This window comes from Pantoea sp. Ep11b (assembly GCF_040783975.1).
GTDB lineage: Bacteria > Pseudomonadota > Gammaproteobacteria > Enterobacterales > Enterobacteriaceae > Pantoea.
On the sequence record NZ_CP160631.1, the window covers coordinates 1714939 to 1771975 of the forward strand.

General features: G+C 57.1%; 54 protein-coding genes and 2 tRNA genes (2 of these 56 running past the window's edge). 24 read left to right on the forward strand and 32 right to left on the reverse strand.

Going from position 1 to position 57037, the window contains the following annotated elements; genetic code table 11:
• The 4 genes from AB1748_RS08015 to pncB all read right to left on the reverse strand — a co-directional run.
• On the reverse strand, positions 1–696 hold the 5' portion of the coding sequence (locus tag AB1748_RS08015; RefSeq protein WP_111138796.1) for an amino acid aminotransferase. It extends 495 nt beyond the left edge of the window; the window shows 696 of its 1191 coding nt (coding positions 1–696); its start codon is at positions 694–696; the stop codon falls past the left edge of the window.
• Between the two features lie 232 nt (positions 697–928).
• A complete protein-coding gene (gene ompF, locus AB1748_RS08020) occupies positions 929–2050 on the reverse strand; it encodes a porin OmpF (RefSeq protein WP_293773910.1) in 1122 nt (373 codons plus the stop codon).
• Between the two features lie 300 nt (positions 2051–2350).
• The gene (gene asnS, locus AB1748_RS08025; RefSeq protein ID WP_293773912.1) at positions 2351–3751 is read right to left on the reverse strand and encodes an asparagine--tRNA ligase; all 1401 of its coding nucleotides are present in this window, start codon (positions 3749–3751) and stop codon (positions 2351–2353) included.
• 156 nt (positions 3752–3907) lie between these two features.
• A complete protein-coding gene (gene pncB / locus AB1748_RS08030) occupies positions 3908–5113 on the reverse strand; it encodes a nicotinate phosphoribosyltransferase (protein WP_111138793.1) in 1206 nt (401 codons plus the stop codon).
• Positions 5114–5356: 243 nt separating this feature from the next.
• Here pncB and pepN point away from each other — a divergent pair, with 243 nt between their 5' ends.
• Positions 5357–7972 carry an aminopeptidase N gene (gene pepN / locus AB1748_RS08035; RefSeq protein ID WP_367396219.1) on the forward strand — a complete coding sequence of 872 codons (2616 nt, stop codon included), beginning with the start codon at positions 5357–5359 and terminating at the stop codon, positions 7970–7972.
• Positions 7973–8013: 41 nt separating this feature from the next.
• Here the strand turns inward: pepN and ssuB are convergent, their stop codons facing one another.
• Genes ssuB through ssuE form a run of 5 tightly spaced genes read right to left on the reverse strand, consistent with a single transcriptional unit; the run spans position 8014 to position 12275 of the window.
• Positions 8014–8802: an aliphatic sulfonates ABC transporter ATP-binding protein gene (gene ssuB / locus AB1748_RS08040; protein WP_111138791.1), complete on the reverse strand. Its 789-nt coding sequence runs from the start codon at positions 8800–8802 to the stop codon at positions 8014–8016.
• Positions 8799–9590: an aliphatic sulfonate ABC transporter permease SsuC gene (ssuC, locus tag AB1748_RS08045; RefSeq protein WP_111138790.1), complete on the reverse strand. Its 792-nt coding sequence runs from the start codon at positions 9588–9590 to the stop codon at positions 8799–8801. Before ssuC ends, ssuB begins: the two co-directional genes overlap by 4 nt.
• A gap of 10 nt (positions 9591–9600) precedes the next feature.
• Positions 9601–10749, reverse strand: coding sequence for an FMNH2-dependent alkanesulfonate monooxygenase (gene ssuD, locus AB1748_RS08050; protein WP_293773918.1), 1149 nt, complete (start codon positions 10747–10749; stop codon positions 9601–9603).
• A 9-nt stretch (positions 10750–10758) separates the two neighbouring features.
• A complete protein-coding gene (locus tag AB1748_RS08055; protein ID WP_111138788.1) occupies positions 10759–11712 on the reverse strand; it encodes a sulfonate ABC transporter substrate-binding protein in 954 nt (317 codons plus the stop codon).
• Between the two features lie 11 nt (positions 11713–11723).
• A complete protein-coding gene (gene ssuE, locus AB1748_RS08060) occupies positions 11724–12275 on the reverse strand; it encodes an NADPH-dependent FMN reductase (protein ID WP_111138787.1) in 552 nt (183 codons plus the stop codon).
• A gap of 748 nt (positions 12276–13023) precedes the next feature.
• On the opposite strand from ssuE, the gene AB1748_RS08065 reads away from it, so the two are divergent.
• The 4 genes from AB1748_RS08065 (at position 13024) to AB1748_RS08080 (ending at position 17248) form a co-directional block, all read left to right on the forward strand.
• The gene (locus AB1748_RS08065; protein ID WP_111138786.1) at positions 13024–14004 is read left to right on the forward strand and encodes a glycosyltransferase family 2 protein; all 981 of its coding nucleotides are present in this window, start codon (positions 13024–13026) and stop codon (positions 14002–14004) included.
• Between the two features lie 101 nt (positions 14005–14105).
• Positions 14106–15407: a flippase gene (locus AB1748_RS08070; protein ID WP_111138785.1), complete on the forward strand. Its 1302-nt coding sequence runs from the start codon at positions 14106–14108 to the stop codon at positions 15405–15407.
• Positions 15408–15541: 134 nt separating this feature from the next.
• Positions 15542–16552 (forward strand): quinone-dependent dihydroorotate dehydrogenase, encoded by a 1011-nt coding sequence (gene pyrD / locus AB1748_RS08075; RefSeq protein WP_367396220.1) that lies wholly within the window; start codon positions 15542–15544, stop codon positions 16550–16552.
• A gap of 153 nt (positions 16553–16705) precedes the next feature.
• Positions 16706–17248, forward strand: a complete 543-nt coding sequence (locus tag AB1748_RS08080; RefSeq protein ID WP_111138783.1) for a cell division protein ZapC — start codon at positions 16706–16708, stop codon at positions 17246–17248.
• A gap of 15 nt (positions 17249–17263) precedes the next feature.
• Here the strand turns inward: AB1748_RS08080 and AB1748_RS08085 are convergent, their stop codons facing one another.
• Positions 17264–18373, reverse strand: coding sequence for a YcbX family protein (locus AB1748_RS08085; protein ID WP_367396221.1), 1110 nt, complete (start codon positions 18371–18373; stop codon positions 17264–17266).
• Positions 18374–18484: 111 nt separating this feature from the next.
• Here AB1748_RS08085 and rlmKL point away from each other — a divergent pair, with 111 nt between their 5' ends.
• The 6 genes from rlmKL (at position 18485) to rmf (ending at position 26449) form a co-directional block, all read left to right on the forward strand.
• On the forward strand, positions 18485–20599 hold the full coding sequence (rlmKL, locus tag AB1748_RS08090) for a bifunctional 23S rRNA (guanine(2069)-N(7))-methyltransferase RlmK/23S rRNA (guanine(2445)-N(2))-methyltransferase RlmL (RefSeq protein WP_367396222.1): 2115 nt from the start codon (positions 18485–18487) through the stop codon (positions 20597–20599).
• A 6-nt stretch (positions 20600–20605) separates the two neighbouring features.
• Positions 20606–22522, forward strand: coding sequence for an ABC transporter ATP-binding protein (locus tag AB1748_RS08095; protein ID WP_111142042.1), 1917 nt, complete (start codon positions 20606–20608; stop codon positions 22520–22522).
• Between the two features lie 14 nt (positions 22523–22536).
• On the forward strand, positions 22537–23805 hold the full coding sequence (pqiA, locus tag AB1748_RS08100; protein ID WP_111142043.1) for a membrane integrity-associated transporter subunit PqiA: 1269 nt from the start codon (positions 22537–22539) through the stop codon (positions 23803–23805).
• The gene (pqiB, locus tag AB1748_RS08105; RefSeq protein ID WP_111142044.1) at positions 23792–25435 is read left to right on the forward strand and encodes an intermembrane transport protein PqiB; all 1644 of its coding nucleotides are present in this window, start codon (positions 23792–23794) and stop codon (positions 25433–25435) included. The genes pqiA and pqiB overlap by 14 nt, the downstream gene beginning before the upstream one ends.
• Positions 25432–26001: a membrane integrity-associated transporter subunit PqiC gene (pqiC, locus tag AB1748_RS08110; protein WP_111142045.1), complete on the forward strand. Its 570-nt coding sequence runs from the start codon at positions 25432–25434 to the stop codon at positions 25999–26001. The genes pqiB and pqiC overlap by 4 nt, the downstream gene beginning before the upstream one ends.
• Before the next feature lie 280 nt (positions 26002–26281).
• Complete coding sequence (gene rmf / locus AB1748_RS08115) at positions 26282–26449, forward strand: ribosome modulation factor (protein WP_008925875.1); 168 nt, start codon at positions 26282–26284, stop codon at positions 26447–26449.
• 66 nt (positions 26450–26515) lie between these two features.
• On the opposite strand, the gene fabA is transcribed toward rmf, so the two are convergent.
• Together fabA and AB1748_RS08125 are read right to left on the reverse strand one after the other, a co-directional pair.
• Positions 26516–27034: a bifunctional 3-hydroxydecanoyl-ACP dehydratase/trans-2-decenoyl-ACP isomerase gene (gene fabA, locus AB1748_RS08120; protein ID WP_009091047.1), complete on the reverse strand. Its 519-nt coding sequence runs from the start codon at positions 27032–27034 to the stop codon at positions 26516–26518.
• A 68-nt stretch (positions 27035–27102) separates the two neighbouring features.
• Positions 27103–28971: an AAA family ATPase gene (locus AB1748_RS08125; protein WP_367396223.1), complete on the reverse strand. Its 1869-nt coding sequence runs from the start codon at positions 28969–28971 to the stop codon at positions 27103–27105.
• A 53-nt stretch (positions 28972–29024) separates the two neighbouring features.
• Here AB1748_RS08125 and matP point away from each other — a divergent pair, with 53 nt between their 5' ends.
• Complete coding sequence (matP, locus tag AB1748_RS08130) at positions 29025–29492, forward strand: macrodomain Ter protein MatP (protein ID WP_146240878.1); 468 nt, start codon at positions 29025–29027, stop codon at positions 29490–29492.
• A gap of 91 nt (positions 29493–29583) precedes the next feature.
• On the opposite strand, the gene ompA is transcribed toward matP, so the two are convergent.
• Together ompA and sulA are read right to left on the reverse strand one after the other, a co-directional pair.
• Positions 29584–30654, reverse strand: a complete 1071-nt coding sequence (gene ompA, locus AB1748_RS08135) for a porin OmpA (RefSeq protein WP_111141680.1) — start codon at positions 30652–30654, stop codon at positions 29584–29586.
• Positions 30655–31004: 350 nt separating this feature from the next.
• Entirely contained in the window at positions 31005–31496 is a 492-nt protein-coding gene (sulA, locus tag AB1748_RS08140; protein ID WP_111141678.1) for an SOS-induced cell division inhibitor SulA, read from the reverse strand.
• Between the two features lie 210 nt (positions 31497–31706).
• Between sulA and AB1748_RS08145 the strand changes: the two genes are divergently transcribed.
• Positions 31707–32336, forward strand: coding sequence for a TfoX/Sxy family DNA transformation protein (locus AB1748_RS08145; protein ID WP_367396224.1), 630 nt, complete (start codon positions 31707–31709; stop codon positions 32334–32336).
• On the opposite strand, the gene yccS is transcribed toward AB1748_RS08145, so the two are convergent.
• Positions 32288–34492: a YccS family putative transporter gene (gene yccS, locus AB1748_RS08150; RefSeq protein WP_111141674.1), complete on the reverse strand. Its 2205-nt coding sequence runs from the start codon at positions 34490–34492 to the stop codon at positions 32288–32290. The two genes, AB1748_RS08145 and yccS, sit on opposite strands and share 49 nt — an antisense overlap.
• On the reverse strand, positions 34476–34916 hold the full coding sequence (locus tag AB1748_RS08155) for a YccF domain-containing protein (RefSeq protein WP_111141672.1): 441 nt from the start codon (positions 34914–34916) through the stop codon (positions 34476–34478). Before AB1748_RS08155 ends, yccS begins: the two co-directional genes overlap by 17 nt.
• Positions 34917–35039: 123 nt before the next feature.
• Between AB1748_RS08155 and helD the strand changes: the two genes are divergently transcribed.
• Positions 35040–37094: a DNA helicase IV gene (gene helD, locus AB1748_RS08160; RefSeq protein WP_367396225.1), complete on the forward strand. Its 2055-nt coding sequence runs from the start codon at positions 35040–35042 to the stop codon at positions 37092–37094.
• A gap of 1 nt (position 37095) precedes the next feature.
• On the opposite strand, the gene mgsA is transcribed toward helD, so the two are convergent.
• Together mgsA and AB1748_RS08170 are read right to left on the reverse strand one after the other, a co-directional pair.
• Entirely contained in the window at positions 37096–37554 is a 459-nt protein-coding gene (gene mgsA / locus AB1748_RS08165) for a methylglyoxal synthase (protein WP_111141669.1), read from the reverse strand.
• A 68-nt stretch (positions 37555–37622) separates the two neighbouring features.
• Positions 37623–38264 carry a DUF2057 family protein gene (locus tag AB1748_RS08170; RefSeq protein ID WP_367396226.1) on the reverse strand — a complete coding sequence of 214 codons (642 nt, stop codon included), beginning with the start codon at positions 38262–38264 and terminating at the stop codon, positions 37623–37625.
• A 175-nt stretch (positions 38265–38439) separates the two neighbouring features.
• Here AB1748_RS08170 and AB1748_RS08175 point away from each other — a divergent pair, with 175 nt between their 5' ends.
• Entirely contained in the window at positions 38440–38853 is a 414-nt protein-coding gene (locus tag AB1748_RS08175) for a CoA-binding protein (RefSeq protein ID WP_111141665.1), read from the forward strand.
• Positions 38854–38889: 36 nt separating this feature from the next.
• Here AB1748_RS08175 and hspQ read toward each other — a convergent pair whose 3' ends face one another.
• Both hspQ and rlmI read right to left on the reverse strand, forming a co-directional pair.
• The gene (gene hspQ / locus AB1748_RS08180; protein WP_111141663.1) at positions 38890–39207 is read right to left on the reverse strand and encodes a heat shock protein HspQ; all 318 of its coding nucleotides are present in this window, start codon (positions 39205–39207) and stop codon (positions 38890–38892) included.
• Positions 39208–39266: 59 nt separating this feature from the next.
• Positions 39267–40457, reverse strand: coding sequence for a 23S rRNA (cytosine(1962)-C(5))-methyltransferase RlmI (gene rlmI / locus AB1748_RS08185; RefSeq protein ID WP_111141661.1), 1191 nt, complete (start codon positions 40455–40457; stop codon positions 39267–39269).
• An 85-nt stretch (positions 40458–40542) separates the two neighbouring features.
• Here rlmI and yccX point away from each other — a divergent pair, with 85 nt between their 5' ends.
• Positions 40543–40821 (forward strand): acylphosphatase, encoded by a 279-nt coding sequence (yccX, locus tag AB1748_RS08190; protein ID WP_367396227.1) that lies wholly within the window; start codon positions 40543–40545, stop codon positions 40819–40821.
• Here the strand turns inward: yccX and AB1748_RS08195 are convergent, their stop codons facing one another.
• Together AB1748_RS08195 and yccA are read right to left on the reverse strand one after the other, a co-directional pair.
• Positions 40822–41148 carry a TusE/DsrC/DsvC family sulfur relay protein gene (locus tag AB1748_RS08195; protein WP_111141657.1) on the reverse strand — a complete coding sequence of 109 codons (327 nt, stop codon included), beginning with the start codon at positions 41146–41148 and terminating at the stop codon, positions 40822–40824.
• A gap of 104 nt (positions 41149–41252) precedes the next feature.
• On the reverse strand, positions 41253–41906 hold the full coding sequence (yccA, locus tag AB1748_RS08200) for an FtsH protease modulator YccA (protein ID WP_111141655.1): 654 nt from the start codon (positions 41904–41906) through the stop codon (positions 41253–41255).
• A gap of 220 nt (positions 41907–42126) precedes the next feature.
• On the opposite strand from yccA, the gene AB1748_RS08205 reads away from it, so the two are divergent.
• The 3 genes from AB1748_RS08205 to agp all read left to right on the forward strand — a co-directional run bounded on the left by AB1748_RS08205 (position 42127) and on the right by agp (position 44332).
• Positions 42127–42214 (forward strand) — tRNA-Ser (locus AB1748_RS08205).
• Between the two features lie 79 nt (positions 42215–42293).
• Positions 42294–42381, forward strand: a tRNA-Ser gene (locus tag AB1748_RS08210).
• 268 nt (positions 42382–42649) lie between these two features.
• The gene (agp, locus tag AB1748_RS08215; RefSeq protein WP_367396228.1) at positions 42650–44332 is read left to right on the forward strand and encodes a bifunctional glucose-1-phosphatase/inositol phosphatase; all 1683 of its coding nucleotides are present in this window, start codon (positions 42650–42652) and stop codon (positions 44330–44332) included.
• 65 nt (positions 44333–44397) lie between these two features.
• Here agp and AB1748_RS08220 read toward each other — a convergent pair whose 3' ends face one another.
• The 3 genes from AB1748_RS08220 to wrbA are packed head-to-tail and all read right to left on the reverse strand — an operon-like array spanning position 44398 to position 46676.
• Positions 44398–45771, reverse strand: coding sequence for an NAD-dependent succinate-semialdehyde dehydrogenase (locus AB1748_RS08220; RefSeq protein WP_367396229.1), 1374 nt, complete (start codon positions 45769–45771; stop codon positions 44398–44400).
• A 54-nt stretch (positions 45772–45825) separates the two neighbouring features.
• Positions 45826–46056 (reverse strand): YccJ family protein, encoded by a 231-nt coding sequence (locus tag AB1748_RS08225; protein WP_009091011.1) that lies wholly within the window; start codon positions 46054–46056, stop codon positions 45826–45828.
• A 20-nt stretch (positions 46057–46076) separates the two neighbouring features.
• Positions 46077–46676, reverse strand: coding sequence for an NAD(P)H:quinone oxidoreductase (gene wrbA / locus AB1748_RS08230; RefSeq protein ID WP_293773933.1), 600 nt, complete (start codon positions 46674–46676; stop codon positions 46077–46079).
• A 298-nt stretch (positions 46677–46974) separates the two neighbouring features.
• Between wrbA and AB1748_RS08235 the strand changes: the two genes are divergently transcribed.
• Positions 46975–47148: a general stress protein gene (locus tag AB1748_RS08235; protein WP_111138563.1), complete on the forward strand. Its 174-nt coding sequence runs from the start codon at positions 46975–46977 to the stop codon at positions 47146–47148.
• A gap of 96 nt (positions 47149–47244) precedes the next feature.
• On the forward strand, positions 47245–48159 hold the full coding sequence (locus tag AB1748_RS08240; protein WP_111138564.1) for a DMT family transporter: 915 nt from the start codon (positions 47245–47247) through the stop codon (positions 48157–48159).
• Here the strand turns inward: AB1748_RS08240 and rutG are convergent, their stop codons facing one another.
• The 6 genes from rutG to rutA are packed head-to-tail and all read right to left on the reverse strand — an operon-like array spanning position 48160 to position 53098.
• Complete coding sequence (rutG, locus tag AB1748_RS08245; protein WP_367396230.1) at positions 48160–49488, reverse strand: pyrimidine utilization transport protein G; 1329 nt, start codon at positions 49486–49488, stop codon at positions 48160–48162.
• A 48-nt stretch (positions 49489–49536) separates the two neighbouring features.
• Complete coding sequence (rutF, locus tag AB1748_RS08250; RefSeq protein WP_367396231.1) at positions 49537–50052, reverse strand: NADH-dependent FMN reductase RutF; 516 nt, start codon at positions 50050–50052, stop codon at positions 49537–49539.
• Positions 50021–50878 (reverse strand): pyrimidine utilization protein D, encoded by an 858-nt coding sequence (rutD, locus tag AB1748_RS08255; RefSeq protein WP_111138567.1) that lies wholly within the window; start codon positions 50876–50878, stop codon positions 50021–50023. The genes rutF and rutD overlap by 32 nt, the downstream gene beginning before the upstream one ends.
• Positions 50878–51273, reverse strand: coding sequence for a pyrimidine utilization protein C (rutC, locus tag AB1748_RS08260; protein ID WP_367396232.1), 396 nt, complete (start codon positions 51271–51273; stop codon positions 50878–50880). The genes rutD and rutC overlap by 1 nt, the downstream gene beginning before the upstream one ends.
• A 20-nt stretch (positions 51274–51293) precedes the next feature.
• A complete protein-coding gene (gene rutB / locus AB1748_RS08265; RefSeq protein WP_111138569.1) occupies positions 51294–52007 on the reverse strand; it encodes a pyrimidine utilization protein B in 714 nt (237 codons plus the stop codon).
• Positions 52007–53098, reverse strand: a complete 1092-nt coding sequence (rutA, locus tag AB1748_RS08270; RefSeq protein WP_111138570.1) for a pyrimidine utilization protein A — start codon at positions 53096–53098, stop codon at positions 52007–52009. Before rutA ends, rutB begins: the two co-directional genes overlap by 1 nt.
• Positions 53099–53404: 306 nt before the next feature.
• Here rutA and rutR point away from each other — a divergent pair, with 306 nt between their 5' ends.
• Entirely contained in the window at positions 53405–54040 is a 636-nt protein-coding gene (rutR, locus tag AB1748_RS08275; protein WP_293773939.1) for an HTH-type transcriptional regulator RutR, read from the forward strand.
• Between the two features lie 38 nt (positions 54041–54078).
• The gene (locus AB1748_RS08280; protein ID WP_367396233.1) at positions 54079–55053 is read left to right on the forward strand and encodes a metal-dependent hydrolase; all 975 of its coding nucleotides are present in this window, start codon (positions 54079–54081) and stop codon (positions 55051–55053) included.
• Positions 55054–55098: 45 nt separating this feature from the next.
• Here AB1748_RS08280 and cycA read toward each other — a convergent pair whose 3' ends face one another.
• Positions 55099–56493: a D-serine/D-alanine/glycine transporter gene (gene cycA / locus AB1748_RS08285; RefSeq protein ID WP_111138573.1), complete on the reverse strand. Its 1395-nt coding sequence runs from the start codon at positions 56491–56493 to the stop codon at positions 55099–55101.
• Positions 56494–56778: 285 nt separating this feature from the next.
• Here cycA and AB1748_RS08290 point away from each other — a divergent pair, with 285 nt between their 5' ends.
• Positions 56779–57037 carry the start of an extensin family protein gene (locus AB1748_RS08290; RefSeq protein ID WP_111138574.1) on the forward strand. The gene runs 437 nt beyond the window's last position, so only the first 259 of its 696 coding nucleotides appear in the window; its start codon is at positions 56779–56781; the stop codon falls past the right edge of the window.

A 57037-nucleotide genomic window follows, 5' to 3' on the forward strand; every position in this document is an offset into this window, starting at 1 on the left:
GGCAAAGATGCGCAGGCCTTCAGCATCTTCCTCCAGACCACGGGCAAAGCCCTGGTAGGCGAAGTCGAATAACGGCAGCCAGCCCCTGGCCTGTGAAAGCTGCGCCAGCTGTTGCCACTGCTCCGCCGTCGGGTCAATCCCGGTCGGGTTATGGCAGCAGCCGTGGAACAGCACCACATCACCCGGCTGAACCTGCTGCAGCGACGCGATCATCCCTTCAAAGTCCAGCGAATGGGTCTCTGCGTCGTAATAGTGATAGTCGCAGACTTCAAGACCGGCAGCGTGAAACACGTTGTGATGATTCGGCCAGGTCGGATTGCTGATCCAGACCCGCTTCACCGTGGTCTGCGTAGCAAGAAAATCGGCTGCAACACGCAGTGCGCCTGTACCGCCCGGCGTCTGCGCGGTGCGCGCGCGGCTGGCGGTAATCAGGGGGCTCTGGTTGCCGAACAGCAGGGCCTGCGTGCAGCGGGCGAAATCCGCCAGACCATCAATGCTGAGATAGTTTTTTGTGGTTTCGTTTTCCAGCAGGTATTGCTCAGCCTTTTTAACACTGGTCAGCACCGGGGTCTTGCCGGTTTCGTCTTTATAAACGCCGATACCCAGATTGATTTTTTCAGGGCGGTCGTCGGCACGAAACAGATCGGCCAGCCCAAGAATAGGATCGGCGGGTGCAGCAGAGATCGATTCAAACATGTGTCAGGTCCATTAGCGTGAACTTAAGCAAGAGGACTCTCAGGTTAGCGCCCGGCCGGGCAAATGCCAACCGTTTGCGAGACAAATTCCTGCATTTTGCGCTGCAGATGACGAGAGGGTCAAACCAGCGTGAAGAAGCACGGGGGGAAGGTGGTGTAAAACGCGGATATTTCCAATCGCAGCCATAAAAAAACGGGGCCAGAGCCCCGTTTTTCAACATGCTGAAGCAGGATTAGAACTGGTAAACCAGGCCCACACCCACCACGTCGTCTGTGTTCAGATTCAGGCGGTTGTTATCATCCAGCTGGTTGATTTTGTAATCAACGTAGGTAGACATGTTTTTATTGAAGTAGTAAGTCGCGCCAACGTCGAAGTATTTGTACAGGTCAGCATCGCCGATACCTTCGATATCTTTGCCTTTCTGCTGTACGTAAGCCAGGGATGGACGCAGACCGAAGTCGAACTGGTACTGAGCAACTAACTCAATAGTCTGAGTTTTGTTAATGGTGGCATTCGCTGAAGCAGTAGTGTTAGGTGTGGTACCAGGAATGGTAGCGGTAAAGTATGAAGAGTTACGGCCTTCACCATACATTGCTGCCAGGTAAACGTTGTTCGCATCATATTTCAGCGCGGTTGCCCAGTTCTCAGCACGTTTGCCCTGTCCGATTACGTTACCATTGACATCAGTAACACCTGCTGCCTGTGAATCAGTACGGTCGCTGCTGCTGTAAGCACCTACGATACCAACACCGATTGGTGAGGTGTAGCTGGTTGATACGCCCCAGCCGTCGCCGTTAGCACGAGTAGTATCAGTACGGTCATTTTTACCCTGATACTGAACTGCGAAGTCCCAGCCATCAACCAGGCCGAAGAAGTTGGTGTTGCGGTAGGTCAGCAGACCGGTGCTGCGGCCGTTCATGAAGTTGTCTGAGCTGCCCCAGTCACCACCGAACACTGGCAGCATATCGGTCCAGCCGATTGCATCGTAAACCAGACCGTAGTTACGGCCGTAGTCGATTGAGCCGGCATCGCCGAATTTCAGACCGGCAAAGCCCAGACGGGTTTTGTTGCCGTCCTGTGCGTCAGAACCTTCAGAGTTGTTCGCCTGAAGGTTGTATTCCCACTGGCCGTAACCGGTCAGCTGGTCGTTGATCTGGGTTTCGCCTTTGAAGCCAAAGCGAACATAAGAGTTATCGCCGTCATCGCCCGCGTTGTCCGAGAATGTGTGACGTGCGTCGACTTTACCGTACAGGTCCAGTTTGTTGCCGTCTTTGTTATAGATTTCGGCAGCATTGGCGGCGCCGGCGGCTAACAGAGCAGGGATAACCACTGCAAGAATATTGCGCTTCATCATTATTCATTACCCTCATTGGAGTTATTTGTACACCTGCCACTGCCGTCAGGAAATCTTTACGGAACCCTGAGCGAAGTTTGGTGTCTTCCTGTGTCTGCACGCATCTTTCCATCCCCCCCGCCGTAATTCTAGCGCGAAAATGCTACTAAACTCGTAATCTGGTTTCTAAAGGAAAATATGTATTACAAAATGTAAAAAACACGGAACTTTGTGAGACATCTCAAAATTTACAAAAATAAAAAAAGGCCGGCAGTGCCGACCTCTTTATATATATGAATTTCTTATATTTAATGCCGAATCTTAGAAGCTCGCGTTGCGTGGCGTACGTGGGAAGGGGATAACGTCCCTGACATTTTGTACGCCGGTAACATAGGCGATTAAACGTTCAAAGCCCAGGCCGAAACCAGAATGTGGCACGGTACCGTAGCGACGCAGGTCACGATACCACCAGTAATCTTCTTTATTCAGGCCCATCTCTTCCAGACGCGCATCCAGCACATCCAGACGCTCTTCACGCTGTGAACCGCCGATGATCTCACCGATGCCTGGCGCCAGAACATCCATCGCTGCCACGGTTTTGCCATCGTCGTTCAAACGCATATAGAACGCCTTAATGTCTTTCGGATAGTTTTTCACCACCACCGGCGCTTTGAAGTGTTTCTCTGCCAGATAGCGTTCATGTTCAGACGAGAGGTCGATGCCCCAGGAAACCGGGTTTTCGAAGCTCTGACCGCAGTTCATCAGGATGTCGACCGCGTCGGTGTAGTCGACCTGCGCGAAATCGGTGGTGATGAAGCGCTGCAGGCGTTCTACCGCTTCTTTGTCTACGCGCTCGGCGAAGAAGGCCATATCATCGGCGCGCTCTTCCAGAACCGCATTAAAGACATACTTCAGCATGGCTTCCGCCAGGTCAGCCGCATCATCCAGTGAGGCAAACGCAATTTCCGGCTCCAGCATCCAGAATTCCGCCAGGTGACGGCTGGTGTTGGAGTTCTCTGCACGGAACGTCGGGCCGAAAGTGTAGATTTTCGACAGGGCGCTGGCGTAGGTTTCGCCATTGAGCTGACCCGACACGGTCAGGAACGCCTCTTTACCAAAGAAATCTTCGCTGAAGTCAACATGGCCCTGATCGTTACGCGGCAGGTTTTCCAGATCCAGCGTGGAAACACGGAACATTTCGCCAGCGCCTTCGGTATCGGAGGCAGTAATCAGCGGGGTAGAGACCCAGAAATAGCCGTTCTCATGGAAGAAGCGATGCAGCGCCTGCGCCAGCGTATGACGAACGCGGGCGACCGCACCGATCAGGTTGGTGCGCGGACGCAGGTGCGCCACTTCGCGCAGGTATTCGATGCTGTGGCGTTTCGCCGCCATCGGATAGCTGTCGGGATCTTCGACCCAGCCCACCACCTCCAGGCTGGTCGCCTGAATCTCAAAAGCCTGGCCCTGACCCGGCGAGGCCACCACTTTACCGGTGACGATAACGGAACAGCCCGTGGTCAGACGCAGCACTTCATCCTGATAATTATTCAGAGAATTATTGACGACAGCCTGAACGGGATTAAAGCAGGAGCCATCATAGACGGCGATGAAGGAAAGACCGGCTTTTGAATCTCTTCGGGTACGCACCCAACCACGTACGGTGACTTCACTGTCAACCGCGACGCGACCGTGCAGTACATCCGCTACAGGCACTACGCTCATAAATATCTCTCTATATAGAAGAAGTGAGTAAAAAGTTGCCCCATCCGGGGTTTTGCTATGTTACTTGCGAGTCTTCAGGAAACAAGCAAAATTCAGGGGGAAAGCGGATTTATTACAGCAGAGGCGGGGCGCATCAACGCCCCGATTAAGAGGGATTCAGCTCGCTTTTTTCACCAGTGGCAGATCAAAGGCTTTGCGCAGGGCGCGGACAAAGGCTTTATCCTGGCAGATCGTTTTACCCGGACTGTCTGAGAGTTTCGCGACCGGCTTGCCGTTGCACTGCACCAGTTTGATCACGATATTCAGCGGCGTCACGCCCGGAATGTCGCAGGTCAGGCGGGTGCCGATGCCGAACACCACGTTGGTTCGCTGACCAAAATGACGATAGAGCGCCAGCGCTTTGTCGAGGTTCAGGTTGTCTGAAAAAACCAGGTTTTTGCTGAGGGGATCGATACCGAGTTTCCGGTAGTGGGCGAGCGCTTTCTCTCCCCATTCGACCGGATCGCCGGAGTCGTGGCGCAGGCCCTGATAGCGACGGGCGAAGTGCGGCCCGAAATCACGCAGGAAGGCATCCATCGCAATACAGTCCGTCAGGGCGATACCCAGCTGGTCATCATACTCATCGAGCCAGGCCTGCAGCGCCGCACGCTGGCTGTTGGCCAGCACCGGGCTGATCTGCTGAAACGCCTGAAACCACTCATGCGCCTGGGTGCCCACCGGCGTCAGCGACAGACGACGGGCCAGATCATAGTTACTGGTGCCAATCAGCCACGGAAAATCCTGTTTCAGCGTGGAGACGATCGCCTCCTGCACATCCTGCGAATAGCGGCGACGGGTGCCGAAATCCATCAGGCGGAAGCGTGACATATCGAGATCAGCGACCTCGGTTTTAAAGGCGCTGAGTTTCTGGTGCAGATGGTCGACAGCCTGCTGAGTAGTGACCTGCGGCGTGCGATGACGATGCACAATCTCGCTGATCAGCGCCAGTAACGGCACCTCCCACATAATCACTTCACGCCACGGCCCCTGGATGCGGATATCCAGCATGCCGTGGTGATTGCGTACTTCAACCTGCTCCGGGTTATAACGAAACTGGCGCAGCCAGTGAAGATAATCCTGACGGAAAAAGGGAAGATGAGACAGCCAGGTCGCTTCTTCGTCAGTCAGCGCCAGGTCCTGCATTGTGGTGATCGCGTCACGAATGTCGTCAGCGTAGAGACCCAGCTGTTCGTCGCCGCGGCAGCGAAACTCCGCCTTCACCGTGACGTCATGATAACGGTGAAAAACGGCCTGCTGCATATGGAGCTTGTAGGCATCCGTATCCAGCAGCGAGGTCAGTATCGGGGAAGCATGTCCTGTCATGGCGCGTTTCAGCATCCTGTTCGGTGGCGCAGAGCCCGGTGTTGTACACAGTCATAAAGACGCGGAAGTATAATTCACTATCTGAAGCCGATCACAGCATATTTCAGTCGGAGAGGTCGAGGCCAATCTGTGCCTTTGTTAACAAACTGTAGCCATTTAGTCATTCCGGTGCTTTGTGCGTGGCAAGCTTGTAGTAACAAGCTTAGACTTTGCCGGTAAACTTATAACAACGCGAGACGCAATATGACGCAACAGCCCCAAATTAAGTATCGCCACGACTATCGTGCGCCCGATTACACCATTACTGACATCGATTTAACCTTTGAGCTGGATGCGTCGACCACGCTGGTCACGGCCATCAGCCAGGTTAAACGACTGGGCGACAGCCAGGCTGAGCTGCGTCTGGACGGCGAAGATTTAACGCTGATTGCGCTGGAGATCGACGGGCAGCCCTGGACCGCCTTCCGGGAAGAAGAGGGCGCGCTGATCATCAGCCAGCTGCCGGACAGCTTCACCCTGAAAATCGTCAACGAAATTCACCCGGACCAGAACACCGCGCTGGAAGGGCTCTATAAATCGGGCGAGGCGCTCTGCACCCAGTGCGAGGCGGAGGGCTTCCGTCATATTACCTGGTATCTCGATCGGCCGGACGTCCTGGCCCGCTTCACCACCACGATTTATGCCGACGGTAAGCGCTATCCGTTCCTGCTCTCCAACGGCAACCGGATCGACAGCGGCCGCGATGAGCAGGGCCGCAGCTGGGTGAAGTGGGAAGATCCGTTCCCGAAACCCTGCTACCTGTTTGCGCTGGTGGCCGGCGATTTCGACGTACTGCGCGACAGCTTCACCACCCGTTCAGGCCGTGATGTGGCCCTGGAGATCTTCGTCGATCGCGGCAACCTGGATCGTGCGGACTGGGCGATGACCTCACTGAAAAACAGCATGAAGTGGGATGAAGAGCGTTTCGGCCTGGAGTATGACCTCGACATCTTTATGATTGTGGCGGTCGACTTCTTCAATATGGGCGCAATGGAGAACAAAGGGCTGAACGTCTTCAATGCCAAATATGTGCTGGCGAAAGCGGAGACGGCGACGGATAAAGATTATCTGGGGATCGAAGCGGTCATCGGCCACGAATATTTCCACAACTGGACCGGCAACCGCGTGACCTGCCGTGACTGGTTCCAGCTCAGCCTGAAAGAGGGGCTGACGGTGTTCCGCGATCAGGAATTCAGTTCCGACCTGGGTTCACGCGCGGTCAACCGCATCGACAACGTGCGTATCGTGCGCGGTGCGCAGTTCGCCGAAGATGCCAGCCCGATGGCGCACCCGATCCGTCCGGATCAGGTTATGGAGATGAACAACTTCTACACCCTGACGGTGTATGAGAAAGGATCGGAAGTGATCCGCATGATGCATACCCTGCTGGGCGAAGCGAACTTCCAGAAGGGCATGAAGCTCTACTTTGATCGTCATGACGGCAGTGCCGCCACCTGTGATGATTTTGTGCAGGCGATGGAAGATGCCTCTAACGTTGACCTGTCACAGTTCCGCCGCTGGTACAGCCAGTCCGGGACGCCTGTGCTGACGGTGCGCGACGACTATAACCCGGAGCTGGAGCAGTATACGCTGCACGTCACGCAGCACACCCCGGCGACCGCCGATCAGAAAGAGAAGCTGCCGCTGCATATTCCACTGGATATCGAACTCTATGACGGCGAAGGCAAGGTGATCCCGCTGCAGAATAACGGGCATCCAGTCTCTTCGGTGCTGAATGTCACCGAGGAGTTCCAGACCTTTATCTTCGACAACGTCTACTTCCAGCCGGTGCCGTCGCTGCTGCGCGAATTTTCTGCACCGGTGAAGCTCGACTATAAATGGAGCGATGCCCAGCTGACCTTCCTGATGCGCCACGCCCGCAATGATTTCTCCCGCTGGGATGCGGCGCAGAGCCTGCTGGCAACCTATATCCGTCTCAACGTCGCCCGCTATCAGCAGGGCCAGCATCTGTCGCTGCCGCTGCATGTGGCCGACGCCTTCCGGGCGGTGCTGCTCGATGCCGACAGCGATCCGGCGCTGACCGCGCTGATCCTGACGCTGCCGTCAGAGAACGAAATTGCCGAACTGTTCGATACTATCGATCCGCAGGCAATTGCGCTGGTGCGTGATGCGCTGCAGCGTACGCTGGCCCGCGAACTGGCCGATGAGTTCTATGCTATCTACAACGCCTGTCAGCAGCCTGAATACCGTGTGGAACATCAGGCGATCGGCCAGCGCAGCCTGAAAAATGTCTGCCTGACCTATCTGGCTTTCAGCGATGCGCAGCTGGCGGATAAGCTGGTGCAGACGCAGTATGAGCAGGCAACTAACATGACTGATGCGCTGGCGGCGCTTTCGGCGGCTGTGGCGGCACAGCTGCCGTGTCGTGACGCGCTGCTGGCGGCGTATGATGAGCGCTGGCATCAGGATGGTCTGGTGATGGATAAGTGGTTTGTGCTGCAGGCGACCAGCCCGGCCGCGAACGTGATGCGTAACGTGCGTAATCTGCTGAACCATCGCTCCTTTACCATGAGCAATCCAAACCGCGTTCGCTCGCTGATTGGTGCGTTTGCCTCCGCTAACCCGGCCGCGTTCCATGCCCGGGATGGCAGCGGCTATAAGTTCCTGGTCGAGATGCTCACCGATCTCAACAGCCGCAACCCGCAGGTCGCGGCGCGGATGGTGGAGCCGCTGATCCGTCTGAAACGTTACGATGAAGAGCGTCAGGCGCTGATGCGTCAGGCGCTGGAGCAGCTGCTGGCGCTGGATAAGCTCTCCGGTGACCTCTACGAGAAAATCAGCCGGGCTCTGAACGCCTGATAGCAGAAAGGCGGAGCGTCTGAGACGGCCTCCGCCTTTTTTTAGCGCTGCTGCGCGTAACGTACCGGCGATACCGGCGCCGTACGCTGCATCACCCGTTCCAGCACCTCCGCCTCCAGCTCGGCCAGCCGCGCCGACCCACGTCGCCGTGGGCGTGGCAGATCCACCTGCAGATCCAGCCCGATCTCACCCTCTTCGATCAACAGGACACGATCCGCCATCATGACGGCTTCGCTGACATCGTGCGTGACCAGCAGCACGGTGAAGTGGTGCTGCTGCCACAGTGACTCGATCAGCCCCTGCATTTCAATGCGCGTCAGGGCATCCAGTGCCCCCAGCGGTTCATCCAGCAGCAAGAGACCCGGCCGATGGATCAGGGCTCTGGCCAGGGCCACGCGCTGTTTCTGGCCGCCGGAGAGCGCGGCGGGCCACTCGTCGGCCCGATCCGCCAGTCCTACCGCCGACAGCGCCGCCATCGCCGCGCTGCGCCATTCGCGTCCGCGCAGGCCAAGCCCGACATTGTCGATCACCTTTTTCCACGGCAGCAGTCGCGCATCCTGAAACATCAGACGGGTATCGTCACGCGCCGACGCCAGCGGCGCATTGCCCGCCAGCAGTTCACCGCCCGTACTCTGCTCCAGCCCGGCCAGCAGGCGCAGCAGGGTACTTTTGCCGCAGCCACTGCGACCCACCACCGCCACAAACTGACCGGAAGGAATATGCAGGTCGATGCTGTTGAGAATGGTGCGATTGCCGTAGCGTTTACTGACGCCGTTCACGCCAACCGGCGTGCCGCTGTTCAGGCGGGCCGGTGAGAAAGTCTGGCTCATGCGTTCTCCTCCTTCAGTTGATAAGCGGGATGCCAGCGCAGCCAGACACGTTCCAGCAGCAGTGCGGCGACATCTGCCAGTTTGCCGAGCAGGGCATAGAGAATAATGGCGACGACGACCACGTCGGTCTGCAGAAACTCACGGGCGTTCATGGCCAGATAGCCGATCCCCGCATTCGCCGAGATCGTCTCGGCGACAATCAGCGTCAGCCACATCAGCCCCAGCGCAAAACGCACCCCCACCATGATGTTGGGCAGCGCACCGGGCAGGATCACCTGAATAAACAGGCTCCAGCCGGAAAGCCCGTAGCTGCGCGCCATCTCGACCAGCCCGCGATCGATATTACGGATGCCGTGATAGGTGTTGAGATAGATGGGGAACAGGGTACCCAGCGCCACCAGAAAAATTTTGGCCGACTCATCAATGCCGAACCAGAGGATCACCAGCGGGATCAGGGCCAGGTGCGGCACATTGCGCAGCATCTGTACCGAGGTGTCCAGCAGGCGCTCACCGGTTCTGGAGGTGCCGGTAATCAGGCCGAGCACCAGACCAATCGAACCGCCGATGCTGAAGCCAATCAGCGCCCGCCAGCTGCTGATGGCCAGATGCTGCCAGAGCTCACCGCTGGCAGTCAGTTGCCAGAAGGTGGTCACGATTTTCTCCGGCGCGGGCAGAATACGGTTCGATAACCAGCCGGTCTGCGAAGCGATTTGCCACACCACGACCAGCACTATCGGCAGCAGCCACGGCACCAGCGTATCGGCAAGGCGTTTTCGGGTTCTGGCCATTCTCCTCTCCTTAGCCGCGGGCGACTTTTTTCTCAGGGGTGAAATCGTTGGCGACCGCTTCACCGTGCGCCTGAACCACGCGCGGCTGTGGCACCAGCGGAACCTGCAGATCAAGATGCGGGAACAGCAGTTCGCCGACGCGGTAAGCCTCTTCCAGATGCGGATAGCCGGAGAGGATAAAGGTTTCGATGCCCAGTGCTTCATACTCCTTAATGCGGGCGGCGACGGTCGGGCCATCGCCAACCAGTGCCGTGCCGGCGCCGCTGCGCACCAGTCCCACGCCTGCCCAGAGGTTCGGGCTGATCTCCAGTTTGTCGCGGCGGCCGCCATGCAGCGCGGCCATCCGGCGCTGACCCACAGAGTCTGCCCGCTGGAACGCCGCCTGCGCCTTCGCGATAGTGGCGTCATCGACATTGGCAATCAGCCGGTCGGCGGCCTGCCAGGCCTCTTCATTGGTTTCCCGCACAATCACATGCAGCCGGATACCGAAGCGTACCGTCCGGCCCTGCGCCGCCGCTTTAGCACGCACCTGATCAATCTTCTCTTTGACCTGGGCAGGGGGTTCGCCCCAGGTGAGGTAGACATCCACCTGTTCCGCTGCCAGCTCCTGCGCCGGTTCAGACGATCCGCCGAACCAGAGCGGCGGCCGAGGCTGCTGAACAGGCCTGAACATCAGGCGCGCGCCGCGAACCTTCACATGTTTGCCTTCGTAATCGACGGTTTCGCCTTCCAGCACCCGGCGCCAGACGCGGGTAAATTCTGCCGACTCCGCATAACGCTCGCGGTGATCGAGGAACACCCCGTCACCGGCCAGCTCTTCCGGATCGCCGCCGGTGACCAGATTGAACAACGCCCGGCCGTTCGAGAGGCGATCCAGGGTCGCGGCCTGGCGCGCCGCCTGGGTCGGTGAAATTACGCCAGGGCGCAGCGCCACCAGGAAGCGCAGACGCTGCGTCACCGGGATCAGCGAGGCGGCAACCAGCCACGCATCTTCGCAGGAGCGGCCGGTGGGGATCAGGACGCCACCAAAGCCAAGACGGTCAGCGGCCTGGGCCACCTGTTGCAGATAGGCGTGGTCAACCGGACGTGCGCCTTCGGCGGTGCCAAGATAGTGGCCGTCGCCATGCGTCGGCAGAAACCAGAAAATGGAAACGCTCATTGTTGCTCCTTATTTCGTCAGGGTATGCGGTTGCCAGAGTCGATCCTGGATCGTCACTTTTACGGGCAACAGATGATTGGCATAGAAAAGGTCAGCGGTGCGCTGCTGCGCCGCGGCGGTTTCGGCACTGACCGGTGAAATCCGGGTCGGCGGCCGGTGGCTGAGATAGCTGGCGATGACCGGTTCAGGCAGGCCCATCGCCTGCGCCAGCAGCGTGATGCTCTGCTGCGGCTGGCTGATTGTCAGCGCGTCGGCCTCGCTGAAGGTGTTGAGCACCTTCTGGATAAATGCACCGTGCGCCTCGGCATAGCTGCGGGTCGCCAGATAGAAGGAGCCGGTCAGGTTGAGTGAGCTGCCATCCGTCAGCAGGCGCGAATTGCCCTGCAGCAGGACTGAAGAGTAGTAGGGGTCCCAGATCGCCCAGGCATCCACGTTACCCTGCTGGAAGGCGGCGCGGGCATCGGCTGGCGTCAGATAGACCGGCGTGATGTCTTTAAAGCTCAGACCCGCCTGCTGCAGGGCGCGCAGCAGTAAGTTGTGAGAGCTGGAGCCCTTCTGGAATGCCACTTTCTTCCCTTTCAGGTCGGCGACCTGTTTCAGGGGGCTGCTTTTCGGCACCAGAATCACTTCAGCTTTGGGTTTGGGCGGCTCCGAGCCGACATAGAGCAGATCCGCGCCTGCGGCCTGCGCAAACAGCGGCGGCAGATCGCCGGTACTGCCGAGATCGATGCTGTTAACGTTCAGCGCTTCCAGCATCTGCGGCCCCGCAGGGAACTCAATCCACTTAATCTGCGTATGGGGGAAACGTGTCTCCAGCAGATGGTGCGACTTTGCCAGCACCATGCTGACAGACCCCTTCTGATAACCGATGCGAATCTCTGCCGGATCGGATTCGGCGGCCTGAACCTGAAGGCCAGCCAGTAACAGCCCCGCGACCAGCCACTTTCCTAATCTCTGCTTCATGACGCTCTTCCTTATACCGCCTGCGCGACGGGGTAGTGGTGACGGGTCAGTGCCTGCCAGAAATCGGCGACGGCTTCATCCAGCCGCTGGGACAGCGCTTCCTGCAGCTCGGGCTGACGGTCGTAGTGATGAATCTGGTGATCCCCGGCGTAGACGCCATGCAGGATCTCCTGTGCCTTTAATGCGTTAAGTACCGGCTTCAGGGCATAGTCCATCGCCAGCATATGGCCGGCACTGCCGCCGCTGGCCAGCGGTAACACCACTTTATGTTCCAGGGCGCGCTCAGGCAGCAGGTCGAGCAGCGTCTTCAGCGCACCTGAAAATGAGGCTTTGTAGATTGGGGTTGCCACGATCAGACCCTCGGCCGACGCCAGGTCTTCACGCAGCGCCAGCAGCGCAGGGGCATCGAAGCGCGCATTGATCAGATCGTCCGGCTGGAAGTTATGAATATTCCAGGGAATGACCTCAACGCCCAGGGCCTCAAGCCTGTGCTGACAGATTGTCAGTAGCGAGGTTGAGCGGGAAGGGAATCGTGGGCTGCCTGCCAGCGTAATAACTCGCATCATTACTCCTTATAACTAAAAGTTATTGATTATCAAATGTTGAGAACTAATGTCCTCATACTGTCAGAGCTGTGGAGTGGGCTTAAATGATTTATCCGGCAAAGCAAGGGTGAAATGTGGAAATAGAGGCGGCAGGGTCTGAAAGGCAATTTTTCGCTTCCGATTATTCTTAAATCAGGCACAGGCAGGCGGGGGATTCATTAAAAGCATTGATATGAGATGCTTTTAATCAGCCCCGGGTGAAAAAAACGCGTTTTTGTCTGATTGCTTAATGCTTTATTTCGGATGCAGAAAGCGAATAAAACGAAGCGGCTGAAAAAAAGAGGCCAGTCAGGCAGCCGGAAATCAGCAACGGTGTGAAGATAACGAGAGAATATTGAGATAAATCGCAGAACGCATACTGTAATAAAAATGAAGGAATAGTGAATTTTTTCACCTTTTCAGATGTTCGCTTACGCTTTTCGCCATCTGGTTACAACTGCCTTGTCAGGCTATTTTAAATCGAACCTCAACGCTTTTAACATTATTTTGAGTTATAGATGCACTTTGGTTAACAGTGATCCGCCTGTGACGGGTTAAAAGATTTTTTACGGCTGGTCTTTTTTTGGATAACCGGTTTAAGATAATCAGGCTCAATTCAGTCAGTCATAATAACAGAGCCGTACTCTTTTCGACGTTTCGCCTCGGGTCAGGTCCTGCATCTGGCAGGTGAATCGTATTGTCATTTTCTAACAGCAGAGAATTGCACATGTCTGACATCCTGTTATCCGTTATTATTCCCACTTACAACGTTGAGAAATATATTGTTGAGTGTGTCGATTCATTATTACGCCAGGTTAAAGCGCCCAATGAAATCCTCATTGTGAATGACGGTTCCACCGACAGCACGCTGGCTCTGCTTGAACAGAATTATGCACATCTGCCTCAGGTGAAAATAATTACAACGGAAAACGCCGGTGCCGGTCATGCCCGTGATGTGGGGATTGAGGCGGCCAGCGGTCAGTTCCTGTTCTTCTGCGACCCGGATGATGTGGTAACGGACGGCCTGGTCACTGAACTGGCGATTGTTGCGGAAAAGCACCCTGAAACGGACCTGTTCTGCTTCAACTCCTCTGTCTATCGTGACGGTCAGATCGATGTCACTTCGCCAAAAGTGCGGCACGATATCTTTGGTCAGCAAAAGCCGCAGGAGGTCCTGTTACACCTGCTGCGAAACGGCAGATACACGTCGGCGGCCTGGAGTTATATCGTCAGTAAGCGGGTTGTTGAACAGCACAAATTACGCTTTGTGAAACGCGTGCATGAAGATCATAATTTTACCCTGTCCGCGTTTATCAAAAGTCAGCAGGCCTGGGTCAGTCGCCATGTCTATTATAAGCAGCGCATTCGTCACGGCTCACTCACCAACAGTACCAAAAGTAATGAGTTTTTTTACCAGCGTTATGATGCTTTTATGCACGCCTGGAATACCTTAACCGGTTCGCAGGTGAAATCTGCGTGGCGCAGTCAGCTGGAAAAAGCCTATTTAGTGCACTCATTTCGCCTGATGATCTATTTATCGCTCTATAACGGCACGCCGGTACCGGAATATGTGATTAACGCCATCCGCTTTATGGGGCAGAATGTGAAAACAGAGAACTTCAAAGAGTGGCTACTGTTCAACCGCCCTGAACTGTTTATTACACTGCAGCACTATAAAGTCAAAAAAGAGCTGAAACGCGCCGCCTGATTCTGAAAATCAGCCTGATTCTGAAAAGTGTGAAGCAATATTGTTTATGCCTTTGCGAAATGAGAAGGTGAGACATGCAATGTGTATAAGGTTGTTGCGTCATGGCAAAAGTTCTTGATAAAAGTCTGGTAATTAATATTTTCTCGCTGCTGGCTTATCGCGGCGCGTCGTTCCTGTTTCCGCTGGCCACGCTGCCTTATCTTGCCCGCGTTCTGGGGGTTGAGCAGATGGGTACGCTGGCGCTGGCCATCGCCTGTGTGCTCTATTGCAGTACCATCTCAGACTGGGGATTCAATGTCTTTACAACCAAAGATATTGCTCACCATCGTGATGATAAAGAGCGGGTCAGTCAGCTCTTCTGGTCAACGTTCAACGCCAAGCTGATGCTGCTGGTGCTCACCAGCGGCACGCTGCTGACCGCGACCTGGTTCAATCCTGCCTGGCATCCGCTGTTCTTTATTATCCTGGCGAACTGCACCACGCTGATTGGTTCACTCTTCTCCTTCGGCTGGCTGATGCAGGGTTTTGAGAAGCTGGGCAAGACGGCAATGATCGCCACCTTCGGCAACTTCTGCGCCATTCCTCTGACCTTTCTGCTGGTTAAATCGCCGCAGGATACGTGGCTGGCCGCGCTGATCCCGGGCACGGTTTCGATCATCAGCGCCGCAATTACCCTGAAATTCGTGCTGGAGATGAAGGTCATTGGCCGCTATCGCTTCGAACCGCGCGAAATTAAGCAGCGTATCACCGACAGCCTGGATGTCTTTATCGCCATTGCCGGTGCAAACCTGTTCAACAGCGTCAACGTGGTGATCCTCGCTTCCTTTACATCGACCTATATGGTCGGGATCTACAACGGTGCAGACCGTCTGCGTAAAGCAGCGAACTCGGTACCCGAGCAGATCGGCAGCGCCTTCTTCCCGCGCGTCAGCCACCTCTTCGGCCGGGATAAACGTGCTGCGATAGCGGCGACCCGAAAAAGCCTGATGCTCTCGTTCGGGCTGAGTCTGTCGATCGTGATCTTCACCTGGGTCTTTGCCGACCTTGTGGTCTCTATCCTGCTGGGTAAAGACTTTATTCCGTCGGCAGATGTGCTGCGCGTCTTTGTGCTCTGCTTCCTGTTCGGCAACGTCGCTTATCCGGCTGGCTTACAGATCCTGATCCCTCATGGCCTGGCTCGCCAGCGTATGTGGGTCATGATGGCCGCAGGCGTGATTAACGTGCCGCTATGCTGTTTCCTGGCGTGGAAGTTCGGGGCGATCGGTGCGGCATGGTCGATGGTCGGCGCGGAAGCCTTTGTCTGCTTCGGTATCTTTGCCATCATGCATCGTCACGGCATCCTGCGGGAATACCTGTTTCCCTCTGAGGTGAAAAGCCAGCCGGTAAACGATTCCGCCGCGTAAGATCAAAGCAATTTACGTTAAGTTTCACTATCCCCGCAGTTCGATTTACTTTTGCGCCAGAGCACTTTACCATTCTGGCGCACAATTTCCCGTGCACCGACTTTAACGATTGCTTCCGTCTTTCAGGAGAGTGCATGTTTTATCCTATCGTCCGACCGGCGCTGTTTAAACTCGACCCTGAGCGCGCGCACGAACTCACCTTTCAGCAGCTGCGTTTCATGAACGGCACGCCGCTGGAACTGTTCTATCGCCAGAATCTTCCGTCACGTCCCGTCACCTGCATGGGGCTGACCTTTAAAAATGCGCTTGGCCTGGCCGCGGGTCTGGATAAGAACGCCGAATGCATTGATGCCTTTGCGGCGATGGGCTTTGGTTTCATCGAAGTCGGCACCGTGACACCCCGTGCGCAGGCGGGGAATGATAAGCCGCGAATGTTCCGGCTGGTTGAAGCTGGCGGCATTATTAACCGGATGGGATTCAATAATCTGGGCGTTGATCATCTGGTTGAGAATGTGAAGAAAGCGCGTTTTAACGGTGTGCTGGGAATCAATATCGGCAAAAATAAAGATACGCCGGTCGAGCAGGGAAAAGAGGATTATCTGATCTGCATGGAAAAGGTCTATGCCCATGCTGGTTATATCGCCATCAATATCTCCTCACCCAACACCCCGGGCCTGCGTTCACTGCAATATGGTGAGGCGCTCGACGATCTGCTCGCGTCCATTAAGCAGAAACAAAAAGAGCTGGAGCAGCGTCATCTTAAATATGTTCCGGTGGCCGTAAAAATCGCGCCCGATCTCTCGGAAGAGGAGTTAATTCAGGTCGCGGACAGTTTAGCTCGCCATCAGATTGACGGCGTGATTGCCTGCAACACCACGCTGGATCGTTCGCTGGTGAGCGGTCTCAGGCATGCGCAGGAAGAGGGTGGGCTGAGCGGGCGGCCAGTCCACTCGCGCAGCACCGCGGTCATTCAGCGCCTCTCTCAGGAATTGCAGGACCGTCTGCCGATCATCGGCGTGGGCGGCATTGACTCACTGACCGCCGCACGGGAAAAAATTGCCGCAGGCGCAACGCTGGTTCAGATTTATTCGGGCTTTATTTATCAGGGGCCAGGATTAATTAAAGACATCGTCACCCACCTATAAGACAATTCTCACAATGACGGGCCGGGGGGTTTATTTCTCCTCCTGGCTCGTTTATATTTTGTCCTGTTGCACGCTTTTTCAGCTTTTTCCTTATATTTCTTTTTCGCTGAATTCTGCGCGATGTCTGGCGCAGCGGTAAATACAGGGCACAGGATGAACATTAAACCCGACGATAACTGGCGCTGGTATTTCGACAGCAGCCACGACCGAATGATGCTCGATCTGGCAGACGGTATGCTTTTTCGTTCCCGCTATTCCCGCAAGATGCTGACGCCGGATGCTTTCAGCGACACCGGCTTTTGTGTCGATGATGCCGCCCTCTATTACACCTTTGACGAAACCTGCCGGCAGTGCAGACTCAGCGGCAGCCATCGTGCGGAGCTGGTGCTGAATGCGCTGGTCGCCGCCCGCTTCCTGAAACCGCTGATGCCTAAAAGCTGGCACTTTGCCGCCTACGCCCCGGCGATGCAGCCGCGCGCCGGTGAAATGGTGCAGGTCACGCTGGCCGACGAGGGCGAGCAGGCCCGGTTGCTGGTGGTGGAGAGTGGTCATAACGCCGCGCTCTGCCTGCTGGCGCAGCCGGAGTTAATGCTGGCCGGTAAAAATATGGTGCTCGGCGACGCCATCAAGGTGATGAACGATCGCCTGCAGCCCTGGTATGAGGATGCCGCGCCGCGCTATGCCCGGGCGGTCTGATTATCGCCGTTTGATTTATCGCAGTTCGATGTCGCCCGCCGGGATACAGCTGCAGCTCAGCAGCGTGCCGTCCTGACGCACCACGCCCTGCTTCAGTGCTTTTACCTCACCGGCAACCAGATTCAGCCTGCAACTGCCGCAGAGTCCCGCCCGACAGGAGTAGGGGATGCGGAAACCCTGCATCTCCAGCTGATCCAGCAGCACCTGCTGATTATCGCCGGTAAACGTCTGACCCTTGTAAGTGATGGTCACGGCGTGGGGCGCCTGACGTTCGGGATGTAACTTTTCCACCACTACGCCTGCGCCATACGCGCGCGCTGTATGACGCTTCAGGATCTGCAGCTCATCACCGGCCCGCACCACCCCGCTGTTACGCGCGATCAGGTTCAGACCAAAATCGATATCCCCGCTCTCATCCTGCGCCGTGCGGAACGTCTGCAGCGTCGCCAGCGGATGACCATCGTGATGTTTGCGCCCGCTCTCAGGACTCACCGTCGTCAGCACGCAGCGGCTGCAGGGTTTCGTCACCTCAAAGATCACGTCGCCAATCTGAATCTCCGCCCAGCTGTCTTCGTCCCAGGCGGCCGCGCCGCTGACGACCAGATTCGGGCGGAACTGTTCAACGCGCACGCCGGCAGGGCAGCGCTGCTGCAGATCGTGCAGTGAGGCGCTGTTGACCAGCAAAAACGGGAAGCCATCGGCGAAGCTGAGCGGAATATGATCCCAGGCTTTTACCCGGCGGGTGGGCTGTGGGCCGATCCAGCGCAGCTCGACCGCGCGCGGAAAGAACTGACTCAGCCACTGATTAATCGCCGCAGGGGCGATGCGCGCGGTAAAACGGTTGCCCCAGACTTCGGTGGGGTGCGCCTCATCGGCGAAATCGCTGAAGCGGATCAGGGCGTGACTGCCATCGGGAGCGGTCAGCGACAGGCCATCCGGTAACAGCGCAGGCGTAAAGCGCACCATCTCCGGATACTGTCGCGCGGTAATAAAGGTGCCGTCGGTTTCCGTCACCATAAACAGTCGATCAAAGGCCAGCCCGCTGTCAGAGACCTGCGCATGCGACAGCGCCAGTCCCCGCATCGACTTTACCGGATGAATAAATAAGCGGGAAAGCGTGATCATGGTGTTCTCCTTGAAACCCGACGCGCAACACAAAAGAAGCTAACTTTATGACATAGGTCTCCGATTCGCTATAATGCGCGACAATTTTCTCAAGAGTTAAAAAGTGACGATATGAATTCTCTGTTTGCCAGCACGGCGCGTGGGCTCGAAGAGCTGTTAAAAAGTGAGCTGGACGCGCTGGGCGCGCAGGATTTGCAAGTGGTGCAGGGAGGCGTTCACTACGAAGCCGACGATCGCGTCATGTACCAGAGCCTGATGTGGAGCCGTTTAGCATCACGCATCCTGTTGCCGCTGGGGGAGTTCGGCGTCTACAGCGACCTGGATCTCTATCTGGGTGTGCAGAGCGTGGACTGGCCGGCCCTGTTCAGCAACGACAAAACCTTTGTCGTGCATTTCAGCGGCACCAACGAATCCATCCGTAACAGCCAGTTCGGTGCGCTGAAAGTGAAAGATGCCATCGTGGACAGCTTTACCCGGCAGAATCTGGAGCGCCCCGATGTCGATCGCGAGCAGGCCGATATCCGTATCAACGTCTGGCTGAACGGCGACCGCGCCAGCCTTGCGCTGGATCTCAGCGGCAGTTCACTGCATCAGCGTGGTTATCGTCAGCAGACCGGCCAGGCGCCGCTGAAAGAGAATCTGGCGGCGGCGATCGTCCTGCGTTCCGGCTGGGAGCCTTCCACACCGCTGATCGACCCGATGTGCGGTTCGGGTACGCTGCTGATTGAAGCTGCGCTGATCGCCAGCGATCGCGCACCGGGCCTGCTGCGCACACACTGGGGCTTTACCGCCTGGAATCGCTTCGATGCGGCGTTGTGGCAGGCGGTCAAAACCGAGGCGCAGAGCCGTGCGCGGGCTGGCACCGCCGCCACCCAGGCGCGCTTCTTCGGCTATGATAACAATGGCCGGGTACTGGAGTGGGCACAGGCGAACGCCCGCCGGGCTGGTGTCTTTGAGCTGTTTACGTTTGCCCGGCAGGATCTGCTGAAACTGACCAATCCGGTCGATGCGGTCGTTCACGGCACGGTGCTGAGCAACCCGCCTTACGGTGAACGTCTGGAGAGCGAGCCCGCGCTGATTGCCCTGCACAGCCAGCTCGGACGTCTGATGAAGCAGCACTTCGGCGGCTGGAATCTCTCGCTGTTCAGCGCCTCGCCAGAACTGCTGAGCTGCCTGCAGCTGCGTGCCGATCGCCAGTTTAAAGCGAAGAACGGCCCGCTGGATTGCGTACAGAAAAACTATCAGCTGGCGGTTAACAGCAGCGAAAATGCCGGACAGATTGCGGAAGATTACGCTAACCGTCTGCGTAAAAACGTTAAGAAGCTGGAGAAGTGGGCGCGTCAGGAAGGCATTGAGTGCTACCGTATTTACGATGCCGATCTGCCAGACTACAACGTTGCGGTCGATCGCTATGCAGACTGGGTGGTGATCCAGGAGTACGCGCCACCGAAAACCATCGACCCCAACAAAGCCCGTCAGCGTCTGTTCGACGTGATCAGCGCGACGCTGAGCGTGCTGCAGCTGCCTGCCGATCGTCTGATTATGAAAACGCGTGAACGTCAGAAAGGCAAAGCGCAGTATCAGAAGCTCAATGAGAAAGGTGACTACTTCGAAGTCAAAGAGTTTAATGCGCGCTTCTGGGTGAATCTGACCGACTATCTTGACACCGGTCTGTTCCTTGATCACCGCATCGCCCGTAAAATGCTCGGTCAGATGAGCCAGGGCAAAGATTTCCTCAACCTGTTTGCCTATACCGGCTCTGCCAGCGTACACGCCGGTCTGGGGGGCGCACGTTCGACGACGACTGTTGATATGTCGCGCACCTATCTGGAGTGGGCGGAGCGCAACCTGCGCCTCAACGGCCTGACCGGGCGTCAGCACCGTCTGATGCAGGCAGACTGTCTGAGCTGGCTGAACGAGAGTGACGAGAACTTTGACCTGATCTTTATTGATCCACCAACTTTCTCCAACTCAAAACGTATGGAAGAGAGCTTCGACGTTCAGCGCGATCATATGATGCTGATGCGTAACCTGAAGCGCCTGCTGCGTCGCGGCGGCACCATCATGTTCTCCAACAACAAACGCGGTTTTAAAATGGACATGGATGGCCTGAAAGCACTGGGCCTGCAGGCGCAGGATATTACCCAGAAAACACAGTCGCAGGACTTCGCACGTAACCGTCAGATTCACAACTGCTGGCTCATCACTCATGCCGGTAAGGAATAAGATTACATGTCATTAATCAGTATCCACGGTGCCTATCTCTCTTTCAGCGATGCACCGCTGTTAGATAATACCGAACTGCATATCGAAGAGAACGAGCGCGTCTGTCTGGTGGGCCGCAACGGTGCGGGCAAATCCACGCTGATGAAAATCATCAATGGCGAACAGCCGCTGGATGATGGTCGCATTATCTATGAAACCGATCTGGTGGTGGCGCGTCTGCAGCAGGATCCGCCGCGCAATATTACCGGTTCCGTCTATGACTTCGTGGCCGAGGGCGTGGAAGAGCAGGCCGAGCATCTGAAAGCCTATCACGCCATCTCCCATGTGGTGATGGAGGATCCCAGCGATAAGAACCTCAATGAGATGGCGCGCCTGCAGAGCATCCTTGACCATCAGAACCTGTGGCAGCTGGAGAGTCGCATCAATGATGTGCTGGAGCAGATTGGCCTGAAGCCTGATACCGAGCTCTCCTCGCTCTCGGGTGGCTGGCTGCGTAAAGCGGCGCTGGGCCGGGCGCTGGTGAGCAACCCGCGCGTCCTGATGCTTGATGAACCGACCAACCACCTGGATATCGAAACCATCGACTGGCTGGAGACGTTCCTTAAGAACTTCAGCGGCAGCATCGTCTTTATTTCGCATGACCGTTCATTCATTCGCAATATGGCAACGCGCATCGTCGATCTCGACCGAGGCAAGCTGGTCTCCTGGCCAGGGAATTACGATCTCTACCTGGAAGGTAAAGAGGAAGCGCTGCGCGTTGAAGAGATGCAGAATGCGGAGTTTGACCGCAAACTGGCGCAGGAAGAGGTCTGGATCCGTCAGGGCATCAAAGCGCGTCGTACCCGTAATGAGGGCCGTGTGCGTGCGCTGAAAGCGCTGCGTCGCGAGCACTCAGAACGCCGCGAAGTGATGGGCAAAGCCAACATGCAGGTGGGTGAAGCCTCCCGCTCCGGTAAGATCGTCTTTGAGCTGGAAAATGTCGGCTACGCGGTGGACGGCAAAACGCTGGTAAAAGATTTCTCTGCGCAGGTGCTGCGTGGCGACAAGATTGCGCTGATCGGTCCCAACGGCTGCGGTAAAACCACGCTGCTGCGGCTGATGCTGCAGCAGCTGAAAGCCGATCATGGACGTGTGCACTCCGGCACCAGGCTGGAAGTGGCTTACTTCGACCAGCATCGCGCCGAGCTGGACCCGGATCGCACCGTGATGGATAACCTGGCAGAAGGCAAGCAGGAGGTGATGGTCAACGGTAAACCGCGGCATGTGCTGGGCTATCTGCAGGACTTCCTGTTCCATCCCAAGCGTGCCATGACGCCGGTGCGTGCCCTTTCAGGCGGTGAACGTAACCGCCTGCTGCTGGCGCGCCTGTTCCTGCGTCCCAGCAACCTGATGATTCTGGATGAACCGACCAACGACCTCGACGTTGAAACGCTGGAGCTGCTGGAAGAGCTGATCGCCGGCTATCAGGGCACCGTATTACTGGTCAGCCACGACCGTCAGTTTGTCGACAACACGGTCACTGAGTGCTGGATTTTTGAAGGCAACGGTGAGATTGGTACCTTCGTCGGCGGCTATCACGATGCCCAGCAGCAGCGCGCGGCCTACCGACAGCACCGCGCTGCGGCACCGGCAAAAGCCGCCACGCCTTCCGCTAAGCCTGCTGCGGAAAAAAACGATGTTAAGCGTAGCGTGAATAAACTCAGCTACAATCTGACGCGTGAGCTGGAGCAGTTGCCGCAAAAACTGGAGCAGCTGGAAGCCCGCATCGGTGAGTTGCAGACGAAGATGAGTCATCCGGACTTCTTCAGTCAGGCACACGACCAGACACAACCGGTGCTGGATGAGCTGGCTCAGACCGAGCAGGAGCTGGAAACCGCTTTTGCGCGCTGGGAAGAGCTTGAATCGCTGAAAAATGGCGCGTAAGGCGGGGTGATCGGATGTGTTCAGCAGTGAAAAGTAACGCGTGGATGCTCTGTCCACAATGCGATTTAATGATTAAGCTGCCGGATATTCCCGTCGGCAGCCGAGCCTCATGCCCGCGCTGCCACACCACGCTGACGGCCAACTGGCACGAACCGCGTAAACGGCCAACGGGGTATGCGCTGGCAGCCCTCTTTATGCTGCTGCTGGCCAATCTGTTTCCTTTCGTCTCCATGAAAGTGGCCGGGCTGACCAGCCAGATTACGCTGGCTCAGATCCCGAAAGTGATGGTATCTGAGGATTACAGCAGCCTGGCGACGTTGTTCCTGCTGTTTGTACAGGCGGTCCCGGCCTTCTGCATGATCACCATTCTGCTGCTGGTCAATTCGATCCCTTTGCCTGTCTCACTCAGAGTCGGCCTGGCCCGCATTCTGTTCTGGCTCCGAAACTGGGGCATGGCAGAAATCTTTATGGCTGGCGTACTGGTCAGTTTCGTTAAGCTGATGGCCTATGGCGAGATCGGCCTTGAGACCAGTTTCTGGCCCTGGGTGTTGTTCTGTCTGCTACAGCTGCGCGCTTTCCAGTGCGTTGACCGCCGCGAATTGTGGGACAGGATTTTACCCCAGCCCGCTTTGCCCCATCTGCCTGAAGCGGGCATCAGCGGATTAGAGCAGGGGCTGCGATCCTGTCCCTGTTGTATGGCTATCCTGCCCGCAGCGGATCATACCTGCCCGCGCTGCGGTGTCACCGCCCAGGCGCGCCGGAAGCACAGCCTGCAGTGGACGCTGGCGCTGCTGATGACTTCAGTGCTGATCTACATTCCGGCCAACCTGATGCCGATCATGGTGACGGAAACACTCGGCACTGCCTATCCTTCCAATATCATGGCGGGCGTCATTCTGCTGTGGGGGGAGGGTTCCTATCCGGTGGCGCTGGTTATCTTTATCGCCAGCATTATGGTGCCTTCACTGAAAATGGTGGCGATTGGCTGGCTCTGCTGGGATGCCAGCGGACGCGGCCAGCGCGACAGCCACAGGATGCACAAAATCTATGAGGTGGTGGAGTTTGTTGGCCGCTGGTCAATGATCGACGTGTTTGTGATTGCTGTGCTCTCTGCGCTGGTGCGCATGGGGCAGTTAATGAATGTTTATCCCGCGTGGGGAGCGGTACTGTTTGCGATGGTGGTGATTATTACCATGATTGCGGCCATGACCTTTGACCCGCGATTAACCTGGGATCGTGTACGCGAAAATAACAGGAAGGAGTCGCGCCTTGACGGAAACTAATCACGGCCATGCAAAGGTGGAGCAGATCAAGCGCTGGTCGCCGGTCTGGATTGTCCCCATCGTTACCCTATTGATTGGCGGATGGATCCTCTTCTATCACTTCAGCCATCAGGGCCCGGAAGTCACCTTAATCACCGAAAACGCTGAGGGCATCGTGGCGGGTAAAACCACGATCAAAAGCCGTAGCGTCGATGTCGGTGTGGTGGAGAGCGCGGTGTTAAGCGACGATCTTCACCATGTGGAAATTAAAGCGCGCCTGAATGCGGGCATGGAAAAGCTGCTGCACAGCGACAGTGTTTTCTGGGTGGTCAAACCGCAGGTCGGGCGTGAAGGCATCAGTGGTCTTGGCACCCTGTTGTCAGGTGCCTATATCGAATTACAGCCGGGCACCAAAGATCAGGCTCCGGAGCAGTTCAAGCTGCTGGATGCGCCGCCGTTAGCGCCACCGGATGCCAAAGGGATCCGTATCGTGCTGGACAGTAAGAAAGCTGGTCAGCTTAATCCGGGCGATCCGGTGCTGTTCCGCGGCTATCGCGTCGGCACGGTCGAAACCAGCGTTTTCGACACTGAGAAACGCATGATGACCTATCAGCTGTTTGTGGCAGCGCCTTACGATCGTCTGATCACCACCAACGTGCGCTTCTGGAAGGACAGCGGCATTGCCGTAGATATGTCCGCTTCGGGCATGCGGGTGGAAATGGGGTCGCTGACCACGCTGTTCAGTGGTGGTGTCAGTTTTGATGTGCCAGACGGCTGGGAGCTGGGTGAGCCGGCGAAGAATAAGTCGGACTACCATCTGTTTGACGATCAGCGCAGCATCCAGGATTCGCTCTATACCAACCATGTCGACTACGTGATGTTCTTCTCTGACTCCATCCGTGGCCTGCAGGCGGGCGCGCCGGTTGAGTTCCGTGGCATTCGTCTGGGGACGGTCGCAGAGGCGCCGCTGAGAAAAGCGGGGCTGGATCAGGCGCTCAACAACGACTATCGCGTGCCGGTGCTGATCCGTATCGAGCCGGATCGTTTTATCAACCGACTGGGTGAGAATTTCGATCTGGAACAGCATCTGCAGGATGGTAAGAAACGCGGCCTGCGTGCCACGCTGAAAACCGGCAACCTGCTCTCGGGCGCGCTCTATGTTGACCTCGACTTCTATGACAATGCGCCAGCCTACAAAGGACCGCAGAAAGTCTCGGGCTATGAGGTGATCCCAACGGTCAGCGGTGGCCTGAGCCAGATTCAGCAGAAACTGATGGCGGCGCTGGATAAGATCAACAGCCTGCCGCTGAACGGCATGGTCAATGAAGCCACGGGCACGCTGAAAGAGAGCCAGAAGACGATGCGTGATCTGCAGCGCACCATCGACAACATCAATAAAGTGACCGGCAGTCCGGCGATGAAAACGCTGCCTGAGGATCTGCAGCAGACGCTGCGTGAACTGAATCGCAGTATGAAAGGTCTGCAACCCGGTTCACCGGCTTACACTAAGCTGGTCGGCGATATGCAGCGACTGGATCAGGTACTGCGTGAGCTGCAGCCGGTGTTGAGAACGCTTAACACCAAGAGCAACGCGCTGGTATTCGAGGCGAAACCGGGACAGGATCCCCAGCCGAAGAGGGCGAAACAGTGAAGAAAGGATTGATACTTTCTGCCGCGCTGGTGTTGAGCGCGTGCAGCAGCAGCGTTAAAGACACCTGGTATCAGCTGCCCTCCGGGGCAGCCTCCATGCAGGTCAGCAGCAGTCAGCTGACCGAAGCACAGCCGATGCTGTGGGTGCAGCAGGTGACGGTGCCGGACTATCTGGCGGGCAACGGTCTGGTTTATCAGACCAGCGATGTCAAATATGTCATCGCCGCCAACAATCTCTGGGCCAGCCCGCTCGACCAGCAGCTGCAGCAGACGCTGATCACCAACCTCAGTAAGGCGCTGCCGGGTCGGCTGGTGGCCGGGTCACCGTTAGGCGCGCAGCACGACACGCTGAACGTGACCGTGACCGGTTTCCAGGGTCGCTACGATGGCAAAGCGATCGTCAGCGGCGAATGGACGCTGGAACATCAGGGCAAACTGACCAAACAGGCCTTTAACGTGGTACTGCCGCAGACCGAAGATGGCTATGACGCGATGGTCAGAACGCTGTCCGTCGGCTGGCAGCAGACGGCACAGAAAATCGCCAACAGTGTGGTTGCGTTAAATTAAGATTAATGTGAATAAATAAGCTAAGCCCCTGAGCAAAGGTCGCGATTTACCGACCAGGCCCAGGGGCTTTTTTATTAGCTGAATCAGAAGGATAGTGTTGTATTACGCATCACAATTCGGCATTAATTTTACCGATTAAGGTCACATTTATGACATGTGTATGAAGATTGGGCATTGATCTTTGCGGGCGCAGGGGGTAGAACATTAAAGGTGGTTGAACATTAATTCACCACTTTTCTTTCCACCAGATTCCACAGACCTTACATGAGGGACACGGAGTATGAAGAGACAGAAACGAGACCGCCTCGAACGCGCCCATTCACGTGGTTATCAGGCAGGCATTACTGGACGCTCAAAAGAGATGTGTCCGTATCAGTTGATTGACGCTAAGTCTCACTGGTTGGGAGGTTGGCGACAGGCCATGGAGGACAGGTCGGTCGCTGCATAACCGGCTGTCACTGAAAAGGGAAATAACCTCCGCCATGCGCGGAGGTTTTTGTTTCCGGGGAAACGTTTAGAAAGCGGCCGTATCTTTAAACAGACCGACTTTAAGATCGCTGGCGGTGTAGATCAGGTTGCCGTCAACCAGCACTTCACCATCTGCCACGCCCATCACCAGTTTACGGTTGATAACGCGTTTGAAATGAATGCGATAGGTCACTTTCTTCGCGTCAGGCAGAACCTGACCGGTGAATTTCACTTCGCCCACGCCCAGCGCACGGCCTTTGCCTTCGCCGCCCAGCCAGCCGAGATAGAAACCGACCAGTTGCCACATCGCATCCAGGCCCAGGCAGCCTGGCATCACCGGGTCGCCGATAAAGTGGCAGCCGAAGAACCAGAGATCAGGATTGATATCCAGCTCCGCTTCAACAAAGCCTTTGTCATATTTGCCGCCGTCTTCGGTCATTTTGACCACGCGGTCCATCATCAGCATGTTGCCAGATGGAAGCGGCGGACCATTTTCGCCAAACAGTTCACCACGACCTGACAGGATCAGATCTTCTTTGGTATAGGATTCGCGTTTATCTACCATGTTTTCAATAAGCCTTGTTTTAATGAATCACGAATATTAGCGAACAGTTGTACGCTGAGCAAATCGGATTAACGGTGGTTGAACCAGTTAAGCCAGCGCAGCGCCCAGGGACGTGGCGGAACATCCGGCTGATTGAACTGGCTGATGCGCTCCTGGATGGTATTCAGCAGGCAATCGCCCAGGCCATCTTCGGTGCTCCAGATTTTACCGGTCAGCAGCGGCAGCGCCTCATCGGCGCGATCGATCGCCCAGATATGGAAACGGCCCTGTTCCACTGCACTCACCACCGCCTGGTTCAGGCTGAGATGGCGCACATTGCAGGCGGGAATAATCACACCCTGCTGACCCGTCAGCTCCCGCTGGTGGCAGATATCGAAGAAGCCTTCGATCTTCTCGTTCAGTCCACCGACCGGCTGGACATTGCCGAACTGATCGACCGATCCTGTGACGGCAATCTGCTGATTAATTGGCTGGTTAGCCAGCGCGCTGATCAGGGCACAGAGTTCGGCCAGTGACGCACTGTCGCCATCCACCTCGGAATAGGACTGCTCGAAAACCATCGAAGCCGAGAAGGGGAGTTGCTGATCGAGTTCCAGCTCGGCAATCAGGTAAGCCTGCATAATCATCATGCCTTTGGCGTGAATATTGCCGCCCAGCTCCGCTTTTCGCTCAATATCCATAAACTCACCATCGCCGGGATGCACCACGCAGGTAATCCGCGAAGGATCGCCCCAGGCTCGGGGATGGCCAGGATATTCGACAACCGACAGACCATTAATCTGACCGACGACTTCGCCTTCAGTTTCAATCAGGATCTGGCGCAGCAGGATTTCGTCACGCATCCGCTCGTTGAGGTAGTTCTCGCGCCACAGGCGCGCTTCCAGCGCATCACGCAGCGCTTCCCCATTCAGAGCATCACCCATCAGCGCTGACTCACGCATCTGCCGCTGCAGCCAGCGGGGACAGAGTGGCAGCGTTTCCTGGTCGCCGCTGTAGCGGACACCCTCTTTGATCAGCTCTGGCCAGAAGTCCTCTTCGGGCTGGGGCAGACCCGCCTGCTGCGCCAGATCGCTATTCCAGCGACACCAGGCCAGCATGTCATCCTCATCAAGAATCTGAATGTTCTCTTCAAATTCAGTATAGATGGCCATCTCGTGCGCTTCAGGGTCGAGTTCCTGAAACGCGGCCAGCGTCTCACGCTCGCCGCACAGGACCAGATTCAGTTTGAGTGGCAAAGGCGGAATCGATACAGGCAGCGGCCGGCGTTCATCCTGAGAGGTCCACTCCACATAGCCCTGCTCAATACACCTTTTCAGGCGTAACCAGAGAATCGGCTGCGCGATCAGACTGTGCAGTGACAGCAGCAGTGTGCCGCCGTTCGCCTGATGAATCAGCCCGGGCTCCAGCTGGATCCGGTCTTTATACTGGCGTACGCAGCCAAACAGCTGCTCCATCTCAACCCACTCGGCAAAGTGAATGCCACCCTGGCTGGTGAAAGGACGCTGAGGATCGGAAGGGGGCTGAAGCGTGACGTTGTCAGCCATGATATGGTAATCGCCGCCCCATAGCGTAGTGCTGTCGGACATGACCCGCTGTGCAGCCTGAGCAATCAGTGCCAGATAATCGCGATTCTCCTGGCTACGCACCAGCAGTAAGGGAAATCCCTGCGTCTGGTGATGCAGATGCGCCAGCGCATTCAGCAACCTGGGCTGCACCGTTGCCAGAGCATCAGTTTCTTCATCAGCAATTCGGGAGAAAACGGATTGGTATTGCGCGCTATCCGGCTGTAAGGTCTGCCACGTAAGTTGAGTGCTGGTCAAAATAATCGCATTTGTCAGTTTGAAGAAAAGCGAGATTATACAGGATTCACCTTTGTTAAGCACTGCAGACTTCCCGTCGAAGATGTGATGACGACAGCATGTTTTTCGTTGCTGCATCCAGGAAAAAAGCTGTTATTCTTAGCTCGTTACGTGATCACGATGAGATTCCGATGAAATACCAGCAACTCGAAAATCTTGAAAGTGGATGGAAGTGGAAATACCTGGTGAAGAAACATCGGGAAGGTGAACTGATCACGCGTCACCTTGAATTAAGCGCGGCGCAGGCAGCGGTCGATAAACTGCTGGCGATGGAGAACAATCCGGTGACGGTAAACGACTGGATTGCGGAGCATATTCATGCCGATCTTGATAACCGACTCAAGCAGACCATTCGTGCGCGGCGCAAACGTCATTTTAATGCTGAACACCAGCATACCCGTAAAAAGTCGATCGACCTGGAGTATCTGGTCTGGCAGCGACTGGCGGGTCTGGCACAACGGCGCGGCTGCACCCTTTCAGAAACTATCGTTCAGCTCATTGAAGATGCCGAACGTAAAGAGAAATATGCGACGCAGATGTCGAGTCTGAAGCAGGATTTGCAGGCCATTCTGGGCAAGTCGGAAACAGAAAACGACTGACCGGGCAGGGCATCAGCCTGAGGCGCTGAATAACATAGATAACAGCCATAAAAAAACCCCGCCGTAGCGGGGTTTTTTATTACGTTTTAACTTAAGCCTGTGGCTGAGTTACAACGTCTTTGATGCCTTTAACATCGATTTCTACGCGACGGTCCGGAGACAGGCAGTCGATCAGGGCGTTACGGCCTTTCACGCTGTCACAGGTGTTGCCGGTAACTGGGTTAGATTTACCCATGCCACGTGCAGAGATCTTGTTAGAAGGGATACCTTTAGAAACCAGGTAATCTACGACTGACTGAGCACGTTTCTCAGACAGTTTCTGGTTGTACTGCTCTGAACCGATGCGGTCAGTGAAGCCCAGTACGACAACGGAACCATCTTTAGGATCCATTGAGCTCAGCTGGCTGTACAGCTGATCCAGAGCCTGCTGGCCTTCTGGCTTCAGGGTAGATTTGTTGAAGGTGAACAGAACGTCAGACTTCAGAGTGAAACGCTTGGTTTCAACAACTGGAGCTGGCGCTGGAGCTGGAGCCGGAGCCGGAGCAGCGACGTCATCCTGACCGAAGCGGTATGAAACGCCTACGCTCAGCATGCCGTTGTCTGGACGTGCACCAACAGTCTGCGCATCACCGATGTTGTTAACCCACTGGTAGTCCAGACGGGTAGCCCAGTTTTTGGTCAGTGCATATTCAACACCCACTGCTGCCAGCGGAGAAACGCCGGTGTCGTGGTCGCTGATGCGGCCAGTAGTTGGGTTAGTCTGCGTTGAATCTGCACGCCATACCATGCCGCCCAGACGGGTATAAACGTCCAGATCGTCATAAATTGGGTAGCTCAGTTTAGCAGCCAGCTGGATGCCCTGTGCTTTGAACGCGCCGTTGGTCACAGTACCTTTGTTAGGCATGCGGCCCAGCCAGTCATAGCCCATCTCGAAGCCCAGGTATGGGTTTGCCTGATAACCAACGAACGCACCTGCGCCCAGCTGGCTTTCATGAGTTGGACCGTTGTTGTTTTCGTAACCGTGACCGTAGTAGCCAGTGTCGTGATACTGAGACCAGCCCAGTTTAGCACCGGTGTACCAGGTGTCATCTTTAGGGGCGGCCTGCGCTACGGTAGCGAAGCCAGCCAGTGCCACTGCAATTGCGATAGCTGTCTTTTTCATTTTGCGCCTCGTTATCATCCAAATAGGCAATGAGCAAAAAGGTTGCTCTTGGTTTAAATCCTTCGCCGGGTCAAAACGCTCGCTTATGACTCTACCGCAAAAAACGGAGGTTATTGAGCACCCTGGCGAGATAAAGTCTACAACGAGATTGGAAACTTACAAGTATGATGTGAGACGCGACTGTAAAAAAACAGCGGTTTATACACAATTTCTAACAATTAGCCTGGCAGTATTGTCGCGGCAAAAAGCCCTGAAAACATGCTAAACCATTGTCAATACTCGAACTAACAGAATCAGTGGTTTAGCGACGACAGATAAGAAAAATAGCTTGGGAAACTTCTGATTTTTACTTAATGAAACAAATCCGACTGAATTTTTATGGCAGTTTGCGGTCTGAGTGGCGCTTCAGGCGTTCCACTTGCACGCAAAATCAACCCCATCGCCTCACCTTCAGCCGCTGCATTTTCGAGTTGACGCCGCTCATCTTCATCAAGCTCGTAAGGAATCCAGGCCAGAACGACACTGTAATTTCCGGTACGCAGTGCCTTGACCATCGCTTCCACAGCATTCAGACGTTCAGAATCAGCAATATGCATGCTTTTATCCAGAGGCAACCCCGACGCCTGCAGCCAGTTGCGATTCAGCTTGTGTGCCGGTGTTAACCATAGCTGCCAGCGCGATTGCTGACTCAGTTGCTGTAACAGAGGCAACAGTAACATCTGCATCATTCCGGGCTGCTCGCTGTAACGTAGCTCAGTAATCCCCCCTGGCTGCGAAGCCGGCAGAGATGAGGACGCATAATGATGAGCATAGCGTGCATTATCAGGATGTTGTGTTCGCATAAGTTAATCACCAGCAGTGGACTGTATGAATATACAGTACTGTCATCCTGAATAAAGATCAACCCAAATTTCTGAAAACGCCTCGCAAAAACGCGACAAGATTAGTAGAAGACCTATTTATTCGTTGAACCCACTGGCGCTTTTTTTTATCTTCTAATTGACTGATACCCAAGGCAATTTACAAGATAGTTCTTACAAGGAGGTGGTGTTGTGAAAAAGGTAAATCCGGTGGTGGAGCGCTCCAGAGCGTGCCTGGCCCTGTTAGGCCCGATAGAGTCCCGCACCCAGTTTGGGGGATATGCCCTGGCGGTGGAAAGTGTTGTTTTTGCCCTGATCAATAAAGACGAGCTTTATCTGCGCGCCAGTGAACCCCTGCGACAATATATTACCGAGCGTCCGCTTCAGCCGCTGATCTTCCGCAAGCGGGGCAAGCTCGTGAGCCTCAACTATTTTCGGGTTGATGAAACGTTGTGGCGCGACGCTGAACATCTGCTGGCGCTCTCGGCCGCCTCGTTGGAGACGGCACAGCTGGAGCTGGAAGATCGACACGCCTCGCCGCGGTTAAAAGATTTGCCTAATCTCAGCGTGCGTATGGAGATGATGCTCTACGAAGCGGGAGTCCTGAGTGTTAACCATCTTTATCAGATGGGGGCCAAACGCTGCTGGCTGAAGCTAAAAGCAATCAACCAGCACGTTGGTTTTCAGACCCTGCTGGCGCTGCAGGGCGCGATCACCGGTCACCATGCCGCCGCGCTGCCGCAGGCCACCCGGGCTGAACTTAATGCCTGGTTTCAGCGCACACTGTTATCCAGTGCCGATCCCAGAGGCGGCGAGGGCTGATCGGTAATCAGCGTGCGGCGCAGGCGCGCGATCTCGGGCATCAGCGCCACCAGCAAACCGAGCTGCTGGAGCACCAGCGGCGCACGCGTATCCGCATCTGCGGCCAGCTGGCTGATTCGATGAGCCAACTGATGACGCATCGTTTCAGCCTGTTCATCGCTGACCACATCCGTCTGAAGCACATCCTCGACATAGCAGACGGTATCGTCCAGCAAGGCCAGCAGCTCCGGCGCGGTAATCTTATCGCGGTGTGCGCCCAGCGCCGAGATGTAACTCAGGAATGAGTGGTTAGAGCAGAGCAGCTGGAAGGCTGATTCGCGCAGCTTCTGACTGGTGCGACTCTCACTGCTCATATTGGATACGACCGACGCCAGTTCGGCATCCGCATTGTGGGCGTCACGACGGGCAATGCGATAGGCCAGCCGATTATCTTTGCCCTGATGATATTGCTCCATGATCGCATCCAGATAGCGGCAGTTGGCCTTCAGCGTCCGTTCGGCCACCGCCGGTAGCTGACGAAAACGCCAGTCCGGCCAGATAAACGCGACGGCCAGCCAGGCCAGGCCACAGCCAAGTAATGTGTCCACGACCCGGGGCAGGGCAACCTCAAATCCTTCGCCCAGCAGGTTAAAGCAGAGCAGGACCAGCAGAGTAATAAAGAGGGTAGCCTGAGCATACTGAACCTGGCGGAAAGCGAAAAACAGCACGCCGGCAATAACAATCAGGATCAACTGACCTTCTGTAGAGGGCACCAGCCATAAAACCGGCAGGCCAATGGCAATCCCGGCCAGCGTCCCGCCAATACGCAGGGCCAGCCGTCGCTGCGTGGCGTTGTAGTTAGGCTGGCAGACGAACAGGCTGGTCAGCAAAATCCAGTACCCCCGCTCCAGCCCGGTAATCTGAATAAAACCGTAGCCGATGCAGAGCACTATCGACATGCGTACCGCATGCCGGAACAGGGGGGATGAGGGCGAGAGGTGACGGCTGAAGCGTAGCCGGATATCACTCCAGCCGCTCAATCCCTCCCGGGACAGCAGATTATCGCTGTGCTGAGGATCGTCACCGGCCAGCGTCTGTTCTGATTCAATGGACGCCAGCTGGGCGTCGATGGCGCGCAGATTGCGTAACAGCCAGAACAGCGCACCCGTATGCGCCGCTTCAGGTTCATGTCGTGCCAGACGTTCAATTGCTTTCTGCAGACGCTCAAAGGCGCGCTCAAACCGGCTGTCGTGAACCCATCGTTCGCGCATCAGAATGCAGTGCGACAGCTGACGACAGGCCTGAGCCTGCATATTGAGCAGGCGCTGAAAGCGAAACAGAATTTCGTTGTAGCGCCAGTCGCCGCGCAGCAGATGGTACTGCAGATGAGAAGAGCTGGCCCGCTCGTGAATATCCTGCGCGACAAAGTAGTAGTGCAGGCTGCGGCGGGTACCGCGCGAACCGCGATCGCCGCGCAGACGGCTCTGCAGGGTGGTTTTGGTCAGATTAAGCTGGGCCACCAGCTGACTGTTGACCATTGCCGCATCAATAAACGCCGCATCATCCTGATCGCCCGCATCCGGGTCGAACAGGTTGGCCTTGGCATCCAGATAACGGGCCAGCTGTGAAAAACTGCCTGCCAGCTGCTCCTGCACCGGCCGGACCGGAAACATCAGGTGCCCCAGTAACGTCAGCAGGTTGTACCACAGCGCGCCCACCAGCAGCAGCACTGGCTGCATATACCACTGGCTGAACAGGCCGATCCCGAGCATGGTGTAGACCGCAATCAGCAGCGCACCGAAGGCGATGGTCGCGTAGCGCTGACCCAGCGCACCCAGCAGAATAAATCCCCAGGTGGAGATCGCCAGTCCGGCCATAAACGCCAGCGGGTAGGGGAAAAGTAACTCGACAGACACCGAGGCGATGCAGAAGCAGAGCAGCGTAATCAGCAGATTCTTCAGGCGACCGGTCAGCCGATCGTCGAGATCGGCCAGCGCAGCGGCCACCACCCCCAGCGTCAGCGGAATCGTCCACTCGATCTGCTGAAGCCACCAGGGAATGGCCGCACAGCCGCTCAGCGCAAACAGGATCCGCAGCAGATACCGCCAGGTACTGTTAAACAGGTATTTCCGCCAGCCTGGCAGACTCTGTGACATCATATTAATAGCGACGGGCATTGGCTTCGCGCGCCGCACGCGCCTCTTCCACCGACACGACACGACGACCCACCGGCCACAGAGCGATCGCGGCGATCTTAAAGTTGGCAATCCCGACCGGAATGCCGATGATGCTGAGACACTGCACAATGCCTACGGAGATATGGGAGAGGCAGAGCCACCAGCCGAAGAAAATCAGCCAGAAGATATTCAGGAAGGTGCCGCCAGTATTCATGATGGCGCTCTTACTTTCGGGCCGCAGCACATCGACATGCACCGCCTCATTGCCAAACGGCAGCAGCGAGATTTTAGTGATTTCCCAGCAGGATCGCGTCAGCGGCAGGGTAAAAATCAGCACGATGCTGACAAGCGTGGCAAACAGCCAGCTCAGGGTGGTGAAAAAGCCGCCCAGAACAAAATTCAGGATATTTAAAACGGTGCGCATGATCTTCTTTTCCTTTTGCATTCCGCAAGATGTGACGCCAAGTTTAGCCTGTTTTAAGGCTGGAGCGCCAAGGGTCTGACAGGTAAACTCCCCCTAATCCTATTCTCTGACGTTGGTGTCGGCGTGGAACTGAAAGCAACTTCGATGGGCAAACGGCTTGCCCAGCATCCTTATAATCGTGTTCGTCTTCTGACGGCGGGCGTCGAAGTCAGTGGCGATAAGCACGAGTATCTGATCCCCTTTAACCAGTTACTGGACATCGCCTGCAAACGCGGGCTGGTGTGGGGCGAGCTGGAGTTTTTACTGGCAGATGAAAAAGTGGTTCGCCTGCACGGAACGGAATGGCAGGAGACGCAGCGCTTTCACCACTATCTGATGCAGGCCTGGCAGCGCTGGAGCCTGGAGATGAGCGCGGTGTGCTGCGAGGTGCTGCAGACGTTGAGCGATGAGATCCGGACCTTCAGCGAGCAGGATCGCTGGCTGAACCGCCACGAGTTACAGGCGCTGAAAAGCCGCATCCTCAATCAGTTCGATGCCTTGCCTCTGCCGCTTGCCCGTTTAGATGCTTTTGCTGACTGCCGTGAGAACCTGGCGTTCTGTCAGCACTGGCTGGAGCAGGGCGAGGCGGCCCTGCGGCAGCGCAATCGCGACTGGACGGCGGCCATGCTGACCCGCTATCAGGCCTTCTTCGCCAGCGTCGAAAGTACGCCGCTCAATCCTTCGCAGTGTGAGGCGGTGGTGAATGGCGAGGATTCTCTGCTGGTACTGGCCGGCGCAGGCAGCGGGAAAACCTCGGTGCTGGTCGCGCGGGCGGGCTGGCTGATGCAGCGTAATCTGGCCAGCGCCGGACAGATCCTGCTGCTGGCCTTTGGCCGGGAAGCCGCCGAAGAGATGAATGCGCGTATTCAGTCGCGACTGTCGGCCAGCGACATCCAGGCACGCACCTTTCACTCGCTGGCGTTGCATATTATCCGCGAAGGCAGCAGTAAACAGCCGGTCGTCAGCCGGCTGGAGAGTGATGCCGAGGCGCGGCGCACGCTGCTGATTCAGACGTGGCGGCAGCAATGTCACGAGAAAAAGTCTCAGGCCAGCGGCTGGCGGCAATGGTTACGCGATGAACTGGCGTGGGAAGTCCCGGAGGGGCCCTTCTGGGATGATGACAGGCTGGCAAAACGCCTGGCGTCACGGCTGGAACGCTGGCTCGGTCTGATGCGCATGCATGGTGGCGCCCAGGCCGGGATGATTGCCGAAGTGCCGGAGGCGATCCGGGATGGCTTCAGCAAACGAATTAAGCTGATGGCACCCCTGCTGAAAGCCTGGAAGAGCGCGCTGAAAGAGGAAGGGGCGGTCGATTTTTCGGGTCTGATCCACCAGGCGATCACCATTCTGGAAAAAGGCCGATTCATCAGTCCGTGGAAACATATTCTGGTGGATGAGTTTCAGGATATCTCACCCCAGCGTGCCGCACTGCTCAGCGCCCTGCGCCAGCAGAATAAGCGCACTGCGCTGTTTGCGGTGGGTGATGACTGGCAGGCGATCTACCGCTTCAGCGGTGCAGAGATGACGCTGACTACGGCGTTTCATCACTACTTCGGTGAGGGCGACCGTTGCGTACTGGACACCACCTACCGGTTTAACGATCGCATCGGCGACATCGCCAACCGGTTTATTCAGCAGAATCCACAGCAGCTGGCAAAACCGCTCAACAGCATCACCAAAGGCAATAAAAAGTCGATTGCGCTGCTGGCAGAGGATCAGCTGGAAGCCCTGCTGAACAAACTCAGTGGCTATGCGAAGCCGGATGAACGGATCCTGTTACTGGCCCGCTATCACTACCTGCGGCCCGACTTACTGGATAAAGCCCGGACCCGCTGGCCGAAGCTCAATCTGGAGTTTATGACGATTCATGCCAGCAAAGGCCAGCAGGCGGACTACGTCATTCTGCTGGGACTGCAGCAGGGAAAAGAGGGGTTTCCGGCGGAAGTCCGCGAATCAGTCATCGAACAGGGACTGTTACCGCAGCCAGAGCCGTTCCCCGATGCGGAAGAGCGCCGTCTGGCCTATGTGGCGCTGACGCGCGCGCGCCAGCAGGTTTTTCTGATGTTCGATAAAGCTGCACCTTCCCCTTTTGTTGACCATTTCCGCGAGCTGGGCGTGCCGGTGCTGCGAAAAGCCTGATTTATTTCAGGCGATCGGCCAGATAGCGCGCATAGTCCGGGATCTGAATATCCACGGGTTGTGCGAACAGGGGGGAGTGAATAATAAAGTCAGCCGTGGAGCGGTTCGTGGCGACCGGAATATTCCAGACGGTCGCCAGACGCAGCAATGCTTTCACGTCCGGATCGTGAGGCACCGCATTCAGCGGGTCCCAGAAAAAAATCAGCGCATCGATCTTTCCTTCTGAAATCAACGCGCCCACCTGCTGGTCGCCGCCCATCGGGCCGCTCAGCATCGCGGTCACGTTCAGGCCAGTATCACGATTGATCAGATTGCCGGTGGTGCCGGTAGCGTAGAGGATATGAGGTTCCAGCGCAGGCTGATTCTGTTTTACCCAGTCGAGCAGGGCGGCTTTGCAGTGGTCATGGGCGACCAGTGCGATATGTTTTTTTATGCCAAGGGTGCGGATAGTCTGTTCCATCGAAGCTTCCTCATTACGCCTGTCTGCTGGCGGAAAATCATGAGTTTACCTCTGGCGTTTCTGCGCTATCAACTTGTACGTAACATTTTGACCAGCGCCAGGAGCTGCTGACGGGTAGCTTCATCAAAGCGCTGGAACCAGCGCTGCAGCGAAGGCATTTCCGCCTGGGTTGTCCAGTCCAGATCGGCGGTGAACTGTACGGAAGAGGGAGCATCAGCGGCGGTGCGCGCAAAGCGGGGCACCGAGGCGATGTGACGGGTGCGATTGTAGTTCAGCATCGCCTTTTCCATATCGGCGAGCGTGGTGGCAGCCAGATGATCCCGCACGCTGCTGATCTCCTGCCCGTTTTCATCCACCAGCTGAAAGTTCAGGCTGCGATCAAAATGAACACGCTCACGCTTTGTCTCCAGCGCAGGCAGCCGGATAGTCAGCGTTCTGGCGGTGGCAGTGAAGGTGACGATCATCGGCAGGGACTGGTAGGTGATCACCCGGTCTTTATGGCCCTGGCGCTGCTGCTCTACCCGGAACAGAAACTGATGCTGACCGCGCTCCAGCTCCAGGCTGTCTGCGCCTTTAAGCAGCGAACCTGAAATCTTTCGACCATCCAGCACCAGCAGATCGATCTGTGGATCGAGCTTCAATGTGATGGCAGAACAGGACGCCGACACGAGGATAGCCAGTAACCCCGTGACAGCCAGCGACAGCTTCATTTCAACTCCGGTAACCAGTGACAGAAAGGATATGTGTAGCAAATTTTTACATTATGGCAGTTAATTTACATTTAAACATATTTATTCGTGCGCGGGCTCAATTAATTTCGCCAGAGGCTTACCCGGCAGCGAGCGCACGCATCTACACTCAACACTGGCCTGAAAGGAGATAAACATGAACGACCAGACAATTCGTGATGTGCTGACGCGCACCCAACGTATCGCCTTAGTCGGGGCAAGCGATCGTCCCGAGCGTCCCAGCTTTGGTGTGATGAAGTATCTGCTCGATCAGGGCTATGACGTGATCCCGGTCAGCCCGAAACTGGCAGGCAAAACGCTGCTGGGGCAGCAGGCTTATGCCACGCTGGCGGAGGTGCCGGGCGAGATTGATATGGTGGATGTCTTTCGCAATTCTGAAGCCGCGTGGGGCGTGGCGCAGGATGCAATCGCGGCCGGGGCTAAAACCTTGTGGCTGCAATTAGGTGTGATCAATGAACAGGCGGCGGTACTGGCTCAGGATGCGGGGCTGACGGTGATTATGGATCGCTGTCCGAAAATAGAGATCCCGCGTCTGGGGATCACTCGCTAAAAAGTGAATCGTGGCGGCAGAGCGTGCCGCCACAGATTAGTGCCGCAGATGCGGGGCCTGAAGCTGCTGACGCACTGATGCAGCCAGCTCATCCATTGAAGGCTGCTCGGGATGTTCCACGCTGGTTTCACCTGAAAGCTGGATCTCGGCAACGTAGGTGTGCACCTGATCGCCTTCTTCATCTTCCATTACGACGTGATACCAGGGCGCAGCGCGCATCTTCTCTTCCGCGCCCACGTCTTCGATTTTTGGCTCATCCAGTGAATATTCCGGATCGACATCGACAATAACGCCCAGTACGCCGGACAGACGATGACGAACCTGCTGACCAATACCAAACTTGCTGGCAATCATAGTGACCTCCGAAAAAAACGCTCTCCTTTCAATATGGGGGCAGGCGCCGATTTTTCAAGTCACATTACGCGGCAGGCGAAACCTTTCAGGTAGAGACCTTCCGGATAGCTGGCGATCACCGGGTGATCCGCCGCCTGACGGAACTGTTCGATGAACTGCACGTCACGACCGGCATCCAGCGCGGCATCGGCAATAATTTTCTGGAACAGTTCGGTCGCCATCAAACCCGAGCAGGAGAAGGTCATCAGGATCCCGCCCGGATTCAGCAGCTGAATGGCCAGCATGTTGATATCTTTATAGCCGCGACAGGCACCCATTAACTGGCTTTTATTCTCGACGAACTTGGGCGGATCCATAATGATCAGGTCAAATTTCTCGCCGCTGTCACGGTAACGGCGCAGCAGTTTGAATACGTCATCACGCTCAAAGCGCGCGCGGGAGAGATCCAGCTCGTTCAGCTCTACGTTCTGGCGCGCAACGTCCAGCGCCTCCTGCGAAGTATCGACGCTGATCACTTCCTGACAGCCGCCCATCAGGGCAGAAACAGCGAAGCCCCCGGTGTAAGAGAAGCAGTTAAGCACACGGGCGTCCTGCGCATAGCGACGCGTGGCCAGACGGCTGTCACGCTGATCCAGATAGTAGCCGGTTTTATGCCCGCCCTGGATATCGACCAGCAGCTTCATACCGTGTTCGGTAATCGGCAGCAGCGGCGGCGGCAGTTCACCGGTCACGGTACCCTGTGCCAGCGCCAGACCCTCTTTCTTGCGCACGGCGACATCAGAACGGTCATAGATGGCGCAGGTCGGGAAGCACTGCTGCAGGGCGGTGACGATCGCCGCACGCTGATATTCTGCGCCTGCCGAGAGCAGTTGCAGCACTAAAAAGTTGCCAAAGCGGTCGATCGTGACGCCCGGTAAACCGTCAGACTCCCCGGCGATCAGGCGATAGCTGTCCAGACCATCGCGGGCTGCCAGCCATTGACGCCACTGCTGCGCCTGCTCAAAACGGCGGACAAAGAAGGCGATATCGATGGATTCATCGGCCTGCCAGCTCCAGACGCGGGCGCGAATCTGCGACGCGGGTGAATACGCGGCGCGTGCCAGCCACTTACCGTTGCTGTCACAGACGTCGATGGTTTCACCCTGTTGCGCTTTGCCTTCCAGACGCGCAACGGCACCGGAAAAGACCCATGGATGGCGACGGAGCAGGGACTTTTCACGTCCCTTTGCGAGAATCAATCTGACTGTCATAGTTTGCTATGCTTACCTGAAAAAATGAGGTGCCATTGTCCGGTGGATAACGGGAAATTGCAACGAACAGCAGCAGGAGAGAATCATGTCAGCAACCGGTTTTAAGGCCTGGGTGCATGGCCGCGTGCAGGGCGTCGGGTTTCGTTACAGCACGCAGGCGGAAGCCAGAACGCTGGGGGTGCTGGGCTATGCCCGGAATCTGGACGATGGCAGCGTGGAGGTTTTTGCCTGGGGCGAGGCGGAGCAGGTTGATGCGCTGCTCGCCTGGCTTAAAGCGGGCGGGCCCCGCAGTGCCCGGATTGATCAGGTGCTGGTGGAGCCGCATCAGCCTGCTGAGCCGCCGCGCGATTTCCGCATCGGTTAATTACAGACACTTCGCGGGTTTAGGCAGGCCGGCGATTTTGGTTGCCTGCTTCGCCGGCCCCTCCGGAAACAGGCGGAACAGATAGCGACTGTTGCCTTTCTCCTCGCCATATTTCTGCGCCATCGCCTTTACCAGCATTCGCACGGCCGGGGAGGTGTTATATTCCAGATAAAATGCGCGCACAAAATGGACCACTTCCCAGTGCGCCTCCGTCATGGCCAGGCCTTCCTGTTGGGCGATCTGCGCCGCCAGAGCTTCACTCCAGTCGCCGGGGTGCTTCAGGTAGCCTTCGGCATCGACGGCGATTTCGTTACCGTTAAAATTCACGCGACATCCTCTTTATTAATGATGGTGCAGTTTATCAAACCTGGCAGTCAGAAAAAGCAAAAACCCCGCCGGAGCGGGGTTTTGACATGGAACCCGAGCGCACATCAGTTGCTGCGGGCAAATCCCAGCAGGCTGAGCAGGCTGACAAAGATGTTGTAGAGCGAAACATAGAGGCTGACCGTCGCCCGGATGTAGTTAGTTTCGCCGCCGTGAATGATGTTGCTGGTTTCCCACAGAATCGCACCGGCTGAGAAGAGAATAAACAGCGCGCTGATCGCCAGATGTAACGCGGGCAGCTGCAGGAAGATATTCGCGACGACCGCCACCAGCAGGACCACAAAACCGGCCATCATCATGCCGCCCAGGAAGGACATATCACGGCGGGTCGTCAGCACATAGGCTGAACAGCAGAAGAAGACCAGGGCGGTTCCGCCCAGCGCCAGCGCGATCACATCACCCATGCCTGCGGTTAAGAACGAGCTGAGGATAGGGCCCAGGCAGTATCCCAGGAAGCCGGTGAAAGCAAAGGCGGCCAGAATCCCCATCGGGCTGTTAGCCATACGGTACGTTAAGAACATCAATCCATAAAAGCCGACCAGCATCAGGATTAAACCCGGCGCAGGCAGGGCGAGCAGGGTGCTGGCGGTCGCCGTCACGGCCGAAAAGGCCAGCGTCAGGCCAAGCAGAAAATAGGTATTGCGCAGAACCCGGTGCGTTGACAGTAATGAGGACTGCGATGAGGTGACAATTCTTTCCATGTTGCGCTCCTTTAAGCAGAACACTAAATATGCGCCGAGAATACGCAGGCTGTTAAAGAGGGAAAAGGCGTTTTACCCTTCTTTACGCGTTAATCTGCTAATTGTTTGAGCAGAGTGGCGATTTTTACAGCGAAAAATCACAATCTGACTGTTTTTCAGGCGAATAGACAGAATCATGCTTTACATCGCGAAACGGGGTGTTTATAGTGCGCGTCATTGCGGAGGGGTGGCCGAGTGGCTTAAGGCAGCGGTCTTGAAAACCGCCGATGGGAAACCATCCGAGAGTTCGAATCTCTCCTCCTCCGCCACTTTATCTTCCCTGTATTAACAGCAGCGAGTAAAGTGGCAGGATCTGACGATTTTGCCGATGCAGTAAAGTTTTAAAACGGAGGGGTGGCCGAGTGGCTTAAGGCAGCGGTCTTGAAAACCGCCGATGGGAAACCATCCGAGAGTTCGAATCTCTCCTCCTCCGCCAGATTTTACAGGCCAGCACTCAGTGCTGGCCTGTTTCGTTTCTCTCCTCCCCTGATTAATTCCGCGTTAATAACCCTGCGGGTCTCCCGGTTACGCCACGGCGCACGCCTTTCTCCGTTCCATCTCTGCTATAGTCCACTCACTGTTTTTGCAAACATCTGGCGCTTTTCTGAGGCGAGCTGAGTTACACTGTTAATTACATCGCTCTGAGGCGAGCTAATCGGTTGATAGCCAGAGTGTTTCTTTACTGAATGAATGGAATAGGCACAATGATCAATAAACTGAGTCTTTGCGCATTGTCAGTACTCGCTGCATTGCCGGTCGGTACGGTAGCCCTGGCGGCTGACAGTGATATGCAGCTCCAGCAGGTGCTGATGTTAAGTCGTCACAATCTGCGTGCGCCGCTGGCTGATAATGGCAGCGTGCTGGAACAGTCGACGAAAAAAAGCTGGCCGCAGTGGGATGTTCCCGGCGGACAGCTGACCACCAAAGGTGGCGTGCTGGAAGTCTATATGGGTAACTATACCCGCCAGTGGCTGGCACAGCAGGGGCTGGTGAAAAACGGCAGCTGTCCTGACAGCAACAACGTTTTTGTTTACGCCAACAGCCTGCAGCGCACTGTGGCAACCGCCCAGTTCTTTGTTAATGGTGCTTTCCCTGGCTGTGACGTCGCTGTCACCCATCAGGATGAAATGGGCACCATGGATCCTATCTTCAATCCGGTCATCACCGATGGCAGTGAAGCATTCAATAAAAAAGCGCTGGCTGCGATGGCTGCCGCGAATGAGAGACTGTCGCTGAAGCCCGCCTTCCAGCGCCTGGAAAAAATTGTTGACTACAAGGCCTCACCGGCCTGCAACAATAAAAAGCAGTGCGATCTGAGCAGCGGCCAGAACACCTTCAGTGCAGAAAATGGCAAAGAGCCGAACGTCAGTGGCCCGCTGAAAGTGGGTAACTCACTGATGGATGCGTTCACCCTGCAGTACTATGAAGGTTTCCCGCTGGAGCAGGTGGCATGGGGCCAGATCAAGACGCCTGAACAGTGGAAAGAGCTGTCGGCCATCAAAAATGGCTATCAGGATGCGCTGTTCACCAGCCCGGATGTCTCCCGTGAAGTCGCGGCGCCGCTGGTGGATTACATCCGCAGTCAGTTAGTGGATCAGGACAAAGCCAACGCGCCGAAAGTGACGCTGATGGTGGGGCACGATTCCAACATCGCTTCGCTGCTGAGTGCGTTACAGGTCAAACCTTATGAACTGCCGGATACCTACGAAAAAACGCCGATTGGTGGTCAGGTTGTGTTTGAGCGCTGGCATGACGCGAAAAATGACAAGGATTTGCTGAAGGTAGAGTATGTCTATCAGAGCGCCGATCAGCTGCGTAATGCCGATGTGCTGAGCCTGAAGAATCCGCCGAAGCGTGTCACGCTGCAACTGGCGGGGTGTGAAACCGATGCAAACGGCTATTGCAGCTGGGAGCAGTTCTCGCAGGCGCTGAACAGCGCGCTGCAGGGAACGCCAATGCAGCCTGCGGCGGCGCCACAACCGGCAGCGGCTGCGCAGTCTGACGACAGCGCAGAGGCGGCAGCGACCCAGGATGCGGCGGCGGATAAAGCGCAGACGGATAAAGCCGCAGCGGCGAAAGCGAAGTCTGATGCCGATAAAGCGGCCGCTGAGAAAGCCAAAGCGGATAAAGCGGCGGCTGATAAGGCTAATGCAGACAAGGCAGCGGCGGATAAAGCGGCAGCCGAGAAGGCTAAAGCAGACAAAGCTGCGGCTGAAAAAGCGAAAGCGGACAAAGCCGCTGCCGAAAAGGCAGATGCAGCAGAAAAAGCCAAAGCCGATAAGTCACCGGCGGAAGCCGCAGGCAGTGATAAAGCGGACAACGCCGCGAACGCGCCTGCAGCCGCGAACAAGGACGAAACTAAGTCGGCAGCCGTGGCGACACAGTAAGCTCCCGCACCTGCTGATAATAAAAAACCCCGTCGAGACGGGGTTTTTTTATGGCGCCGGAACGGTTATCCCGCCACGACCACCAGCTTCTGGTTGGCAAACTCTTTGATGCCCAGGTCGGACAGCTCACGACCATAGCCCGAACGTTTTACCCCGCCGAAGGGCAGCTCTGCGGAGGTATCGCTCTGCGAGTTGATGAAGACCATGCCGGTTTCGATGGCGGAGGCCAGCTGGCGGCCGCGTGCAATGTCGCGGGTCCAGACCGATCCACCCAGACCATAGTGGGAGTCATTCGCCAGCGCGACGGCAGCCTGATCGTCACCGACCACATAAATCTGGGCAACCGGGCCAAAGAACTCCTGGTAGTAGGCCGGATTATCCGGGGTAATGCCGGTCAGAATCGTCGGCTGATAGAAGCAGCCTTCTCCTTCAAGGGCTTTGCCGCCGATCAGCAGTTTTGCGCCGCTGGCGACCGCGTCATCGACCTGTTTTACCAGACGGTCACGCGCATCGGCAGAGGAGAGCGGCCCCAGTGTGGTTTTCTCATCCAGCGGATCGCCCAGCGTGGCAGCGCTCAGCGCGGCGCTGAACTGGCTGATAAACTGGTCAGCAATTTTTTCATGCAGGATAAAGCGTTTGGCGGCAGTACAGACCTGACCGCAGTTGCTGAGGCGCGCCTGCACCCCCTGACGCACCGCTTCATCCAGATCCGCATCATCCAGTACCACAAACACATCGTTGCCGCCCAGTTCCAGCGTCGACTTTTTAAGATGCTTGCCTGCCTGCTCCGCGACGGCGCTGCCGGCACGTTCTGATCCGGTCAGGGCCACACCCTGCACGCGATCGTCGGCGATCAGATCGGCGACCTGCTCGTTGGAGATGAACAGGTTGGTCCAGGCCCCTTCCGGCGCCCCGGCTTCGCGAACCAGTTTTTCAAAGAGATCGGCACAGTGCGGCACGATGTTGGCATGTTTGGCCAGCACCGGGTTACCCAGCGCCAGGTTGGGTGCCAGCACGCGCATCAGCTGATAGTAAGGGAAGTTCCACGGCTCAACGGCCACCAGCACGCCGATCGGATGATATTCGACCCAGGCTTCGCCCAGCGCGCTGGGATAGGTTTCCGGCTGCAGAATGCGTTCGGCATTTTCGGCGTAGTAGCGGGCGATCTGCGAGCAGATTTTCACTTCACCGCGGCTCTGACCGATCAGCTTGCCCATCTCTTTGCTGGCAATCGTCGCCAGCTCTTCCTCACGGCTATCAATCAGATCAGCCAGTTTTTTCAGGACCTGCAGACGCGGCTGGATCTCCCCCTTGCTCCAGGCGGAGTGGAACAGGCGGTCGGCCACCTCCAGCGCATGACTCACGGCGTCGGCGTCGTGTGACGGCCAGCTTTTCAGCAACTGGTTGTTCGCGGGATTAATGCTTTGATAGGAAGACATCGCGTACTCCTTGGTGAGCTAAAAAGAGGAGGGCGGGAAAGTCCCGCCCCTGAATCAGACGTTTTTGCGTTCGACAGGCTTGTCATCCCAGGTCAGCAGATCTTTATCGGTCTTTTCAAATGCGCGGATCAGGACATCATCGCTGCCCTGCTGACGCCAGATCTCTTCGGCCAGGCGTTCATCGTAATCGGCCACTTCAAAAATGGCCTCAGCAATTTCAGGGGAGGTATGACGCAGACTGGCCCATTCGCCGACGTGATGTGCTTTCGATTGTTCAGTAGACATAGTTTTCTCCTTTAATGAAATCAGCCCTTCAGTTTGACGGTCACACCGGCAACATGTTCACCCTGGAAACGGGCGATGTTAAGTTCCGCTTCGGTCGGCTGGCGCGAGCCATCGCCGCCCGCCAGCGTCGTCGCGCCGTAAGGCGTACCGCCGCGAACTTCAGAGATATCGAACAGCTCTTTAGTGCCGTAGCCGATGGGCACGATCACCATGCCGTGGTGCGCCAGGGTGGTCCAGACGGACGTAATGGTCTGTTCCTGCCCGCCGCCGGTGCCGGTAGAGGTAAAGACGCTGGCGACCTTGCCGTAGAGCGCACCTGACGCCCAGAGACCGCCCGTGCGATCCCAGAACGTACGCATCTGCCCGGACATGTTGCCAAAGCGGGTCGGGGTGCCGACGATAATCGCGTCGTAGTCTGGCAGAACGTCAGGCGTTGCTTCTGCTGCCCGCTGATCGGTTTTGCCGCCCACCTGTGCGAAGCGATCGGCCTCCATGGTTTCTGGTACCCGCAGGATATCCACTTCCGCGCCGGGAACCCGACGAGCACCTTCTGCAACCGCGTTCGCCATCGTTTCAACATGTCCATACATCGAGTAGTAAAGCACCAGAATCTTGGCCATAGATCTCTCCAGGTGGTTTTAACGTGCAAAAAAAGTATAGAAGAGCTTTTGTAATGTGGGGGCGAAGCGAAAGCGGAGGCAGAAAGGGTGGACAATAATTCAGCAGCTAATCGGTTGTTCAGCCACAGAATATGCGATTTTTAGTCAAATATATGGCGATTAATCTGTTGCTGAATGTGACTGTCAGCGGGATAAAAGCAGAATCTGGCTATTCTTTAAGCATGGGCGAGTGTGTAACCGGCACTTCAGCCCTCTGCGTTTTATTCTTATTTATCGCACTACGCGACAGGAGCAGATCATGGCCACACATCGTGGAGGTTCAGGCAATTTTGCTGAAAACCGTGAACGGGCCGCAGAAGCAGGACGCAAAGGCGGAAAAAACAGCGGCGGCAATTTTAAAAACGATCCGGAGCGCGCCGCGCGTGCCGGGGAGAAGGGCGGTCGCAGCAGTCCTAAAAAAGCGGACGCCTGACCTCACTCCGCCGCCGGGTGAGACCGGCGGTGAACGTCATTGCTTTTACCCCTGGCTCTCCTCACAATACTGTCCGGATACCCTATCAGGTGAATTATGTCGGACACATCCCGCGCGCTAACCCTGCGCCTGACGCGGCAGGAGCTGGTACTTCTTTTTATCACGATGATCTGGGGCGGAACCTTTCTGGTGGTGCATCGCGCGATGCAGCATTCGGGGCCGTTTTTCTTTGTCGGCCTCCGTTTCGCCACCGCCGCACTGCTGCTGGCGCTCTTTTTCCGGCGCTATCTGGCTGGCATCACCTGGCTGGAGGTAAAGGCGGGGGCGCTGATTGGTCTGTCGATTGCGGGCGGCTATGGCCTGCAGACCTGGGGGATGCAGACCATATCCAGCAGCCAGTCCGCGTTTCTTACGGCGCTCTATGTGCCGGTGGTGCCGCTGTTGCAGTGGCTGTTTCTGCGTCGTCCGCCCGGCCTGATGTCATGGCTGGGGATCGCGCTGGCCTTTACCGGCCTGCTGCTGGTGGCCGGGCCGCAGGATGGGCGCATCAGCCTGAACCAGGGTGAACTGGCGACGCTGCTGAGCACCCTGGCGATCGCCGCCGAGATCATCTTAATCAGCCGCTACGCCGGTAAGGTAGATGTCCGCCGCGTGACGCTGATCCAGCTGGCGGTGGCCTCACTGTGCGCCTTTGGGCTGATGATCCCCAACGGGGAAGGGGTGCCTGCACTCTCCACGCCGCTGCTGCTGAGCGCTCTGGGGCTGGGAGCCGCCAGCGCGCTGATTCAGGTCACCATGAACTGGGCGCAGCGCAGCGTTTCACCGACCCGCGCAACGGTGATCTATGCCGGGGAGCCGGTCTGGGCGGGCGTGGTGGGACGCATCGCGGGTGAACGTCTGCCCGGGCTGGCCTTGCTGGGCGGGGCGCTGATCGTCTGCGGGGTGATCGTCAGCGAACTGCGTCTGAAGCGAAAAAAAGCGGTGCAGCCTGCGGCCACACCGCTGGAGTAGCTAGCTCTGCTGTCGCGCCAGCGGCTCATCCTGCTGCTGCGCGGTGCGACGGCGCAGCAGCGCGTTAAGGATAATCGCGCCGAAGGTGGCCGTGCCGATCCCGCCCAGAGTGAAAGAGCCGATTTTCAGCGCGAAGTCGCCCGCGCCGAGCACCAGCGTCGTCGCCACCATAATCAGATTACTGTTCTGACCCAGATCGACATGGTTCTGCACCCAGATGCGTGCGCCTGCCACCGCAATCAGTCCGAACACCACAATAGAGGCACCGCCAATGACCGGTGCCGGAATGGTGTGGATCAGCGCACCAAACTTCGGCGAGAAACCGGCCAGAATGGCGATGACGGCGGCGGCGACAAACGCCAGCGTCGAGTAGACTTTGGTCACCGCCATCACCCCGATATTCTCAGCATAGGTGGTGACGCCGCTGCCGCCGACCGAACCGGAAAGCAGCGTGGCCAGACCGTCGCCCACAAAGGCGCGGCCCATCCAGGGATCGAGATTGCGGCCGGTCATGCCCGCCACCGCCTTTAAGTGGCCGAGGTTTTCCGCTACCAGAATGATCGCCACCGGCGCGATCAGCACCATCGCCTGCAGATCAAAGGTCGGGGCGGTGGTGTGCGGCAGGCCAAACCATGCGGCCTGTGAGAGCAGGGCAAAGTCGACCGGCTTGCCCAGCCCCAGAACGTTGGTCAGCAGCGCATAGAGTGCCCAGGCCAGGATCAGCCCGACCAGAATCAGCAGACGCTGTACCATCCCGCGGGTAAACACCGCCACCAGCCCGATGCAGAGCACGGTCATCACCGCCACCCAGCTGTCGAACGCCGAGGCGGAGACGCTGTGCACCGCAATCGGCGCCAGATTCAGGCCAATCGCCATCACCACCGCGCCAGTCACCACCGGCGGCATCAGGTTTTCGATCCAGCGCGTGCCGGACTTCATCACCACCAGCCCGATCAGCGTGTAGAGCAGGCCGCAGGCGATCACCCCGCCCAGCGCGACGCTGAGATGGGGATTCAACCCCTGACCGCTGAAACCGGTGACCGCAATCACCACACCGACAAAGGCGGCGCTCGACCCCAGATAGCTGGGCACCCGGCCGCCGGTAATAAAGAAGAACAGCAGCGTACCTGTACCCGAAACCAGAATCGCCAGATTCGGGTCCAGCCCCATCAGCAGCGGCATCAGCACCGTTGCGCCAAACATCGCCACCGCATGCTGCAAACCCAGCACCAGCGTCTGCCCCAGCGGCAGCGTCTCATCCGGGGCGATAATACCGTTTTCAGTTAATGCCGACTTCTTCTGCCATTGTGGAAACCAGGATTGTGCCATCGTCTACTCCAGAGCATCATGACTGCCGGTGGGGGGGCGAAAAAAACGTTAACGGGCTTCCTGCCGCTTCAGGGGATGGTATCCCCGGTCAAACCACGCCAGTCCGTGGTTGTCCTCACTGTGAACCACGTCCACGACTTCGCAGAACAGGGTGTCATGTGTGCCGACGCTGACAATCTGGGTAATGCGGCAGTCGAAAGAGGCGACCGCGCCGCGCAGCACGGGTGAGCCGGTGACGGCCGCTGACCACTCTGCGGCGCTGAAACGGTCAGCCATCGGGGTTTTGCCGCCGAACAGGCTGGAGAGATCTTCATGACCCGCCGCCAGCGTGTTGACGCAGAGCTGCATATTTTCGCGGAACACCGCATAAACCGAGGCGGCGCGGTTCAGGCAGACCAGCAGCGTCGGCGGCGAGTCCGTCACGCTGCACACGGCGGAGGCGGTAAACCCTGCGCGTCCGGCCGGGCCTTCGGTGGTAATGATGTTGACCGCGGCACCCAGCCGCGACATCGCATTGCGGAACGCCATCTTCTCAACGGTGGGGGTAAGGGTATCCAGGCTCATAATCTTCTCCGTAAAAGGTGAGAGCGACGCGCTCCAGCGGCTGCACGTCATCCGTCTGATCCAGCCACTGCAGCAGCAGGGCATTGAAGTGTTCGGCGTCGGTAACGCTCATGGCATGTCCGCCCCAGGCCATCCTCTCTTCGGTGGCGGCGGGCAGCGCCCGGGCCAGCGCGGCCGAGCAGCTCCACGGCACCAGCAGGTCGTCCTGACTGGCGATGACCAGCACCGGCTGGGTGATGGCCTCAGCCTGTTCGCTGAAGTCGGCATGCATCAGCGCCTGCAGCCGACACATCAGATTCTGCTGGCCCTGAAAGTGGGTGACGTGATGACGATCCTCCTCCTCCATCCGCGCCTGATGCTGCGCCATCCATTCCGCAGGATAGAGAAACAGCGGCTGCGCGCGGACAAAAGCTGCCACACCGCTGTTGAGCAACAGCGCCTGCCGCGCCTCAAAGCAGCGCCGGGTATGAGGATGCAGCGTCAGCCAGCCATTAATGACTACGATCCGTTCGATGCGCGTCGGGAAATCCAGCGCCAGCTGCAGTCCGATCAGACCGCCCAGCGCATGACCGACCAGGCTGAAGCGCAGGATGCCCCGCTGCGCCAGCGCGTCGGCCAGTTCGGCCGCCATCATCGCCATGCTGTACGCTTGCGGCAGACAGTCAGCACTGCGCCCGGTGCCGCGCTGGTCATAAAGCACCACCCGATAGCGCGCCGTCAGGGCCGCCAGTTGTGGCTGCCAGAACCCCGCCACGCCGCCCAGACCGGAGGCGAGCACCAGCGTCGGCGCATCGGGATCCTGCAGACCCAGAATATCCAGTTGCATCAGACCTCCGCGTGGCCGATGTGTGCCACAGAGGCGATCTCAATCAGCGCATCCGGCTTAACCAGTCCGCACTGAATGCAGAAACGGGCGGGCTTGTCGCCGGGAAAATAGTCGGCATAGACCTGATTAACCGCCGTGTAGTTGGCCCAGTCGGTGATAAAGATCGAGTTGAAAGTCACATCCGCCAGGCTCCCGCCTGCGGTTTCGATGACCTTTTTAATGCTCTCCAGCACATGGCGGGTCTGCGCTGCGGCATCCCCGACGTGCACCACGTTGTTCTCCGCGTCAAACGGCAGGGTGCCGGAGACGTAGACCACCCCATCCGCCAGCGTGCCCGGCACAAAGGGGGCGATAGGCGTCGTGGTGCCTAGCGGTACAATAATCGTTTTCGGCATAGCGTCATCCTCGGGTTGAATTAGCGGGCATTCAGGCTTTCGCAGAAGGTGTCGACATCCGACACCCAGCCAAAAAAGGTTTCGATGTTGAACAGCGCGGCCTGCTGAGCCGACGGCGGGCCCGCCTGATACGTGGCGTCTTCCAGCACCACGCCGAAATATTCAAGGAAAAAGCCGTCGCGCAGTGTCGACTCCACGCAGACGTTGGTGGCAATGCCGGTAAAGATCAGATGTCGGATGCCGCGGCTGCGCAGCATGCTGTCGAGCGGGGTATTGTAGAAGCCACTGTAGCGCGATTTTGGCAGCACGATGTCGCCTGGCTGCGGAACCAGTTCATCGACCAGCGCATAATCCCAGCTGCCCTTCGACAGCAGCGAACCCTGCAGCTCGGGACGTTTACGCATGGTTTTCAGCGCATTGGATTTGTGGAAGTTGGGCGAACCGGCGTCGCCCGCCTCGACATAATCACTGTCCCAGCCGTTCTGGAACCAGATGATCTGTACGCCTGCCGCGCGGGCTGCCGTTACCGCCTGATGGATCTTCGCGATGACCGGCCTGGTGGCGGAGACATCAAAACCCGCCAGATCGAGATAGCCGCCTTCCGTGGCGTAAGCATTCTGCATATCCACCACAATCAGCGCCGACTGCGCGGGGGGAAAGGCGATCGGTTCGGGACGCGCCGGCAGTTCGACCTGAGGAATATCCCGGATGTGAGCGCAGTAAACGGTCTTCATCACGCCACCTCCTGCTGTGCGTCCAGCAGGGCGCTGCGGCAGGCCATCAGCGGCTGAATATGCTGGCCGAAGTTCTCGATCCCCTGCAGGAAATCATCAAACGTCAGCAGCACGCCGTGAGTGCCTTCCACCTGCGCCACCTCATCCAGCATCTTCGCCACGCTGGCCCAGGAGCCGACCAGTGTCCCCATGTTAATGTTGACGGCTGAAACGGGATCCGCCATCTGGCGCACGTTGGTATCGCTGCCCGATTTGGTGTCCTGCTGGCTCTGGGTGGTGAGCCATGAGAGCGCCTCTTCATCCGCACCGGCTTTGTAATGTTCCCATTTCGCCCGCGCCTCTTCGTCGGTTTCTGCCGCGATGATCATAAACAGCACGTAGGAACCCACATCGCGGCCCGCTTTCTCCGCCGCCTGCTTCATACGCACCGATGTTGCGCTGAACGCCGCTGGTGTGTTGACGCCTTTGCCGAAGCAGAAGTTGTAGTCTGCATGCTGCGCCGAGAAGGCCATACCGGCGTCGCTCTGTCCGGCGCAGATCACCTTCATCGGGCGCTGCGGCTGCGGACTGACACGGCAGTCGTTCATGGTGAAAAATTCACCTTTGAAGTCTGAGCGGCCGGTGCCCCACAGGTCACGCAGCACGGTGACATATTCGGTGAGATAGGCGTAGCGGCTGCTGAAGTACTCATCGCCGGGCCACATACCCATCTGCTCATATTCCGGTTTCTGCCAGCCGGTCACCAGATTGACGCCGAAACGTCCGCCCGAAATTGAGTCGATGGTCGAGGCCATGCGCGCCACGATCGCCGGAGGCAGCGTCAGAGTGGCGGCGGTGGCATAGATCTCAATGCGCGAGGTGACGGCGGCCAGGCCAGCCATCAGGGTGAAGGACTCCAGGTTGTGATCCCAGAATTCGGTCTTTCCGCCGAAGCCACGCAGCTTGATCATCGAGAGCGCAAAGTCGAAATGGTAATGCTCTGCTTTCAGCACGATCGCTTTGTTCAGTTCAAAGGTCGGCATGTACTGCGGTGCGTTGGACGAAATCAGCCAGCCATTGTTACCAATCGGAATAAAGACGCCTATCTTCATGTGAAACCTCGTTGCGATGGGGGAAAGGTGTTTCACGCGCGGCACTGCATCCTGCTACGTCCCTGTGGGCTGCGCTCAGTCACAATTTTGCAAACTGTGTGCCACATTTTTTATTGTGATAAATAACAATGAGTTAAAATTAACCCGAAAGAGGTAAGTGGACTGTCGGGTCCATTTCAGACCGTTTGGTCAAAAATCACTGCACGTTTTGCATGCAGGCTGAACAAAAAAGGTGCAGGCGGGCCGTTAGGCAGCTCTCCCGGCCTTTGCTATGATGCGCTGACACCAGATGGATGAGGTAAACCTGTGAAAACCGATGAAAAAAAGCCAACACGCCGTTCGCGCGCCGTCGCGGCGAAGCGGGCCGCCATCCTGGAAGCGGCACTGACCTTCTTCTCACAATTTGGCATTCACGGCACCAGTCTCGACAGGGTGGCCGAGCTGGCCGACGTCTCCAAGACTAATCTGCTCTACTATTTTCCCTCTAAAGAAGTGCTTTATGTGGCGGTGCTGAAGGAGATTCTGGATGTCTGGCTGGCTCCGCTGCGTGCGCTGACCCATGACCAGGATCCGCTGATGGCCATCCGGCACTACATCCGGCTGAAACTGGAGGTCTCGCGCGACCATCCGCAGGCGTCCCGGCTGTTCTGCCTGGAGATGCTGCAGGGCGCGCCGCTGCTGAAAGGCGAGCTGGCCGGGGATCTCAAGCAGCTGGTGGATGACAAAGCGGCGATTATCGAACGCTGGATAGCGGAAGGGCGTCTGGCGGGCGTTCAGCCGCAGCACCTGATCTTTATGCTGTGGGCCACCACGCAACACTACGCCGATTTTGCCACTCAGGTCGAGGCGGTAACCGGTCAGACGCTCAGCGATCCGGCGTTTTTCGACCAGACCGTTGAGAATGTACAGCGCATGATCATCGAAGGTATTCGCGTGCGCTGAAACAGGAGCGCCCGACGACAGGGTAACGGGAGAAAGTCATGGATTCTGTGTCGCAGTTTGTGCTGGGTTCCGCTGTCAGTGTCGCGGTGATGGGGCGTCGGGTGCCGGTCTGGCAGGCCGCGCTGGCGGGCGGGATCTGCGGAACCCTGCCGGATCTGGATGTCTTTCTCGACCACGGTGATGCGATTCGCAATATGACCCTGCATCGCACCGACAGCCATGCGCTGCTCTGGCTCACGCTCGCCTCGCCGGTGATTGCCTGGCTGATGGCGGGGCTGTTTCGTCGCGGGGTGCGATGGCCGCAGTGGTGGCCCGCAATCTGGCTGGCGCTGATTACGCATCCGCTGCTGGATCTGATGACGGTCTATGGCACCCAGCTGGGGCTGCCGCTGACCGACTACCCTTATGCGGTCGGCAGTATCTATATTGTCGATCCGCTCTATACGCTGCCGCTGCTGGCTGGTCTGGGGGTGGCGCTCTGGCGGCGCAGCGCCAGCGGGCTGCGCGCCAACCGGGCTGGACTCGCGCTGAGCACCCTTTATCTGGCGTGGAGTATGGTGATTCAGGCTGTTGCAGGCGGGCAGATTCACGATTCGCTGGTGCAGCAGCGGATCCCGACGGACAGGGTGCTGGTCACGCCCACACCCTTTAACACCCTGGTCTGGCGCAGCGTGGTGATAACGCCCGACCGCTATGGCGAAGCCTGGTGGTCGCTGTTATCGCCGTCCCGCCCGCTGCAGGTGAGGTGGTATCCGCGCCATCCTGAACTGTTCGACCGTTTTCGGGGCAACTGGTACGCAGAACGCGTTGCATGGTTCAGCCACGGTTTCTATGCCCTGCGCGAACAGGATGGGCAGACGACGATCGCCGATCTGCGCATGGGGGAAGGGGAGGCGTATACCTTTACCTTCGAACTCGGCACGCCTGAGCAGCCCGATCCGCGACCGCAGCGTCTGCCTTACGCACGTCCGGCGCTCTCCGCCATTTTCTCAGCGCTGGCTGAACGGCTGTAAAAAAAAGCCCGGTCAGATGACCGGGCTTGTTGAGTGCGCTGACGATCAGCGGCTGCGACGACGGCGCAGCATCCAGCCTGCACCCAGCAGGGCAAACCAGAGCGGCGTTACCATCAGCGCCTGACGCGTATCCTCCTGCAGCGTCAGCAGCACCAGCACAAAGGCGAAGAAGGCCATGCAGACCCAGCACATGAATTTGCCCAGCGGCATCTTAAACGCTGACTCCGCGTGGCGCTGCGGATGCTTTTTCCGGTAGGCCAGGTAGCTGCACAGAATGATGGTCCAGACGAACATAAACAGAATGGCCGACACGGTTGTCACCAGGGTAAAGACCTTCATCACATCCGGGATCAGGTAGATCAACGCCACGCCCACCAACAGGCAGAGGCAGGAGAAGAAGAGGCCGGTCGTAGGCACCGAACGGGCCGAGAGTCTGCCAAAGGCGCGGCTCGCCACACCCTGCTGTGACAGACCATAGAGCATACGGCTGGTCGAGAAGATGCCGCTGTTGGCCGAAGAGGCTGCCGAGGTCAGCACCACAAAGTTAACGATACTCGCCGCCGCAGGCAGGCCAATCAGAACGAACATCTCCACAAACGGGCTGCGATCGGCCATCACCTGGGTCCACGGCGTCACCGCCATAATGACCATCAGCGCCAGCACATAGAACATGATGACGCGCAACGGAATCGCATTAATCGCACGCGGTAAGACTTTATGTGGATCGTGCGTTTCTGCCGCGGCAGTGCCCACCAGTTCGATACCGACAAAAGCAAATACTGCAATCTGGAACCCGGCGAAGAAGCCGCTGATGCCTTTCGGGAACAGACCACCCTGATCCCAGATGTTGCTCAGCGCCGCCGTACCGCCACCAGGCGAGGGGTAGTGAAGACAAACCAGCACAACGCCGGTCACAATCAGCGCCACGATGGCGACGATTTTAATGATCGCGAACCAGAACTCCATTTCACCAAACAGTCTGACCGTGGCAATGTTCAGCGCCAGGAACACCACGACGCAGAGCAGGGCGCTCATCCAGATCGAGAAGCCCGGAAACCAGAGCTGAAAATAGGCGCTGATCGCCACTACGTCGGCGATGCCAGTCACGACCCAGCAGAACCAGTAGGTCCAGCCCGTAAAATAGCCCGCCCACGGGCCGAGCAGATCAGCGGCAAAATCACTGAAAGATTTGTATTCGAGGTTGGAGAGCAGCAGCTCCCCCATGGCGCGCATCACAAAGAACAGCATAAAACCGATGATCATATAAACGAAGATGATCGAGGGACCGGCCAGGCTGATCGTCTTCCCCGAGCCCATAAAGAGGCCGGTACCGATCGCACCCCCAATGGCGATAAGCTGGATGTGACGATTATGCAGATTACGCTGGAGCTTGTCGGACGCATCAGGTGCGCGCGTGGTTTCTTTAGATTGATCAACCATAGAATTGTCTTTCCTGTCTTGATGTTGTGTCAGCTCTGCTGGCTGTTAGTAAACGCGTCTGCCCGGAGGCAAGTCGGCATAAGATAGAGGAAGAGGGCCTGAATCGGGTAACGCTTTTTTATCAATTGTGAAGCCTCTGGTCCCGTGAGCGGTAATAACGCACAGTTTCGGTTACTCTTGCGTCAGTCTGGGTAATTATTCATCACGTTATGTCAGCCTCAGGGCAGAAACGGGGTTCTGCCTCTACACTTTTTATTTGTTAATCATCATGCTGCGAAGGGATCTATGCGCACGCTTATCCTGTTTTTGCTGTTAATCGCGCTGGGGTGGGGCAGCTTACCCTGGCTTAAGCAGCATCTGCCGCCGCAGTTCAATCCCTTTACCCCGCTCTCTGTGACCGATCCGCCCGGATGGATGACACAGCTTAAGATGAAACGCCTCGCCAGTGACGCCGGTGCCTGTCTGGACGTCATGCGCCGGGCGCAACAGGCGGGCTGGGTCAGCTTTACCGAGCGCCCGCCAGTCACCGGAACCTGCCCGATCA

Bases quoted from the DNA above. Each gene is read 5' to 3' on its own strand.
- ompF (WP_293773910.1), bottom strand. From the start codon at position 2,050: ATGATGAAGCGCAATATTCTTGCAGTGGTTATCCCTGCTCTGTTAGCC.
- asnS (WP_293773912.1), bottom strand. From the start codon at position 3,751: ATGAGCGTAGTGCCTGTAGCGGATGTACTGCACGGTCGCGTCGCGGTT.
- pncB (WP_111138793.1), bottom strand. From the start codon at position 5,113: ATGACAGGACATGCTTCCCCGATACTGACCTCGCTGCTGGATACGGAT.
- pepN (WP_367396219.1), top strand. From the start codon at position 5,357: ATGACGCAACAGCCCCAAATTAAGTATCGCCACGACTATCGTGCGCCC.
- ssuB (WP_111138791.1), bottom strand. From the start codon at position 8,802: ATGAGCCAGACTTTCTCACCGGCCCGCCTGAACAGCGGCACGCCGGTT.
- ssuC (WP_111138790.1), bottom strand. From the start codon at position 9,590: ATGGCCAGAACCCGAAAACGCCTTGCCGATACGCTGGTGCCGTGGCTG.
- ssuD (WP_293773918.1), bottom strand. From the start codon at position 10,749: ATGAGCGTTTCCATTTTCTGGTTTCTGCCGACGCATGGCGACGGCCAC.
- AB1748_RS08055 (WP_111138788.1), bottom strand. From the start codon at position 11,712: ATGAAGCAGAGATTAGGAAAGTGGCTGGTCGCGGGGCTGTTACTGGCT.
- ssuE (WP_111138787.1), bottom strand. From the start codon at position 12,275: ATGCGAGTTATTACGCTGGCAGGCAGCCCACGATTCCCTTCCCGCTCA.
- AB1748_RS08065 (WP_111138786.1), top strand. From the start codon at position 13,024: ATGTCTGACATCCTGTTATCCGTTATTATTCCCACTTACAACGTTGAG.
- AB1748_RS08070 (WP_111138785.1), top strand. From the start codon at position 14,106: ATGGCAAAAGTTCTTGATAAAAGTCTGGTAATTAATATTTTCTCGCTG.
- pyrD (WP_367396220.1), top strand. From the start codon at position 15,542: ATGTTTTATCCTATCGTCCGACCGGCGCTGTTTAAACTCGACCCTGAG.
- AB1748_RS08080 (WP_111138783.1), top strand. From the start codon at position 16,706: ATGAACATTAAACCCGACGATAACTGGCGCTGGTATTTCGACAGCAGC.
- AB1748_RS08085 (WP_367396221.1), bottom strand. From the start codon at position 18,373: ATGATCACGCTTTCCCGCTTATTTATTCATCCGGTAAAGTCGATGCGG.
- rlmKL (WP_367396222.1), top strand. From the start codon at position 18,485: ATGAATTCTCTGTTTGCCAGCACGGCGCGTGGGCTCGAAGAGCTGTTA.
- AB1748_RS08095 (WP_111142042.1), top strand. From the start codon at position 20,606: ATGTCATTAATCAGTATCCACGGTGCCTATCTCTCTTTCAGCGATGCA.
- pqiA (WP_111142043.1), top strand. From the start codon at position 22,537: ATGTGTTCAGCAGTGAAAAGTAACGCGTGGATGCTCTGTCCACAATGC.
- rmf (WP_008925875.1), top strand. From the start codon at position 26,282: ATGAAGAGACAGAAACGAGACCGCCTCGAACGCGCCCATTCACGTGGT.
- fabA (WP_009091047.1), bottom strand. From the start codon at position 27,034: ATGGTAGATAAACGCGAATCCTATACCAAAGAAGATCTGATCCTGTCA.
- AB1748_RS08125 (WP_367396223.1), bottom strand. From the start codon at position 28,971: ATGCAGCAACGAAAAACATGCTGTCGTCATCACATCTTCGACGGGAAG.
- matP (WP_146240878.1), top strand. From the start codon at position 29,025: ATGAAATACCAGCAACTCGAAAATCTTGAAAGTGGATGGAAGTGGAAA.
- ompA (WP_111141680.1), bottom strand. From the start codon at position 30,654: ATGAAAAAGACAGCTATCGCAATTGCAGTGGCACTGGCTGGCTTCGCT.
- sulA (WP_111141678.1), bottom strand. From the start codon at position 31,496: ATGCGAACACAACATCCTGATAATGCACGCTATGCTCATCATTATGCG.
- yccS (WP_111141674.1), bottom strand. From the start codon at position 34,492: ATGCCCGTCGCTATTAATATGATGTCACAGAGTCTGCCAGGCTGGCGG.
- AB1748_RS08155 (WP_111141672.1), bottom strand. From the start codon at position 34,916: ATGCGCACCGTTTTAAATATCCTGAATTTTGTTCTGGGCGGCTTTTTC.
- mgsA (WP_111141669.1), bottom strand. From the start codon at position 37,554: ATGGAACAGACTATCCGCACCCTTGGCATAAAAAAACATATCGCACTG.
- AB1748_RS08170 (WP_367396226.1), bottom strand. From the start codon at position 38,264: ATGAAGCTGTCGCTGGCTGTCACGGGGTTACTGGCTATCCTCGTGTCG.
- AB1748_RS08175 (WP_111141665.1), top strand. From the start codon at position 38,440: ATGAACGACCAGACAATTCGTGATGTGCTGACGCGCACCCAACGTATC.
- hspQ (WP_111141663.1), bottom strand. From the start codon at position 39,207: ATGATTGCCAGCAAGTTTGGTATTGGTCAGCAGGTTCGTCATCGTCTG.
- rlmI (WP_111141661.1), bottom strand. From the start codon at position 40,457: ATGACAGTCAGATTGATTCTCGCAAAGGGACGTGAAAAGTCCCTGCTC.
- yccX (WP_367396227.1), top strand. From the start codon at position 40,543: ATGTCAGCAACCGGTTTTAAGGCCTGGGTGCATGGCCGCGTGCAGGGC.
- yccA (WP_111141655.1), bottom strand. From the start codon at position 41,906: ATGGAAAGAATTGTCACCTCATCGCAGTCCTCATTACTGTCAACGCAC.
- agp (WP_367396228.1), top strand. From the start codon at position 42,650: ATGATCAATAAACTGAGTCTTTGCGCATTGTCAGTACTCGCTGCATTG.
- AB1748_RS08220 (WP_367396229.1), bottom strand. From the start codon at position 45,771: ATGTCTTCCTATCAAAGCATTAATCCCGCGAACAACCAGTTGCTGAAA.
- AB1748_RS08225 (WP_009091011.1), bottom strand. From the start codon at position 46,056: ATGTCTACTGAACAATCGAAAGCACATCACGTCGGCGAATGGGCCAGT.
- wrbA (WP_293773933.1), bottom strand. From the start codon at position 46,676: ATGGCCAAGATTCTGGTGCTTTACTACTCGATGTATGGACATGTTGAA.
- AB1748_RS08235 (WP_111138563.1), top strand. From the start codon at position 46,975: ATGGCCACACATCGTGGAGGTTCAGGCAATTTTGCTGAAAACCGTGAA.
- AB1748_RS08240 (WP_111138564.1), top strand. From the start codon at position 47,245: ATGTCGGACACATCCCGCGCGCTAACCCTGCGCCTGACGCGGCAGGAG.
- rutG (WP_367396230.1), bottom strand. From the start codon at position 49,488: ATGGCACAATCCTGGTTTCCACAATGGCAGAAGAAGTCGGCATTAACT.
- rutF (WP_367396231.1), bottom strand. From the start codon at position 50,052: ATGAGCCTGGATACCCTTACCCCCACCGTTGAGAAGATGGCGTTCCGC.
- rutD (WP_111138567.1), bottom strand. From the start codon at position 50,878: ATGCAACTGGATATTCTGGGTCTGCAGGATCCCGATGCGCCGACGCTG.
- rutC (WP_367396232.1), bottom strand. From the start codon at position 51,273: ATGCCGAAAACGATTATTGTACCGCTAGGCACCACGACGCCTATCGCC.
- rutB (WP_111138569.1), bottom strand. From the start codon at position 52,007: ATGAAGACCGTTTACTGCGCTCACATCCGGGATATTCCTCAGGTCGAA.
- rutA (WP_111138570.1), bottom strand. From the start codon at position 53,098: ATGAAGATAGGCGTCTTTATTCCGATTGGTAACAATGGCTGGCTGATT.
- AB1748_RS08280 (WP_367396233.1), top strand. From the start codon at position 54,079: ATGGATTCTGTGTCGCAGTTTGTGCTGGGTTCCGCTGTCAGTGTCGCG.
- cycA (WP_111138573.1), bottom strand. From the start codon at position 56,493: ATGGTTGATCAATCTAAAGAAACCACGCGCGCACCTGATGCGTCCGAC.